Source organism: Streptomyces hokutonensis, from assembly GCF_000376565.1.
Taxonomy (GTDB): domain Bacteria; phylum Actinomycetota; class Actinomycetes; order Streptomycetales; family Streptomycetaceae; genus Streptomyces; species Streptomyces hokutonensis.
This window is the reverse complement of record NZ_BARG01000052.1, coordinates 1-57671: the sequence shown is the minus strand read 5'-3', so window position 1 is coordinate 57671 and position 57671 is coordinate 1. Positions and strand designations below refer to the sequence as shown.

The following is a 57671-nucleotide window of genomic DNA, read 5'->3' as shown; positions in this document are numbered from 1 at the left end:
GCGACTGCGCGGGCCCGACCTGCGGCGCCCTGTTCCTCGACATCTCACGCCCGGGGAACCGCCGTTGGTGCTCCATGGGCACCTGCGGAAACCGTGCCAAGAAGGAGACACTGCGCGGCAGGACTGCCTGATCAGCGCGCCGGAGAGAACTTGTTCACCTCTCCGCAACCGCCTTTGGGATCCACATACTTAAAGTGTGGATCCCCGTCTCCAAGACCTGATCCCGATCCCCCGAACATAGCCCCTCGCACCCCCGGAACGGATCACGCATGCGCCTCCCATCCCACCCGCACACCCCATGACACGCCACGGCGTACGAAGGATCGTGCCCCTGCTGCTGGGCTGGGAGGAACTCCCCAAGTCCGTCTCCGTGCACGGTGCCCCGTACGAGGAACGGCTGCGTGAACCCGTACCGGCGGTCCTCCTGGAGTGCGACGGCGGCTGGCTGTTGCTCGACACGGGCTTCAACACGGCGCTGATCCGGGACCCGGCCCTGCGCGGCCGCTTCTACGGCTCCCCCAACTACCGGCCGATCCTCCCGGGTCCGGGCGAGCCCCTGGAGGAGGCCCTCGACGCGGCCGGCATCCCGATGGACGCGATCCACGCGGTGGCCGTCAGCCATCTGCACGCCGATCACGCGGGCGGGCTCAAGCACTTCGCGGGCCGGGTGCCGGTGCACGTCCAGCGCGAGGAACTCTCCTACGGCCTCTCCGGAGAGCCGGAGGTCGAGCGCCACTCCATCTTCCGCGTCGACTTCGACGACCCGCGCATCGACTGGCGACAGGCCGACGGGGACGTGGAGATCGCCCCCGGCGTGACCGCCGTACTGACCGCCGGGCACACCCCCGGACACCAGAGCTTCGTCGTCGACCTCGCGGACGGCGGCGGTTTCGTGTTCGCCTTCGACGCGGCCGACCTCACCGAGAACATCGAGCACGAGCGTCCCATCGGCGCCTCGATCGGTGTCGACCCGGAGAGCACGGTGGAGCCGATCCGCCGGCTCAAGCGGATCGCCGCCGAACGCGGCTACGAACTCATCCCCGGTCATGACCCCGTGGTCTGGCCCGAGTTGATCCGCCGCCGGGTCATGTCGGGCGCGTAGCCGGCACTGGCCGGATCGCGCCCACAGCCCGGTTCACACGCCTTTAACACCCGGGACACGAGAGGGACCTTGTGGCCCGTGAACATGTTATTGGATCCAATCTTGACACTTTGAGATCCATTATCCGAGGATCGGTGCCCAAGGAGGCCCACATGCCGGACCAGTCAGCTGGATCGTCCTCACCCGGCTCCACCCCGTCGACGGCGTCGCGCCGCACCATGCTCCGGGGCGCGGGACTCCTCGGAGTGGGCGTCGGCTTCGGGCTCCCCGCCCTGCTCAGTGCCTGCGGCGCGGCGGCCGACGACGCGAAGGGGAGCAGCAAGGGCGGCACGCTGACCCTCGCCATCGACGCGACGAGCGCGGTCAACGACCCGTCGTTCTACACCTCGTTGGGCGACTGGATGGCCGTCGACTGCATCTGCCGGGGCCTCACCTTCATCTCCTTCGAGACCAACGAGCCCACGCCCGACCTGGCCAAGAGCTGGACGATCTCCGACGACCAGCTCACCTACACCTTCGCGCTGCGCGAGGGCGTCAAGTTCCACGACGGTACGACGCTGACCTCGGCGGACGTACTGGCCAGCCTGGGGCGGCAGTTCAACGAGAAGGACCCGACGCTGCCCAAGGGCGCCACCCGCCCGCTGTCCGACCTGGGCGCGAACGTCGCCTCGCTGACCGCTCCGGACGACCTCACCGTGAAGATGGTCCTGAAGAAGCCGGACCGCACGACCCTCGGCCAGCTGTCAGACATCGGTGGCCGCATCATCTCCAAGGCCGCGCTGAAGAAGTACGGCGCGGACATCGGCAAGCACCTCGTCGGCACCGGCCCGTTCGCCTTCTCCGCCGCCACCTCCGGCCAGTCGATCACCCTCACGGCCTTCGACGAGTTCCGCCTCGGCAGACCGCCCGTCGACCGGCTGGTGCTGCGCCAGGTCCAGGACCCGTCGACGATCGTCAGTTCGCTGCTCAGCGGCGACATCTCGGCCACCCAGTTCACCCCGTACTCGGCCGCCGCGCAGCTGCGCAAGGACGACTCGGTGACGGTCTACAAGACGCCGTACAACGCCAACGCGATCCTGATGATCGACGCCCGCCGGGTCCCCGAGCTCAAGGTCCGGCAGGCCATCAACCTCGCGATAGACCGCAAGGCCATCCTCGACCAGGCCTTCTACGGCGTCGGCGCGCTGCCCGCCGGGTACGCCATCCCGCCCGCGCAGAGCGGCTACGACACCAGCCTCGCCGACCTCAGCACCCAGGACACGGCGAAGGCGAAGCAGCTCGTCGCCGAGGCCGGTGCCGGTGGCCGGCGGATCCGGCTCATGGCGGCCAGCGACTCCTGGCACCCGAAGGCCGCGCAGATCGTCGCCCAGAACCTCACCGACGTCGGCTTCAAGGTGGTCACCACCTCCGTCGACCCGGCGACCTACTTCACCCGGCTCCTCGACGGCAAGGACGACTACCACGACTTGATGATCTGGGAGCGCAACACCTACGTCCCGGACGCCAACGACATGGTCGGCGCCATGGCCAGCCCCACCGGCCTCTACGGCGCGACGATCACCGGCATGGACACGCTCAAGGACGCCGCCTCGCTCCAGGCGGAGCTGGACACGGCCAAGAACCTGCCTCTCGGCGCACAACGCACGGCCGCCTACACGAAGATCCAACGCCGTTGGGCCGAGGACTACATGGTCCTGTCGATGCTGGCCTGCTTCGCCAATCTGGTGGTCAGCGGCTCGCACGTGAAGCACATGAACACGGCGGCGCTGGCCAACCACCGCTGTTACATGGAGAAGGCCAGTGTCTGACACCACGACGGCTCCACCACCCGTGGCGACCGTACGGCCCCCTTCGTCGCCCTTCACCGGGCGGAGCGTCCTCGCCGTATGGCGTCGGCGCCGGCTGGCGCGGTCCTGGCCGGCCGTGCTGTCGTGGCTGGTACTGATCGTCCTGGTGCTGGTGGCCGTCGTAGGGCCGCTGCTGGTCCAGGCGGACCCGCTGCGTCAGACGTCCTCGGCGCTGTTGCCGATGGGCTCGTCCGGCCATCTGTTCGGCACGGACGACCTGGGGCGTGACGAACTGGCCCGACTGGTGCACGGCGCACGGCCGTTGCTGCTGGTGGCGTTCTCGGCGACGGCGCTCGCGGCCGTCGTGGGAACCGGCATCGGACTGATCGCCGGGTATGCGGGCGGTGTCGTCGAGCAGGTCCTGATGCGGATCGTCGATCTCGCCCTCGCCTTCCCCTCCATCCTGCTCGTCATCCTCCTCGTGGCGGCCGCGGGGCCGGGGACGGTCAGTCTGGTCTTCGGCATCGGGGTGTCCCTCGCGCCCGGTCTGGCCCGGCTGGCCCGTGCGCTGACCGCGCGCGAGGCGGCCCATGACTACGTCGTCGCCGCCAAGTTGGGCGGTACCCGGACCTCGCGCATCCTCGCCCGCGAACTTCTCCCGAACATCGCCGGACCGATGCTCGCCCAGGTCGTGATGACGCTGTCGATCGCGGCGGGCTTCGCCGCCGGCCTGTCCTATCTCGGCCTCGGCATCCAACCCCCGCAGCCCGACTGGGGCTACATGGTCCAGGCGGGCCAGGAGTTCCTCTACACGGCACCCCGACTGGTCGTCCTGCCCGCGACGTTCACGCTGCTGTTCGTCGTCGCCTGCAACTTCGTGGGCGACGACCTGCGCGACGCGCTCGACGTGAAGGGGCCCGCGTGACCACCGCACTGCTCCCCCTCCGCAGGCCCAAATGGGCGGCGGGACCAACTCTGTTGGTCCTACGGCGACTCGCGGTCATCCCCGTCGTCCTGTTCGCACTGGCCAGCCTGGTGTTCCTGGCGATGCGGCTGCTGCCCGGCTCCCCGGCGACCTCGCTCGCGGCCGGCGGCAACACCCTGTCCGCGTCCGACCTGGCGGCGAACGAGGCACGCGTCAACAAGGCACTCGGCCTCGACCGACCGCTGATCGTCCAATACGGCAGCTTCCTCAACGACTTGGTGCACCTACGGCTCGGCACCTCGTTCTACGGCTCCAACAGCGTCCTGGGTCTGCTCGGCGACGCACTCCCCGCCACCATCGAGCTGACGCTCGCGGCGATGACGATCGCGGTGCTGCTCGGTGTCGTCACCGGGGTCATCGCCGCGCTGCGCAAAGGGAGTTGGCTCGACCACTCGACGCGGGCCGTCGCCACGGTCAGCTTCTCGCTGCCGTGGTTCGCGCTCGGTGTCCTCGGCATCGTCGTGTTCGGTGTGTGGCTGCGCTGGCTCCCGGTCCTCGGCCGGCTGCCCAGCTCGCTGGACTACAACCCGACCACCAACTTCGTTCCCCTGGACGCGATTCTGCAGAACCGCCCCGAGCTGGTGTGGCCCTGGATCCAGCATCTGATCCTGCCCGCCGTCACGTTGGCGCTGTCGATGGCCGGGTTCATCACCCGCATCGTGCGCGCCTCGGTGCTGGAGGTCCTCGACGACGACTTCGTCAGGACCGCGCGGATGAAGGGCCTGAGCGAGGGCGTCGTGATCCGCCACCACGTGCTGCGCAACTCCTGGCTCCCCATCGTGACCGTCCTCGGGCTCCAATTCGGTTCCCTGCTGGGCGGTTCGGTGATCACCGAGACGGTCTTCTCGTACGCCGGTGTCGGCCGCCTGCTCGTGCAGGGCGTCCTGCAACGCGACTACCCCGTCGTGCAGGGCGCCGCCCTCGCCATCGCGCTCCTCTTCACCCTGGTCAACCACGCGGTGGACGTGCTCTACACGGTCCTCGATCCGCGGCTACGGAAAGGATGACCCGCATGGACATCGTGCTCGTCCACGGCGCCGGCGGACGGCCGACGACCTGGTCGGCCGTCCAGCCCCTGCTGGCCGCCCGCGGCCACCGGCTGTTCGTCGTCACCAACCCCATGACCTCCCTGGAGGACGACATCGCCAACACGGCGGCCGTCCTGGCGGAGACGAGCGGCCCGGTGCTGCTCGCCGGGCACTCCTACGGCGGCGCGGTCATCAGCAATGTCGGGCGCGATCCGAGGGTCAAAGGGCTTGTCTACATAGCCGCGTTCGGGCCGGACGAGGGCGAGACGGTCAACGAGATCGTCGAACGGTACGAGGAGGCCGAGATCTCCAAGTACATGCGACGCGGCCCCAACGGCGAGTGGAAGTCCGAGACGAGCGAGGAGTTCTGGGCGGAGATCGGTTCCGACCTCTCCCCCGAGCAGCGGGCCGTGGTGGAGGCGGAGGGCCGCAAGGCCGAGAACCTCATCTTCACCCAGCCGACCGGCACACCGGCCTGGCGGACCCTGCCCAGTTGGTACCTGGTCGCCGACGACGACCGCACCCTGCGTCCCGAGATCCAGAACGACATGGCGGCCCGGATGAAGGCGACCGTCGAGCACGTACCGGGCAGCCACTACACGACCCTGGTGTGGCCGGAGCGCGTCGCCGACCTGATCCACACGGCGGCCGTGGCCGTGGGCGAGGGTTCATGACGTCCGCGCCCGTGCTCGAAGTCCGGGACCTGCGCGTCCAGTTCGACGTGCCGGCGGGTCGGCTGCCCGCCGTGGACGGCGTCGACCTGACTCTCCGCCAGGGCGAAGTCCTGGCGCTGGTGGGCGAGTCAGGGTCGGGGAAGTCAGCTTTGTCGATGAGCCTGGTCGGCCTGAACCGCGGTCCGCGCACCCACATCACCGGCGAGGCGGTCTTCAAGGGCCGAGACCTCGTCGCCGCGTCGGAGCGGGAGTTGCGCGGGGTGCGCGGCAAGGACATCGCCGTCGTCTTCCAGGACGCACTGGCCGCGCTCAACCCGCTGCACCGCGCGGGCGCTCAGGTCTCCGAGATGATCCGCGCCCACCGTGAGGTGACGCGGGGTCAAGCAACCTCCCGGGCCGTGGAGTTGCTCGGCGAGGTCGGCATCGCGGGCCCGGACCGCACGGCACGCGCCTACCCGCACCAGCTCTCCGGGGGCATGCGCCAACGCGTGATGATCGCCATGGGTCTGGCGAACGACCCAGCCGTACTCATCGCCGACGAGCCCACCACGGCCCTCGACGTCACGATCCAGGCCCAGGTGCTGGCCGTACTCAAACGCGTCCAGCGCGACCACGGCACCTCCGTCCTGCTGATCACCCATGACCTGGGCGTCGTGGCCGAGGTCGCGGATCGGGTGGCGGTGATGTACGCGGGCCGGATCGTGGAGCAGGGGCTGCGCGAGGAAGTGCTGTTCCACCCCCAACACCCTTACACGATGGGGTTGTTGGGATCCGTCCCGCCGATCGACGGTCCTGTCGTACGACGACTGCCGACCATCGCGGGCAGCCCGCTCACCGGCGTGGACCGACCGTCCGGCTGCGCGTTCGCGCCGCGCTGCCCCTTCGTCCACGACGCGTGTGCCGAGCGGCCGGTGCTGCGGCAGCGGCACGGCGACGCCGGGCATCTCGACGCCTGTGTGCTGCCCTCCCCCGCCCGTGTCACGGCCCGTTCCCAGGGAGGCCTCGCATGACCGCCGCGCTGATCCAGGCCCGCGAGCTGCGGGTCGAGTACCCGGGACGGTCGGGCGGCCGGGTCAGGGCGCTGCGGGACGTCGACCTCGACATCCTCCAGGGCGAGACCCTCGGTCTGGTCGGCGAGTCGGGGTGCGGCAAGTCCACGCTCGGCCGCGCCCTGTTGCGGGTGATCGAACCCGCCTCGGGCCGTATCGAGTTCGACGGCACCGACCTCACCCGGCTGCGCGGGCGCCAACTGCGGCGTACCCGCGCCGAGTTGCAGATGGTCTTCCAGGACCCGTTCGGTTCACTGAATCCGCGCCGCCGCATCGCGGACATCGTCGCCGAACCCTTGTTGCGGGCACGCGGCGCCACCCGCGCGGAGGCCACGAAGACGGTGGCCGAGCTGCTCGACCTGGTCGGTCTGGGCGCGGAGGCCGGCGGGCGCAGGCCGCACGAGTTCTCCGGCGGACAGCGCCAACGCATCGGCATCGCACGGGCGCTGGCCTCGTCACCGCAGTTCGTGGTGGCCGACGAGGCGGTGTCGGCGCTGGACGTGTCGATCCAGGCACAGGTGCTGAACCTGCTGTCCGATCTGGTCCGCGACCGGGGCCTGACAATGCTGTTCATCTCGCACGACCTGGGCGTCGTACGGCACATCGCCGACCGGATCGCGGTCATGTACCTCGGCCAGATCATCGAGATCGCCTCCCGCGACGCGTTCTTCGCCGCCCCGGCGCACCCCTACAGCCGCGCGCTGCTGTCCTCGGTGCCGGTGCTGCGCCCCGGGGAGAAACGTGAACAGGAGGTGCTGGAGGGCGAGTTGCCCGATCCGGCGAATCCGCCCGAGGGCTGTCTGTTCCGCACCCGGTGCCCCATCGCCACGGAGCAGTGCCGCACCACGGCCCCCGAGCTGCGCGAGATCGCGCCGGGCCGCAGCGTGCGCTGCCATCTGCCTCTGGTCCCCACTGAGTAGCGAGTAAGGACGAACCGCCTTGATCATCGACGCGTACAACACCACCCAGGACGTCCGCGGCCGTTCCGACTACCTCACCGGCGCCCGCAAGGGCCAGGCCCCGCCGCCGTACAAACCCTTCGAGCCGCGTCGCATTCTCGACCGGATGGACGCGGCCGGGGTGGACATGGCGATGGTGTGCTCGCTCGCGCAGCGCATCGAGAACGACTTCATCGCCTCGCTGGTGGCCACGTATCCGGACCGGTTCTTCGGCTTCGGTCAGGTGATGCCGCAGGCCGACGACGCGCTCGACGAGATCGACCGGATGGCCGACGCGGGTCTGGTGGGGCTGAAGCTGCACCCGAGCCTGCACGGCTACCACGTCGCCGACCACGGCCTCCTCGACCCGGTCTTCGAGGCGTGCGCACGGCGCGGACTGCTGGTGCTGATCAACGCCCTCGACGACGCGTTCTGCGCACCCCTGGCCATCGAGGAGATCGCCCGGGACCACCCCCAAGTCCCCACGATCATCGCCCACATGGGGGCGGTGTGGAATGTGCCGGAGGCGATCATCGTGGCCGAGCGGCAGCCGCATGTGTACCTGGAGACCTCGGCGACGCTGATGAGCGACGTGAAGCGCGCCTACGCGCGGCTCGGGCCGGAGAAGATCCTGATGGGCAGCGAGTGGCCCGGCTCCGACTTCGACCTGGAGCGCATGAAGATCGCCAAGGCGGTCGAGGACGAGAAGGACCGGGCGCTGGTCGAGGGCGGCAACATGGCCCGGCTGCTGGGGCTGACGGTATGAGCGCCGTGAACGTGCGACCGGTGGCCGTACCGCCGTCGATGCACGAGGACGACGTCGAACTCCTCGCCACCGCACAGCACTTGCTCTCCCGGGTGTGGCAGTCGGGCCGGCACGAGGTCGCGACCGCGCTGCGCACGGCGGACGGCCGGGTCCACACCGGGGTCCATGTGGAGGGTTCCTGCCGGCGCAGTTCGATCTGTGCCGAGGGCGTGGCCATGGGTACCGCCCGGGGCGCGCTGCCCGGCGGGGCGGAGTTGAGCATCACGTCGGTGGTGTCGGTGCAGATCAAGCCGGCGGGCTGGTTCCGGATCATCGCCCCGTGCGGGGTGTGCCGCGAGCTGATCAGCGACTACTGCCCGGACGCGACCGTGTGGGTCACCACGGTCGACGGGGACGAGCCCGTCCCGGTGCGCGCCCTGGACCTGCTGCCCGAGAAGAGCCGACGCCGATGGTGAGCGCCATCGGCCCCGAGGAGAGGAGAGCCATGTCGTCCGTCTTCGTCACCGGCCCGTCCGGGCGGACCGTCCCCACCGGGCTCGATGTCCCCGAACTCGCCGCGCAGTTGGGCGGATCCGGGACGCCGGTGCTGTGGGAGGAGCTGACCTGGCCGGAGGCCGAGTCCACGGCCGCGGTCCAGGACGCCGTCATCATCCCCGTGGGCGCCACCGAGCAACACGGTCCCCATCTTCCCCTCGCCGTGGACACCCGGATCTGCGAGGCGGTCGCCCTCGGCGTCTCCGCCCTGACCGGCGTGCCCGTCGTACCGCCGCTGAGCTTCGGCGTGTCGGCGTCCCACGGCGACTTCGCGGGGACGGTGGCACTGCGGCCGGAGACCATGATCGCCGTCGTCGAGGACGTGATCGACTCGCTGTACGCCTCTGGAGTACGGCAGTTCGTACTGCTCAACGGGCACATCTGGAACAACGGCGCGCTGGACGTGTCGGCCGAGAAGCTGAGGGTCCGTCACCGGGACGCGCGGGTAAGGGCGTTGGGCTACGTGACGATGTACCCGGGGCCCGAGGTGGACGGACACGTCACCTACGGGCGGGCGTTGATGCACGCCAACTTCTTCGAGACGTCAGTGATGCTGCATCTCGCACCCGAGTTGGTGCGGATGGAGCGGGCCACCTCCCATGTCGACGTCGACTCGTTCTGGGACTACCGCATGGACCAGGTCAGCGAGACCGGGGTCTGGGGCCGGGACGTGGCCGACGCGAACCCCAAGCACGGCGAGGCGGAGTTCGACCGCTGCGTCCTGACCACAGCGCGGGCGGTGTCCACGGCGGTCCGCGAACCGTGGCCCGATCCCACTCACCGTCCCGGACGCCAGGCGTGAAGGAGAACATCGTGGACCCCAGCATCGTGATTCCCCGACTGCCGGACTGCGAGCCCATGCTCATCGGCGGCGAGTGGACCACCGGCACCGCGACGGAGCGGATATCGGTGCTCGATCCAGCCACGCGGGAGCAGCTCACCACGGTCGCCCAGGCGGGCCCGGCCGAGGTGTCCGCGGCGGTCGAGGCCGCCAACACCGCGCACCGGGACCGCCGTTGGCGCGGGCTGCCGCCCCGGCAACGCCGCGATGTGCTGTTGCGTCTCGCCGATCTGGTGGAGCGCGACGCCGACCAACTGGCGGTGCTGGACACCCTGGACAACGGCAAGGCGATCGAACGCGCCCGGGGCGATGTGGAGTTGGGGCTCCAGGCCATCCGCCACTTCGCGGGCACGCCGACCCGGCTGGAGGGCACCGTGCACGCGGCCGGTCCTGACCGGCATGTGTACAGCGTCCGTGAACCGGTGGGCGTGGTGGCCGCCGTACTGCCGTGGAACTTCCCCTTCATGATCGCCGCGTGGAAGCTCGCCCCGGCCCTGGCCGCCGGTTGCACGGTCGTCGTCAAGCCGGCCGAGCAGACCCCGCTCACCGCACTGCGGCTGGCGGCGCTCTGCCTGGAGGCGGGCGTGCCCGAGGGCGTCGTCAACGTCCTTACCGGTGACGGCCGTACGGGTGCGGAACTGGTCGCGCATCCCGGCGTGGCCAAGGTGTCCTTCACCGGGTCGACGGAGGTCGGACGGCACATCATGGCCGCGGCGGCACCGTCGTTGAAGCGGCTCACGCTCGAACTGGGCGGCAAGTCCCCCAACATCGTCTTCGCCGACGCGGATCTCGACGCGGCCGTACCGAACGCCGTGCGCGCGGTGTTCGGGCACTCCGGGCAGATGTGCACGGCGGGGAGCCGATTGCTGGTGGAGCGGACGGTCGTCAAGGAGATCCTGGACCGGCTGGTGCCGACCGTAGAAGCGCTACGGATCGGGCCGGGGCTGACAGGCGGCATCAACATCGGTCCGCTGGTCTCGCAGGAGCAGTACGACCGCGTCACCGGTTACGTCGAACTGGGCCGCGCGGAGGGCGCCGAGGTGGCCGTGGGCGGTGAACCGCTGCCGGGGCCGGGCTGGTTCGTACCTCCGACGGTGTTCACCGAAGTGACCCCCGACATGCGCATCGCCCGGGAGGAGATCTTCGGCCCGGTCGCCACCATCCTGCCCTTCGACACCGAGGAGGAGGCGATCGCGCTGGCCAACGACAGCGAGTACGGGCTCGCCGCCGGCGTGTGGACCGGCAGTCTGGCCCGTGCCCATCGCACCGCCGCCGCGCTGGAGGCGGGGACCGTGTGGGTCAACACGTACAACGAGTTCGACCCCGCCGTGGCCTTCGGCGGGATGAAACAGTCCGGCCTCGGCAGGGACCTCGGCGACGCCGCCGTCGACGGGTTCACCGAGCTCAAGAGCGTGACGATCGCCCTGTGAGCGCGTCCGTGACGGCCGGTACGGCCGCTTCGCCCCCGAGTCCCCCGCCCCCGCGCACTCTGAACGTCGCGGCCGAACGCGCCCGCACACCGGGCTCGTTCACCGGTCACCACTTCAACTCGGCCGGTGCGGCCCTGCTCGCCAACGGCACCGTCGAGGCAGTCATCGACCACCTCCGCGCGGAGAGCCTGTCCGGCGGCTACGAGGCCGCGAAACACGCGGCTCCCGCCCTGGAGGCCGTCTACGCGCGTACCGCCGAACTCCTCGGCGCCCGGCTGGAGGAGGTCGCCCTCGTCGAGAGCGCGACGGCCGGCTGGCAGCGGGCCGTGTCGGCGCTTCGACTGCGCCCCGGCGACCGGGTGTTGGCGGCCCGTTCCAGTTACGTCAGCAGCGCGCTGCACCTGCTGTCGGTCGAGCGTGACCACGGCGTCCAGGTCGAGCTGCTGCCCAACGGCCCTGAGGGCGCTGTGGACGTGGAGGCTCTGGAGGCGGCGCTGCGGGCCGGACCCGCGGCTCTCGTGACGGCCGCCCATGTGCCCACCTCCTCGGGACTGGTCGAACCCGCCGCCGCGATCGGCGCGTTGGCCGGTGCCCACGGCGTGCCCTTCCTGCTGGACGCGACGCAGTCGCTCGGCCAGTTGCCGGTGGACATGGGTGCCATCGGCTGCGACCTGCTCATCGGCACCGGCCGCAAGTTCCTGCGCGGCCCGCGCGGCACCGGGCTGCTCGCCGTCCGGCGCCCGCTCCTGGACCGGCTCGCCCCGGAGGCTCCTGATGTCCGAGGCGCCGTATGGACCGCCGAACGCAGCTGGGAGCTGGTGCCGGACGCCAAGCGCTTCGAACTCTGGGAAGCCGCACACGCCCTGCGCCTCGGCCTCGGCGCCGCGCTGGCCGACCTCGGCGCACTGGGCGTCGACACCGTCTCCCACCACCTGACAGCCCTCGCCGCCTCGCTGCGGGAACGCCTCTCCGCACTGCCGGGCGTCCACGTCACCGACCCGCCGGCCGCGGGCGGCGCGATCGTCACCTTTGTGGTCGACGGACTGGACGCCTCGGACGTGCAGCGCCAACTCGCCTACCGCCGCGTGCATTTGATCGCCGTACCGGCGGGACACGGCCGCTGGGACATGGACCACCGGGGCCTGACCAAGGTGGTCCGGGCGTCCGTCCACGTCTACAACGACGCCGACGATCTGGACGCGCTGGTGGAGGCGGTTAGGGAGATCGTGTGCCTGCAGGGGCGCGGTACGGGGTCCCGTGCGGGGCGGCAGGAGCGGGGGGTGGGAGACGCGCGGCGGGGCAACGCGGAGGCGGAGGCAGGGGACGCACCACGGGGTGTCGCGGAGCCGGAGACAGGAGAGGCACGGCGGGGAATCGCGGGACCGGAGGCCGATGCCGCGCTGCCCGGCCCGCCGGCCTCGACACCTCGGGCCACACCCCCGGGGCCGGGCCCGAGGGGTCCGGCAGCGAACGTCGACGCGTCAGTGCCCACACCATCGCCGCACCGAGCGCCGGGCAACGGCCCGACGACGGTTGCGCCCGCAGCCGCACGGGCCACGGGCCACAGCGCCGGCACCGGCGCCGCACCACCCACCACATCCCCCGTCACACCCGCACTCACGAATTCGCCGGACCGGGTACCGGGCAGCAGCAGCGCAGCGCCCGTACCCTCGCCTGCGCCCCCGGCCGCACCCACCCACCACCACACCCACGACGCGATCGTCGTCGGCCTCGGCGTCCACGGCAGTGCCGCCCTACGCCACCTGGCCGCACGCGGACTCGACGTGCTCGGGCTCGAACAGTACGGCCTGGGGCACGACTTGGGCTCCTCGCACGGGGAGACCCGGATGATCCGCCGCGCCTACCCGCACCCCGACTGGGATGCCCTGGTCGACACCGCCTACCAGGCGTGGACGGAGCTGGAGGGCGTCTCGAAGGCGCAACTGCTCGACATCACCGGCGGGTTGTACGCGGCGCCCCAGGACCGCCCCGATCCGCTGCGCGGCCCGGGCTGCCGACAGGTCGACGACGAGGAGGCGGCACGGATCTATCCAGGACTGCGGCTGCCGGCCGGATTCTCGGCGGTGCACGACCCACGCGCCGGAATCATCGACGCGCAGGAGACGCTCCGCGCCCAACTGACCCTGGCCGAACGGTCCGGAGCGCACATCCACGACCACGCCCGCGTTCTCGGCTGGGAACCAGACGGCGACAATGTGGTGGTCCGCACCGGCAAGGCCGTCCTGCGCACCCGCCGCCTGGTGCTGTGCACCGGCCCCTGGACCGCAGCCCAAGTCCCGTCCCTGGCACCGCACCTGACGGTCACTCGGATCGTGAACGCCTACTTCGCCGCCGACCCGACGGGCCCGCTCGGCCCCTCCGGACTGGGCAGTTTCTCCGTGGATCTGCCGCAGGGCCTGCTGTACGGGTTCCCGGCGACCGACGGCCGCGGACTCAAGGCCGGGCTGGACAGCGGCCCGACCTGGGATCCGCAGGCCCCTCGCCCCCTGGCGACCGCCGAGGAACTCGCCCTGCTCAGCGAGGCGGTGGCACAGGTGCTGCCCGGTGCCGGGCCGGTGACGGAGAGCCTGACGTGCCTCTACACCATGACCGCCGACCGCCGCTTCGTCGTCGGCGAACTCCCGGGCGTACCACAGGTGTTGCTGGGCTCGGCCTGTTCGGGGCACGGGTTCAAGTTCGGGCCGGCGATCGGCGAGGCGCTGGCCGACCTCGTGTGCGGGATCGCCCGCCCGGACCTGGACTTCCTGTCCCCGGCCCGGTTCTTCCCCGGCGGAACCTCGTGAGGCCGCGCCACCGGGCCCGCTCAGCCGTGGAACACCGTCTGGGACCGGCGCTCGTACCAGGCCGTCAGATGCTCGCCGGAACTGATGACGTGCTCGCGCATCAACGCGTCGGCGCGGTCGGCGTCATGCGCGGCCAACGCCTCGATCACGGCGTCGTGTTCACGGATGTTGAGCTGCCGGTGGCGTTCGTCGCCAGCGAGGGCGAGCGAGGAGACGTTGCGCGGGAAGCTCTCGTTGATCCGGTCGATCATGCGGGTCAGCCAGGGGTTGTCGGCAGCTTCGCAGATCACCGTGTGGAAGCAGTCGTTGGCGGCAGTGGTGGTGGGGCTGCCGGCGCTCCGCCCCTCTCCGGCGGCCCTTGCCGCGGCCTCGCGCAGGACGGCGTTGTGCTCGCGCAGCGCGGCGAGCCCGCGTTCCGTGATGCGGGAGGCGGCGCGCCGGGCGGCCATGCCCTCCAGCTCGGCGCGGACCTCGTACGCCTGCCGCACCTCCCAGGGCGCGGGCACCCGGACCACCGCGCCGCGGTTCGGCTGCATCTCGATCAGTCCGCCGTTCTGGAGCTGACGCAGCGCCTCGCGCACCGGTGTGCGGCTGACCCCGAACTCGGTGGCCAGCGCCGCCTGGCGCAGCGGTTTGCCGATCGCCAGCTCGCCGTTCATGATCCGCGCGCGGATACGGGCCGCGATGTCGTCGACGAGGGGCTCGTCGTCAGTCTGGGGGGTCATGGGAGTCGGTCAAACCCTTCTCGGGGGCGGTCGGTGGGTGCGCGGTGGTGGAGCAGTTTCCCACGCGGCCCGGGGCGTCCACAGCCACACATTTTTGGATCCACTTCCATGATATCCGCATCCAATAGGAGGGCCGCATGAATCTGGACTTCGCCAAGGCGATCGACGTGTCCGTTCCCATCCATCCCGGCATGCTGCACTGGGGCCGCCGCCCCGAGGTGGAGATCGTCGAGTCCCGTACCGCAGGCGATCCCTCCAACGTGAGCCGCTGGCGCATCGGCGCCCACACCGGCACCCACATCGACGCTCCGGCCCACTTCATCGACGGCGGAAAGACGGTCGACCGGCTCGACCTGTCCGCCCTCAACGGAACAGCGCGGGTGCTGGACCTGACCCACGTCACGGCACAGATCACCGCCGCCGACCTCGACGCGGCCGGCCTCGGCACCGAGGAACGGGTGCTGCTGCGCACCAGCAATTCCGAGGGTGTCCTGCGCAGTCCGTGGAAGGCCCGGCAGTGGGTCGGACTGGCCCCCGACGGAGCGGAACGCCTCATCGAGGCCGGCGTACGCACCGCGGGCATCGACTATCTGAGCATCGAGGCGGTCGCCTACACCACCCACTGGGAGACCCACCAACTCCTGTGCGCTGCTGAGGTGTTGATCCTGGAAGTGGTGGATCTGCTGCACACCCCGGCAGGGGTCTACGACATGATCTCCCTCCCCCTGCCCTTGCAGGGCGCCGAGGCCGCTCCCTCCCGAACCGTGCTGTTCCCGAGGGACGAAGCGTGACAAGCGAGCTGATCCTCGCCGCGCCGCACCCGGCGGCACTGACGGCAGCCCGGCGTGCGGCCGAGCGGGGCGGCAACGCCGTGGACGCGGCGCTGGCGGCAGCCGCCGCGCTCACCGTCGTCTACCCCCACCAGTGTTCCCTGGGCGGCGACTTGATCGCCCTCGTCCACGCCCCCGGCGGCTCGGTGCGCGCGCTGATCTCGGCGGGGGCCGCCGCACAGGCCGTAGACGTCGACGCGTTGCGCGCGGCCGACGAGCGGATGCCCGCGCAGGGCCCGCACACGGTGACGGTGCCCGGCGTGGTGGCGGGCTGGGCCGCGCTCGCCGAGGCCCACGGCACGCCCGGTGCGCTGTCCGCCGCGCTGCGGGACGCCGCCGAACTGGCCGAGGACGGGGCCACCGTCTCGGCGGGTCTGGCGCGGGCCATCCGTGAGCGGGCCGCGCAGATCGCGGTCGACCCTGGGCTCACCGCACTGCTGACCGGCCCCGAGGGCGCGCCGCTCGACGAGGGCGACCCGCTCCCTCAGCCCCGGCTGGCCGCCGTACTGCGCACGCTCGCCGACGACCCATCGTCCTTCTACCGGGGCTCGGTCGCCGAGGCACTGGTCAACGGGCTGCGCCGGGCGGGGAGTTCACTCACCGCAGACGATCTCGCGGCCCATCAGGCGGCAGACGTAGAGCCGTTGACGCTGGACGTGTCCGGCACGCGGTGGTGGACCGCGCCGCCGCCGAGTCAGGGGGCGAGCCTGCTGGCCGTACTGGAGACTGCGGCTTCCGTGGCGAAGCTGCCCGAACCGGAGCGCACCGGTGTGCTGGCCGCCCGCTGCCAAGACGCCTCCGCCGCACGGGACTTGCTGCTGGGTGATCCGCTCGGCGCCTCGCCCGTCGACCTCGACGGACTGCTGCGCCCGGTTCCGCTCGCCGGTGCGCGACCGCCCGAGCCGGCCTTCCGGCCCGCCGGTGACACCGTCGCGATCACCGCCGTAGACGCGTCCGGACTCGCCGTATCGCTGATCCAGAGCGTGTACCAGACCTTCGGTTCCGGCATCTGCGACCCGGAGACGGGCATCGTGCTGCACAACCGCGGCTCGGCGTTCAGCCTGCTCCCCGGCCATCCAGGTCTCATCGGCCCCGGGCTGCGTCCCCCGCACACCCTCTGCCCGGTGCTCGGCCGGTCCGCCGAGCTGCTGCTCGCGGCGGGATGTCAGGGTGGCCGGGCGCAGCCGCAGATCCTCGCCCAGACCGTGCCCGATCTGATGGACCCGGCCGCCGATCCGGCCGCCGTACTGGACCGCCCGCGCTGGGTGATCGGCGCCCGCGACATCGGTCACGAGACGCAGACCCTGCTGGCCGAACCCGGGTCGGTCCCGGCAGGCGCCTTCCCGTCGGTGGTTCCGGTCGTCGTCGCGCCGGGCCGTACCGATCTGGCCGGTCACACCCAGGCCGTACGGCTGTCCGCGGGCGGTCGGCTGGACGGCGCCTCCGATCCGCGCGCCGACGGCGGCACCACCTTGGAAGGAAGTTCCCTGTGAGTACTCTCGCCCCCGAACCCGTACCGGCCGACGTTCCGCATCCGCTGGACCCGCTCACCGTCACCGAACTCGCCGTAGCCGTAGGAGTGTTGAGGGCCGACACCCGGGTCCCCGACGACGCGCGGTTCTGGGGCGTGGCGCTGGACGAGGACCACGCCCGCCGTGCCGCGCCCGGGGACACCCGGCGGGCCCGCGCGGTGGTGTTCTCGCCCTCCGCCCGACACGCCTTCGAGGTCGACCTCGAACTCGGCGACAAACCGCAGGCCACCGCCTGGCGGGAGTTGGACGTCCGCAGTCCGGGCTGCTCCTCGGAGGAGGCGCGGCAGGCCGCTGCCGCCTGCCGCGCCGACCCGCGTTTCCGGGAGGCGCTCGCGCTGCGCGGTATCCACGACGTGTCGCTGGTGATGGTGGACCCGGAGTCGATCGGTGGTTTCGAGCCGCCCGAGTACGCGGGCCGCCGACTGACCTGGGGCAGCGTCTGGCATCGCACCGACGAGGACGACAACGGTTACGCCCGTCCCGTGCAGGGAGTCGTGCCCGTCATCGACATGGAGACCATGGAGATCCTGCACATCGAGGACCACGGGGTGGTGCCGCTGTCGGAGGAGTCCGGCGTGTTCGCGGCCGGGACAGTGGCCGAGCGGCCGGGGCTGAAGCCGCTGGAGGTCGTCCAGCCGGACGGGCCGAGCTTCACCGTCACCGGGCAGCGGATCGACTGGCAGGGGTGGTCGGTGCGGGTCGGCTTCAGTCATCGCGAGGGGCTGGTGCTGCACGACCTGTCCTTCGCGGCGGCCGGGAAGGGTCCTCGGCAGGTGATCCGGCGCGCGGCCGTCAACGAGATGTACGTGCCCTACTTCGACACCGCGTCCACCCAGTACCGGAAGAACTTCTTCGACTGGGGCGAGTACGGTGCGGGCCCGCTCACCAACTCCCTTGCCCTGGGCTGCGATTGCCTCGGTGTCATCCAGTACTTCGACGCGGCCGTGCTCGGCGGCGACGGAGTGCCCCGGCTGATCCCCAACGCCGTGTGTGTGCACGAGGAGGACGACGGCATCCTCTGGAAGCACCACGACGGCCGCACCGGTCGTACCGAGGTGCGCCGTTCGCGCCGGCTGATCATCTCGGCGTTCGCGACCGTCGCCAACTACGACTACGGCTTCTACTGGTCGCTGTACCAGGACGGTTCGGTGATGCTGGAGATCAAGATGACCGGCATCCTCTCCGCCACCGGTGTCGAGGAGGACGAGGCGACACCGTACGCGCGCCGGGTCGCGCCGAACGTCGCGGTCACCAACCACCAGCACTTCTTCAGCGTCCGCCTCGACATGGCGGTGGACGGCGACCCCAACCGGCTGGTCGAGGTCACCGCCGAGCACGAGCCCGACCCGGTCCTCGACCCTTACGGCAACGCGGCGCGGACCGTGCTGCGGCCGATCCTCAGCGAGTCGGAGGGCGCCCGGCGCACCGACCCCTCCCGCGCGCTGCACTGGCGGGTGGAGAGCACCGAGTCCCGCAACCGGATGGGGGAACCGACCGCGTACCGCGTGCACTTGGAGAACACGGCGGTCCTGCCGGTGCGCGAGGACAGTGTCTGCGCGCGCCGAGCGCCGTTCGTGGGGCGGCAGTTGTGGGCTACCGCCTACGACGCGGAGCGGCGGTTCGTCGGCGGCGAGTACCCGAACCAGGCCGAGCCGGGTGCGGACGGGGTCCACAAGTGGCAGGAGGAGAACCGGTCGTTGGACGGCACCGACCTGGTGCTGTGGGCCACGGTCGGCTCGCACCACTTCCCACGCCCCGAGGAGTGGCCGGTGATGCCGGTGGCGAAGGCACGGCTGCGCCTGGAGCCCGACGGCTTCTTCGACCGCAACCCGGCCCTGGACGTGCCCGCCCCCGTCTCCTGCCACACGCCGAGCCCCTCGGCCCCGGACCACTGCTGCGGCTGACCGCGCCCCTCCCCCTCATCAGAAAGGCGTCCCATGCGCGAGGAAGAGAACACCCGGCTCACCCGGACCGGGCCCGGCACCCCGGCCGGTGAGTGGATGCGCCGCTACTGGCAGCCGATCGCCCTCGGCGAGGAACTCGACGGCGTACGACCGCTGGTGGCGCCCAAGGTGATGGGCCAGGACCTGGTCCTGTTCCGTGACGAGGACGGCGAACTCGGTCTCGTCGACCGCGGCTGCCCGCACCGGGGCGCCGACCTGGCGCTCGGCCGGCTGGAGGACGGCGGGCTGCGCTGCTGCTTCCACGGCTGGCTCTTCGCCCGCGACGGCTCGTGCCTCGACACCCCCGCCGAGCCCGTCGACAGCCCGCTCAAGTCCCGTGTCCGGCTGGGAAGTTACCCGGTCCGCGAGATCAACGGGATCATCTGGGGCTACCTCGGACCCGGCGAACCGCCCGAACTCCCCGCCCTGGACTGCTTCCAGGCACCCGCCGACCACGCCTTCGCCTGGAAGGGGCTGCTGGAGTGCAACTGGCTCCAGGCCCTGGAGGTCGGCATCGACCCCGCCCACGCCTCCTACCTCCACCGCTTCTTCCAGGACGAGGACCCCGCCGACAGCTACGGCAAACAGTTCCGTGCCGCCTCCCAGGGCACCGACCTCCCCATGACGAAGATCCTGCGCGAGTACGGCCGCCCCGACATCGACGCCGTCCGCACCCCTTACGGCATCCGCATCACCGCCCGGCGCACGCTCGACGGAACAGACACGCAGGGCCTGCCGATGGACGGCAGCCGTACCCATGTCCGCATCACCCACCAGGTGTTCCCGCACGCCTTCCACATCCCGCTGGACGCGGAGACGGCGATCACGCAGTGGCATGTGCCGATCGACGACAACTCCAGTTACTGGTATGCCCTGTTCACCAGTGTCGGCGGCCCGGTGGACCAGGCGGAGATGCGCAGGCAGCGGGTCGGCGCGGTCACCCTGCCCGACTACCGGCCGCGCTTCGGCCGCGAGAACGGCTACGGCTACGACCCGGTCGAGCAGCGGACGACGACGTACACCGGGCTCGGCTTCGACATCAACGTGCACGACCAGTGGGCGGTGGAGGGGCAGGGGTCCGTGCAGGACCGTACCCGCGAGCATCTGGGCCGCTCCGACAAGGCCATCGTGATGTACCGCCGGATGCTCGGCGAGGCCATCGGCGCGGTCGAGCGCGGGGAGAACCCGCCGCTGGTGCTGCCGGCCGAGGAGGCGGGGCGGTTGCACGGGCCGGTCGCGCTGGACGGGATCGGTCCGACCGAGGGCTGGCTGGAGCACTGGACTGCCGTCACCGACAAACAGCGCGCCGACAGCAGTTGGGCGCGGCCACTGGGAACGGACGGCTGAGCCGCGTGGGATTCATCGAACGCCACGGCCTGTGGACCCCCGAACAGGCCGCCGCCGCACGGGAGATACTCGGCCGCGCCGGGAGCGGCGGGATGAATGTGGTGCGGCTGGTCTTCGCCGACCAGCACGGACTGCTGCGCGGCAAGACCGTCACCGTGGGCGAACTGCCCAATGTGCTGCGCGACGGCACCGGCATCGCCTCGTCCCTGCTCGCCAAGGACACCTCGGGGCGGACCGTGTTCCCCCTCTTCACCAAGGAGACGCCGCTCGGGCTGCCCGAACTGCGGGGCGCCGCCGACATGGTGATGGTGCCCGACCCGTCGACCTTCCGGATGCTGCCGTGGTCGCCGGGCACGGGCTGGCTGCTGTGCGACCTGCGCTTCACCTCCGGCACCCCGGTCCCGCTGTGCACGCGCGGGCTGCTGCGCTCGGTCCTCGACCAGGCCGACGGGCTGACCTACCGCACCGGCCTGGAGGTGGAGTTCCACCTTTTCCGGCTGGACGATCCGCGCCTGGGCCCCGGCGACCAGGGCCAGCCCGGAGCCGCACCCGAGGTCGGCATGCTGAACCACGGCTACCAGTACCTCAGCGAGCTCCGCTACGACGAACTGGACCCCATCCTCGACGTCCTGCGCGCGAACATCGAGGGCCTGGGGCTGCCGTTGCGCAGCCTGGAGGTCGAATTCGGCCCAAGCCAAGTGGAGTTGACCCTCCAGCCCGCCGACGGCCTGGGCACGGCCGACGCGATGGTCCTGCTGCGCAGCGCCGTCAAGCAGGTCGCCGCCCGCCACGGCCACCACGCCACCTTCATGTGCCGCCCCCATCTGCCGGGCGTGTTCTCCAGCGGCTGGCATCTGCACCAGAGCATGGTGCGGGACGGCGTGGGTGTCTTCGCACCGGAGGACGGCGAACTCACCGCGTCCGGGCCGCCGTTGTCGCCGTACGGGACCGCCTTTCTCGGCGGGCTGCTGCGGCACGCGCGGGCCACGAGCGCGTTCTCGACCCCGACTCTTAATGGCTTCAAGCGTTTTCGCTCGCTGTCGCTGGCGCCGGACCGTGCGGTGTGGGGGCGGGACAATCGCGGGGCGATGGTGCGGGTCCTGGGTGACGGGCCCTCGTCCACCCGGCTGGAGAACCGGATCGGTGAACCGGCCGCCAACCCCTACCTCTACCTCGCCTCCCAACTCGCCGCCGGGCTGGAGGGCGTGGCGGGCGGACTGGAACCGGGACCGGCCGCCGACGAACCGTACGCGGCCCGCGCCGAACCGCTGCCCCGCTCGCTGGGCGAGGCCCTGGACGCGCTGGAGTCCGACCGCATGCTCGCGGACCGGCTCGGCAAGGACTTCGTGGCGTACTACACGAGCATCAAGCGGGCCGAGATAGACCGCTTCAGCCAAGAGGTGACCGACTGGGAACAGCGGGAGTACTTCCGTGTCTTCTGACCTCGACTCCCCCCGCACGACGACCCAACGGCTCCTGGTCCGGCAGGCCCGCTGGGTCGCCCATGACGTGGTGGAACTGCGGCTGACCCGGGCCGCCGGCGGCGCCCTGCCGGCGTGGGAGCCAGGAGCGCATGTGGAGCTGGTCCTGCCTTCGGGGCTGCGGCGGGCCTACTCGCTGTGCGGGGACGTGACGGACGCGGAGGCGTGGACGGTCGCCGTGCATCGCTCGCCCGAGGGACGCGGCGGCTCCCGGGAGATCCATGAAACCGCCCTGGTGGGGCGCGAGTTGGAGGTGCGCGGGCCGGTCAACCGCTTCCCGTTGGTGCCCGCGGAGGGCTATCTGTTGCTGGCCGGCGGCATCGGCGTCACCCCGCTGCTGCCGATGGCCTGCGAACTCACCGCGCGCGGCCTCCCCTGGCGGCTGATCCTCGGCGCTCGGGACCGTTCCCGGCTCGTCTACGCCGAGGAGTTGGTGGCGTTGGGCGGCGACCGGGTGTTGCTCGTACCGCAGGACGAGCTCGGTCTGCCGGACCTGGCCGCCGAACTCGCCGCCACCCCGCCCGCGCACGCCGTCTACGCCTGCGGCCCGCAGCCGATGCTCGACGCGGTGACGGCACTGTGCCGGACACCGGACTCCACGCGGGTGCTTCACCTGGAGCGCTTCACCTCCGCCGACCAACTCGGCACAGCTGGCGGGGAGTTCGAAGTGGTGCTGGGTCGCTCGGGGCTGCGGCTGACCGTGCCGGCCGACCGTTCCGTGCTGGACGTCGTACGGGAGAAGCTCCCGGACATCCCCTACTCCTGCGAGGAGGGCTACTGCGGCAGCTGCGAGACGGCGGTCCTGGCCGGACTACCGGACCACCGCGACACGGTGATCGAGCCGTCCGAACGCTCCACCGCCACCACGATGATGATCTGCGTGAGCCGCTGCGACTCCCCGGTGCTGGAGCTGGATCTCTAAGTGCCGCCTTTCGCAAGGCGGTTGAGGAGAGCGCGGGGTCGGTACGGGATGACCTCGGCCAGTGAGATGGCGGTGCTGGTGCGGTCCACTCCGTCGATGGCGAGGATCGCCTTGGTGACGCGGTGCAGGTCCGTGGTGTCCTGGGCGACGACCTGGGCGAGGAGGTCGGCGTCGCCGGTCGTGTAGTGGACCTCGATGACTTCGGGGATTTCTAGCAGGCCCTCGTGGACGCCCTCGGGTTCGGCCTGGCTCACCGCGAGCGACATGAACGCGACCAGGCCGTAGCCGAGGGCGGCGGGGTCGACGCGGCGACTGAAAGGCTTGAGGGCGCCCTCGGCCGCCATTCTGCGCAGCCGGGCGTGCACGGTGTTGCGGGCGACTCCCAGGGTCTGTGCCAGGGCGAGGATCGTGGCGTCCGGGTCGTCGTCCAGGGCCAGGACGATCCGGGCGTCCAAGGGGTCCATTGGTGTCATGGTGAGCATTCTGACACCCGAATCGCACACCATTGAGCATCTGTCGCAGTGGAGGGGGCCTGTGTTGCGCTGATGCCCCGGCACATGGTCTAGGTGGTGGGCCGTCTCCCGTCTCCGTCCCGTTGAAGGACCGCCGCCATGGTCTCGAAGTCCTGCCCCGCCGGTGCCGGTGGCTCCTGGATCGTCGTCGTGTCCGCCGGGGTCGCCGCCGGGCTCCAGGTGTGGAAGGTGCCGCCCGCGCTGCCGTACCTGCGGCACGATCTGTCGCTGAGTCTGGTCCAGGCCGGGACCCTGCTGGGAATCGTCCAACTGGCCGGAATGCTCGGGGGACTTGCCGTCTCGCTGCTGGCCGAGCTGATCGGTGAGCGACGCTGTCTGAGCGGGGGGCTTGTGCTGCTGTTCCTCGGTTCGGTCGGCGGCGGTCTCGCCGGGTCGGCGGCTCCGCTGATGGTCTCTCGGGCGGTGGAGGGGGCCGGTTTCATCCTGGTCGCGGTGACCGGGCCGGGGCTGGTCCGGCGCACCGCTCCGCCGGGCCGCTTCACCACGGCCATGGGCTTCTGGGGCGCCTACCAGGGCATCTCCACCTTCGCCGGGCTGGTGGTCGGCGCGCTGGCGCTCCAGGTGGTGTCGTGGCGGGTGTGGTGGTGGGGCATGGCGGTGGTCGCACTGGCGCCGCTGCCGTGGGTGCTGGCCCGCGTTCCGCGTGACGACGCGGGCGATGGGCGGGGCGCGGCGGCTGCCCTCGCGCGCATCGGCCGTACCGTCCGGGCTCCCGCGCCCTGGACGGCCGGACTCGTCTTCGCCTGCTACACGCTGCCGTGGATGGCCGTGGTCGGGTTTCTGCCGACCGTCTACCGCGACGGCGGGATGACGGGCAGTTGGCCGGGGGTGCTGAGCGCCGCGGTCGGTGCGGTGAACGCCGTCGGTTCGATCGGCACCGCTGCGCTGTTGAGACGCGGGCTGGCCGTGCGCGCCGTCGTCGTGCCCGCCTTCGCGCTGATGGCGTCAACCTCCCTGCTGGCCTTCGCTGTTGACTGGCACCGTGTCCCGGCGGGTACCGCCTGGCAGTTCCTGTGTGTCGTCGCCTTCTCGCTGACCGGTGGGGCGATACCGGCGACGCTGCTGCGCATGATCGGTGGGCTGACGCCGGCGGGCGGTTCGGCACCGGCCACCATGGGGTTGATCCAGCAGCTGTTCAACGCGGGCAGTTTCGTGGGTCCCACCGTCGCGGCGTGGCTGGCGACCCGCACCGGAGGTTGGCACTCCACCTGGTGGATCACCTGCGCCTGCGCGGCCGTCGGTGCCGTCCTCAGCCTCGGGCTGCGCGGCGTGGCCGCGGTCGAATCCGCGCGGCCCGCTACGGCAGGGGCAGTTCGCTGATGCGGTCGCGGAGATCGGCGCGGAGGGAATCGTCGTCGGGCAGACCGAGTTCGTCGGTGAGGGCGAGGGCGCGGGCCCAGACCGCGTGGGCCGCGTCGGGCTGGCCGGCGCTGTGGTGGGTGTCGCCGAGGCAGAGCAGACAGGCGGCCTCGCTGCGGCGTTCGCCGGTGGCGCGGAACAGGGCCGCCGCCTCCCGGTAGCGGTCGACGGCCTGTTGGTGGCGGCCGAGTCGGTGGTGGATGTAGCCGAGGCTGTCGGAGATGTGGGCCTGTCCGTCCACGTCGCCGGCCGCCCTGGCGAGTTCGAGTGCCTGCTCGCAGTGCGCCAACGCGCTGTGGTGTTCGCCTAGTTGGGCCTCCATCCAGCCGATGTGGTTGAGCGCCGCGGCCTGTCCCGCCGGGTCGTCGGCCCTGCGGTAGTGCTCCAGGCTCCGGTAGGCGTGTTCCAGCGCCAGTCCGGGGTTGCCCTGGGCTCCCGACATCCGCGAGAGATGCTGATGGGTACGGGCCTGACCCGCGTCGCTGCCCAGTTCGGCGAAGAGTTCCAACGCCCGTAAGTAATGCTCCCGGGCCGGTTCCGGGCTCTTGAGGCGATCCAGGGCCAGGCCGAGTCCGCGGTGGGAGCCCGCTCTGCCGACCAGGTCGCCGTCCCGTTCGGCCGCCGCGAGCGCGCTGTGCCCGGCGGTCAGCAGCGCCTCCCAGTGGCCGTGCCGGTCCAGGAAGGTGGTCAGCACGGTGACCAGTCGCCACACATGGCCGTCGAAACCCGGCGGCGGCTGCCGCACGATCTCCAGCAGGACCGGGTGTTCGGCGACGAGCCAGGCGAGCGCTCTGCCGTAGTCCTCGGGCTCCACCGGGTTCGCGCCCGATCTCGGCGCGGAGGAGGCGACCGGGTTGGGCTGCGGGGTCACCAGGACGTCGGCCGCCCGTGCGGAGTGCAGGTAGTGGTCCATCATCCGGTGCAGGGCCGCCCGCCGTTCCCATTCGTCGTCGTACGCGGCCACCAACTCCCCCGCGTAGACACGTAACAGGTCGTGGAACGCATATCGGCCCGGAGCCTGCTCGAGCAGCAGATGCCCGCCGGTCAGTTCGGCGAGCAGTCCCCGGACGCGCTCCGGCGGGGCACCGGCCAGGGCGGCGGCCGCGTCCCGTGAGAGGTCCGGGCCCGGGTGCAGTGCCAGCAGCCGGAACAGCCGGGCGGCGGCCGGGCTGAGCGCGCTGTAGGACCACGAGAACACGGCCCGTACCTGGCTGGCCTCCTCGCCGCCGTCGAGCGCGTCCAACCGGCCGCCCGCCTCACGGAGTTCCTCGGCGAGCGTGCCCAGGGGCCGTCTGGGCTGGGCGGCGGCCCGGGCCGACACTACCGCCAGGGCCAGCGGCAGTCCCGCGCACCAGGTGACGACGTCCGCGACAGCCTCCGGTTCGGCGGCCACCCGGCCCGTCCCGAGCCGTTCCGCGAGGACGTCCCGTGCCGCGTCCGGCGTCAGCGGGTCGACCGCGAGCAGATGGGCGCCCTCGGTCGCGGCCAGCCCGGTGAGCCGGTTCCGGCTGGTCACCAGAGCCATGCAGCCGACCGCCCCCGGCAGCAGCGGCCGTACTTGTTCCTCGTCGCGCGCGTTGTCGAGCACGACCAGCATCCGACGTCCCGTCAGCAGGCTGCGGTAGAGCCCGACTTGGGCCTCCAGACCCGGCGGCACCCGGTCCGGCCGTACGCCGAGCGCGTCCAGGAACCCGCGGACCGCCTCGGTCGGGGGCATCACCGCGCCCTGCGGATCGAAGCCGCGCAGGTTCACATACAACTGCCCGTCGGGGAAGGCGTTTTCGGCGCGGCGGGCCCAGTGCACCGCGAGGGCGGTCTTGCCCACGCCCGCCATGCCGGAGACCGCCGAGATCACCACGGCGGCGAACTCGCCCTGCGCCGAGGCGAGGATCTCCTCGAGCCGGGCCAGTTCTTCGTCCCGGCCGGTGAATCCCCGTACGGTCATGGGGAGTTGGGCGGGGCGTTCGGCCGGCCGGGCCGTCTCGGACGGTTTGGGCCGCTTGGCGGGGCCGGGGCGGTGGCCGCGCAGGATCGTCTGGTGCAGTTGGCGCAGTGCCGGTCCGGTGTCGGTGCCCAGTTCCTCCGCGAGGCGTTTGCGGACGGCCGCGTAGCAGTCGAGGGCCTCCGCGCTGCGGCCGCTCTCGTGCAGGGCGCGCATCAGGGCCTCGGCGAGGGGTTCCGCAAGGGGGTACTCGCCGAGCAGGCCGGTCAGCGGGCCGATGACGGAGGCTGGATCGCTGTGGCCCAGTTCCGCGCGGGCCCAGCCGACGGCGGCGTCCTGGTGCTGGCGGCGCCAGGCCTCGCGCATCCGGGCCGCCCACTGCCCGCGCAGACCGGACAGCGGCTCCCCGCGCCACAGGTCCAGCGCCTCGCGCAGCAGTCGGGCCCGCTCCGTGTCGGCCGGGCCCGCGGTGCGTGCCTGGTCCACCAACTGCCGGAAGCGGTAGACGTCCACCTGGTCCGGGCGGGCCTCCAGGAGGTAGCCGCCGGAGCGGCGCACCACGGACAAGGGTTCCCGCGCGGTCTGCGCGGCCTGCTCGCACACCCGCCGGATCCGGGCGACATGGGCGTGCACGGCGCCGCGCGCCCCGTCCGGCGCGCGCGTGCCCCAGACCCGCTCCATGACCACGTCCGCCGCGACGGGCCGGCCGACGTCCACGGCCAACGCGGCCATCACGGTACGGCGTTGGGGCGGGCCCACCTCCACCGCGCGCCCCGCCGCCGACAGTTCCACGGGCCCCAGCAACTGCACGTCCACCATGGTGTGCGCCACCCCCTGCACAAAGCCTCCTCCTTTCTTTCACGGACGTGTACGCGGCGCGACAAGGCTTCGACAAGGTTTCCAGCCACACTCCGGTGCCAGTCTGCTGGGGAGCGAACGGGCCCGGACCGGGGCGCCGTTCGAGCACCACGGCAGGGCCGTCGCCTGGCGGCTGCGCAACAGGCAAACGGGGGCGAGAGCGTGATCACAGGGGAAGTGATGGCACCCGGGACACGGGTGCCGGTACGGCGGCCGGAGACGTTACCGACGGCCGCCACGGCAAGCACCGGCGGAAGAAGCGTGTTGGAGGGCGCGTTCGCGTTGCTGGAGGCGGTGGAGCAGGCCGTGGAGGCGGGGCCGACGAGGCTGGCGTCCGACTGCGGGCTGCCCAAGACGACCGCGTACCGGCTGCTGGAGCAGCTGGCGGACCTGGGCGCGGTCGAGCGGTGCGGAGGGAGCTACCGGGTGGGTCGGCGGATGTTCCGGCTCGGGCGGGCCTGGCAGCCGCATCCCCGGCTGCGCGCCGCGGCTCGGGAACCGATGCGCCGGCTGGCGCAGCTCACGGGTACGACGGTGGGGATCGCCGTGCTGTGGAAGGGCGAGACGCTGATGGTCGAGTGGTGCCCCGACGACATCGAACAGCTCGATCCGCTGCAGACCCGGATGACCTGGCCGTGGTTCACCGCGGCGGGCAAGGTCCTGGTGGCCACGGCCGTCCCGGCACCGCTGCTCGGGCCGCTTCCCGCCTCCTGGCCGCGGGACGCCGCCGCGATCCGGGAGCGGGGTGTCGCGTTCGACCGGGAGGAAGTGGTGACCGGGGTGTGCTGTGCGGCGGTTCCACTGTTCGGCTCGGGCGCCACGCCCCTGGCCGCGCTCTGTGTCCTCACCGATCCGGCACACCACTTGGAGCGGCTCGCCGAGACCGCCCGCCGTACCGCCCGGGTGATCGGCACGGGCCTGCGGGGGCGGTGAGACGGCGGGGCCGGCGGCGGCGCTCGGCGCTCGTGCGGGGATGAGCACCGGGCACGCCGACGGCCCCGTCCGCCAGGGCCTGTCTGACAATTCCCGTCGTCGCCCGGAGGGCGGCCTCGCGGCGTCAGGTGCGTGCTCTGGGGGTCCCCCCCGGCCGGAGGCTGGGGGAGTGCCGGGCGTGGACCCTCGTACTGGACGTACTTGGGTCTGCGCCCGGTGCGGCGAGCGTGCGTGCATGGCGTCGCGAGGCAGACGGGAATTGTCAGACAGGCCCTGGTACGCCGGGCGCCCGGGCGGGAGCGAGCGCCCGGCGTACCGGCCGCGCAGCGGGGTCGACGTCGTACAACTGCCCGCCGACCCGTCCGTGGGCGCCGAAAACCCTGCGCCGCCCGGCGATCTCCGGCATAGGCTGACGGCCGCTGTCTGCCGAGGGAGGACACATGGGGATCCGAAGCCTGACCCGTACCGAAGCCGAGCTCCGCGCCGCGCTGATCGCGGTCGAGCGGTACGACGTGGACGTCGATCTGACCGCGCTGCCCGACGGGCCGGAGGTCCGCTCGGTCTCCACCGTGGCGTTCACCTGCCGTGAGCCGGGCGCGGCGACCTTCGTCGACTGCGCGGCCCGGGTGCTCAGCGCCACGCTGAACGGCGTCGAGGTCGGCCCCGGCGAGGACGGGCGGATCCAGCTCACCGGTCTCGCCGCGCACAACGTGCTGCGCGTGGAGAGCGTGCAGGCCGACACCACCGCCGGTGAGGGCGTGCACCGGGCGACGGACCCCGGTGACGGCGAGGTGTACGTGTGGATGAGTTTCGAACCGGACGAGGCCCGCTTCGTGTGGGCCTGCTTCGACCAGCCCGACCTGAAGGCGCCGCACGCCTTCACCGTCACCGCACCGGCCACGTGGACGGTCACCAGCAACTCCGGTGACGCGGACGTGGAGGAGCTGGGCGCGGCCCGGCGGTGGACGTTCCCGGACACTCCGCCCCTGTCGACGTACAACACGGTCATCAACGCGGGCCCCTTCCACGAGATCCGCCGCGAGGTGGACGGCCACAGCCTGGGCCTGTACGCCCGCCGTTCGCTCGCCGAGGTCCTCGAGCGGGACGCCGAGGAGATGTTCACCCTCACCCGTCAGGGTCTCGCCTTCTACGCCGAGGCCTTCGCGATGCCGTTCCCGCAGCGCAGGTACGACCAGGTGTTCGTGCCGGAGTTCGGCGGGGCGATGGAGAACTACGGCTGTGTGACGTGGTCGGACGCGTTCCTGCGGCGGGCCGCGCCGACTCCGGCCGAACACGGGCTGCTGGCACGGGTGTTGCTGCACGAGATGGCGCACATGTGGTTCGGCAACATCGTCACCATGCGCTGGTGGGACGACCTCTGGCTGAACGAGGCGTTCGCGGAGTTCGCCTGCCACTGGGCCGCCGAGCAGGCCACCCGGCACACCGACGTGTGGGCGAGCCATCTGATGATCGGCAAGATCAGCGCGTATCTGTCCGACCAGGGCCCCGCCTCGCATCCGATCCACCAGCCCATCCACGATGTCGCCCAGGCGGCTTCGATCTTCGACAACATCACCTATCCCAAGGGCGCTTCCGTCCTCCAGCAGCTCAAGACGTACGTCGGCGAAGAGAACTTCAGGGCCGGCATGGCCGCCTATTTCGCCCAGCACGCGTGGGGCAACACCACGCTCCAGGACCTCATCGACTCGCTGTCGGAGGCCAGTGGCCGCGACCTCGACACCTGGCGCACAGCCTGGCTGGGCACGGCCGGCACCGACCGCTTCACACTGGAGCGCGACGGCGACACCCTCACGCTGGTGGCCGACGGCACCCCGCGTCCGCAGGTGCTGGCCGTGGGCGCGTACGGGGAGAACGGCGACGGGCTGGAACGGCGGGCGCTGGTGCGGGTCGAGGTGACCGAGACCCGGACCCCGGTGACCGGACTCCCGCCCGCCGACGTGCTGTTGATCAACGACGACGACCTGACCTTCGCGACGACCCGCCCGGACCCCGCGACCAGGGACGCCCTGTTCCGTACGGCGGCGCGGTTGCCCACCGCCATCTCGCGGGGCGTGGCCGCGGCCACCGTGTGGGACATGCTGATCACCGGCGAGGCCACGGCGGCAGAGGCCGGGCGGAGCCTCACCGCGCTGCTGGTGGCCGAGACCTCCGACGCGGTGATCGAGCCGTATCTGAACCTCGCCGCGAACATCGCCGAACTCTGGGCGCCGGCCGCCGAACGGACCGCACTGTCGGCGGCGGTGGCGGCGGCCTGTCTCCGGCTCGCCGACGATCCCGGCCGCCGTCAGGTCGCGCTGCGCGGTCTTGCCCGTACCGCGACGACCAGGAACGATCTCGACCGGCTCCGCGAACTGGCCGGTGCCGACGTGGACTTGCACTGGCGTGCGCTCGTCCGCGACGCGGAACTGGGTGGGGACGTCGCCTCGGAGACCGAGCAGCTGCTCGCCCGCGACCCGGACCCCGACGCCTGGACCCGTGCCTTGGCCGTCCGGGCCGCGCTGCCCGACGCCGCCTCGAAGGCGGAGGTCTGGCAGCGGCTGGCCGTGGACCGTGCCGTCCCCATCAACGCGGTGGGTGCGGTGGCGGCGGCCTTCTGGCGCCCGGACCAGGACTCGCTGCTGGCTCCCTACGCGGAACGCTATCTGGAGGCAGTCCCGAAGCTGCACCAGGGCGGAATGATCCTGGCGATGGGCTACACGCGCCACCTCTTCCCGCTGCACGCGATCGGCCCGGGGTACATCGAGCGGGCCCGGGAGTCCTCCCAGGAAGCGGTGCCGGTGATCCGCACCACGCTCCTGGAGCGCTCGGACGAGGTGGGCCGCATGCTCCGCGCACGGGCCGGAGGCGTGTGACGGGGCGCGTTCAGTGCCCCAACCGGTCGGCCAGGCAGGCGAGATAGAGCGCCATGGCCGTCCGGTACTCCCGCAGCGGGCGGCCGGTGATCTGCTCGATCTTGTTCATCCGGTAGACGACGGTGTTGCGGTGGATGTGCAGTGCCTCGGCCGTGCGGACGAGGTTGAAGCCGCTCTCGCACCAGGCGGTGACCGTGTCGCGGAGGGCCGGCCAGTCCGGCTGGGCGCGCAGTTCGGTGGCGGTGAGTTCCAGCAGCCGGTGGCGCGCGGACTGGCTCACCGCCGTCACCACCTGGTGGACCCGCAGGTCGGTGATCGGGTGGACTCGGTCGGTGTCCGCGAACCGGGCGCCGAGGCGCAGCGCGTCGCACGCGTCCTGGTAGGAGTCGTGCAGACCGCCGACGGAGTCGGCCGCCTCGCCGATGCCGGCGCGGGCCGCGAGGCCGTCCTGGGCGGCGATGAGGTCGGTGACGCGTCGGCAGTCGGCGACGAGGGAGGCGGTGGAGCGTCCGGCGGGCAGGCGGTGCAGGACGCCGATCCAGGCGGGCGCGGTGGAGGCGACGATGTCCTGCGGGTCTGCGAAGAACTCCCCGACGGTGCGCAGGAGTTCGGAGCGGACCAGGGCCATGTCCCGGCTCTGGGTGCCGCCCTGCCGGCGGGGCGCGGGGTGCGGCACGGTCACCTCGCCTGAGCCATTCGACGCCGGTCCCCGCGCCCGGCGTGGTGCGCTACGCGCTCCGCTCCCTGGGCCGCCCGGACTCGCCCCTGTATCTGCGGCCGCTGCCCGATCCGGCGTTCGTACGGTGGCTGTGGCGGTTCTGGCGCAGCAGCACCCCGGCCGCGTTCCGGCACGGCTATGCGGCGATCGCCGAGCTGAACCGCTCCACGTTCGACCTCTTCGACGGGTTGCGCGCGGCCGGGGTCGAGACGGGGCTGACCCGGCCCGGCATGGTGCACGCGTTCCTCTCCCCCGCCGAGGCCCGCCACCATCTCGCCGTCCAGCGGCAGATGGCGCACGGCCGCTATCCGCTGCCGGACGACGTGGTCACGGGAGACGAGGCCCGTCTCCTGGACCCCGTGCTGTCCTCCCGGGTCCGGGCCGCCTATCTCGTGGAGGGCGAGGGCGTGGTCGATCCGGAGGCGTTCGCCCGCGCCCTGGGCGAGGCGCTTGCCGCGTCCGGGGTGAAGGTCCACGAGAACAGGGAGGCCACGGGGTTCCGGACGGAGGGGAGCCGGGTCGTCGCGCTGCGCACCTCGACCGGTGAGATTCCCTGCTCGGCCGCCGTCATCGCGGCCGGCACGCGCTCCTCGGACCTGCTCGGCTCGCTGGGCCATCCCCTGCCGTTGCAGGCGGGGAAGGGCTACAGCTTCTCGGTCGACCTGGATCCGGCGCCCCGGCACACGCTGTACTTCGGCGAGCGCAGGGCGGTCGCCTCACCGATCGGGGCCACCACCCGCATCGGGGGGACGATGGAGCTGAGCGGCAACAACAACCGTCTCGACTGGCGCCGGATCGTCGCCGTCGCGCTCGCGAGCAGACAGTATCTGGGCCGCTGGTTCGACGACCCCGACGATCTGGTGAGCCTCATCCGCGATCCGTGGGTGGGCGGGCGGCCCTTCCTGCCGGACGGGCTGCCGGTCGTCGACCGCGTTCCCGGCCACGACAACGCGTTCGCGGCGACCGGGCACGGCATGCTCGGCGTCACCCTGGGCCCGGTGACCGGCCGCACCCTCGCCGACTACGTCCGCACCGGCCGCCGCCCCGACGTCCTCATGCCGTTCCGGTTCAACAGGGCGCCGTGGAGCGGGGGTTCAGCCCGTAGGTGACTTCTCCTCGGTCCGTTCCGGGTGCGGGGCGGACGGCTGTACGCGCAGCGGCCTGGCCGCCCAGGCGGGCAGGTGCCAGTTCCAGCCGCCGAACAGGGAGACCAGGGACGGCACGAGCAGCATCCGCACGATGGTCGCGTCCAGCAGGATGCCGATGCCGAGGCCGGTCGCGAGGGTCTTGAGGTCGGTGCCCGGTCCGGAGGCGAGTGCGGCGAAGGCGAGGAAGAGGATGAGTGCGGCGCTGGTGACGAGGCGGCCGGTGCGGCCGATGCCCTCGACCACCGCCTCGTCGGTGGAGAGACCGGCGTCGTACTCCTCCCGGATGCGGGTGAGGATGAACACCTCGTAGTCCATGGACAGTCCGAACAGGAACGCGAAGATCATGATCGGGATCCAGAACGTGACGGCCCCGGTGGCGGCGATGCCGAAGATCGCGTTGGAGCCGTGGCCGTCCTGCCAGAAGAGGACCATCAGGCCGAGGGTCGCGGCCAGTGAGATCAGGTTGAGCAGGACCGCCTTCAGCGGCAGCAGCAGCGAGCGGAAGGCGCGCACGAGCAGGACGTACGTCAGCAGCGCGATGATCGTGAGCATCAGCGGGAAGTTGCCGTAGACGGCGTGCAGGAAGTCGATCTGGGCCGCGCCGACTCCGGCGACGCCGATGGCCCCGGGCAGGTGCTCGGTGGCGGTCTTCACCCGTCGGACGACGTCGACGCTCTTCGAGTTGACGGTCTCGGTGTCGGGGATGACGACGACGATGCTCTGTCCGCCCCGGCTGCCCGCGGGCCCGGTCGGTACGAGGACGCTGGTCACGCCGTCGACCTTGGCGAGTGCGGCGGCGACGGGTTTGGCCTGGTCCGTACTGACCAGGACCTCCATCGGGGTGAGCGCGCCGGTCGGGACGCCGCCGCGTTCCAGGGTCTGGAGGGTGTCGTAGGCCTGGCCGTTCTTGGCGAGGGACTCCGAGGAGGCGAGGCCGATCTTGATGCCGAGGAAGACTCCGACGAGGGCCGCGAGGGCGGCCAGTGCTGCCCCGGCCGCGATCCAGCGGCGCCGTACGACGGCGGCGGTCCAGCGGCTCCAGAAGCGGCTCGCCCGGTTCTCGTGGCGGATCTTGGGCCAGTCGACCTTGGGTCCGATGCCGCCGAGGATCGCGGGGGTCAGGGTGAGCGTCGTCAGCACGCTCGCGAGCGGGATGAGCGCACCGCCGTAGCCCATGCTGCGCAGGAACGGGACGGGCAGGACGACCAGGGAGAGCAGGCCGATGGCTACCGTGACGCCGCTGAACACGATGGCGTGCCCGGCGTGCTGCATGGCGACGACGACCGCGTCGTGGTTGTCCCGGCCGCGGTCGCGTTCCTCGCGCCAGCGGGTGACGAAGAGGAGCGAGTAGTCGATCGCGACGCCCAGGCCGATGAGGGCGACCAGGAACTGCACGATGAACGACACGTCGGTGGCGTAGGTGAGCGGCAGCAGCATCACGAAGGTCGCGAGGATCGACACCGCGGCCACCAGGAGCGGCAGCAGGGCCAGGAAGGACGCGAACACGAAGGCGAGGACGGCGAGTGCGCCGACGGCGCCGAGGAGGGTCTCGCCGAGTACTCCGGGGCCGCCCCCGTCGTCGCCGCCGGAGGCGAGCGGGTCCTCGCCCGTCACGCCGACCTTCGCGCCCGCCGGCGCGGCCTTCTGGGCGGCCGCCTTGATCGGGTCGGTCAGCAGCGTCTGGCTGGGTGACGGGTTGAACCGGTAGAAGACCAGCGCGTAGGCGCTGCGGTCGTCCTTCGTCCGGAACGCCTTGTCGCCGGTGTTCGCCTCGTCGATCACCCGCAGTCCCGGTGCGGCCGTGCCGGCGGCGGTGAACACACGCCCGACGTCCGCCTCGTGGCCGGTGACGGTCTGTCCGGCGGGCAGGGTGACCGCCACGAGATACGGATTGGTGTCGCCGCCGCTGCCGAAGGCCTTCTCGATCTTGTGCGCGGTCACGGTGCCGGGCTGGCCGGGCAGCGAGAAGTCGATCGTGAGGCGGTCCGTGGTCCGGCCGGCCAGCGCGATGCCGGCGATGAGCACCAGACCCCAGAACGCCACGACCGCCTTGCGATGCCGCAGTACGAATTCGGCCCACCGTCGCATGCCGGACTCCCCGCGTCGTAGGTTGCGCGAGTCTAGCCCGCCGCCCCGTTCATCCGCTATCGGGATAATCCATCCGGTATGACGGGATCCGGAAGCACAGAATCCGCGTTCGCGCATCTCGGGAAGAGAGCGCGGTCCAGGGCTGTTTCAGCCTTAGGTACCGGATCATGACCGGACTCCTGAGAACGGAGCAGTCAAGGTGAACGACACGTCGAAGGCCGACATACGGCAGGTGACAGCCGCCCCGACTCCGCCGCCCGACATCATCGAGCGGGCCCGGCGGCACCGGCGGCACACCCTGGAGCTGCTCACCGTCTGTGCCGTGGGACTGGTCCCGTGGACGGTTCTGCTGGCGGTGACACTGCCGTCCGCCTACGAGGTGCACCAGTGGCGGGTGACGTGGGTCGGCTTCGACGTCCTGCTCGTGCTCGCGATGGCGGCCACCGCGCTGCTCGGCTGGCGGCGGCACCGGGCGGTCATCGTGGCGGCGGTCTTCTCGGCGGCGCTGCTGATCTGCGACGCGTGGTTCGACGTGTCGCTGGCCTTCGGCACCGACGACGTCTGGTCGGCCGCGGCCCTCGCGGTCTTCGCCGAACTGCCGCTGGCCGGCTATCTGATCCACCGGGTGGCGGCGATGATCTCGCTCGCGCGGTGGCCGTCCGTGGAGGCGGCCACCAGGATCGTCGAACAGCCGCTTCCGTCCTCCGGCCGAGGTGAGGTTTCCACAACTCCCCTTGCCGAGCACGGGCGTTGACACCTTGCGCGTTCCGCGTCACGGTGAGGGCCCGTAGCGCTCGGAGGTCACCCATGGCTCCGCTCCCGTCCGATGCCGGTCTCGTCGCACGTGTACGGGAGGTGCAACCCCTGCTCCGTGAACGCGCGTTGCGCACCGAGCAGGAGCGGCGCGTGTCGACGGAGGTGGTGTCCGCGCTGACGGACGCCGGGGTGTACCGGATGAACGTCCCCCGCCGGTACGGGGGTTACCAGAGCCGGCTGAGCACGCAGGTCGAGGTGCTGGGCGAGATCGCCGCCGGGTGCGGTTCGACCGGTTTCATGGCGCTGATCCAGGCGGGGTGTTCCTATATCGCCGCGCTGTTCCCGGACGAGGCTCAGGACGAGATCTTCACCGGCCCCGATGTACGGGTCGGCGGCACACTCATCCCGGACGCCGTCGCGGTGGCGACGGACGGCGGCTATGTCGTCAACGGCACCTCGGGCTTCGCCACCGGCTGTCAGAACGCCGACTGGCATCTGCTGACGGCCCGGGTCGAGTCCGACGGAGGTCCGCCCGAGGTGCTGTGGACCGCCGTGCCGATGTCGGACCTGGAGATCCTCGACGACTGGTACGTGTCGGGCCTGGCGGGCAGCGGAAGCAACAGTGTTGTCGCCCGGGACGTGTTCGTGCCCGCGCACCGCATCCTGCCCGTGGGGCAGTTACTCGGGGGTGGCTTCCCCTCCAAGGCCAACGCCGACGACCTCTTCTACCGGATGCCGGTCCTGATGCTGTTCTGCGCCTGGACGGCACCGAACGCGCTGGGCCTGGCCCGGGCGGCCCTCGCGGAGTTCACCGAGCGCATCCACCGGCGGGGCATCACATACACCTTCCACGAGCGGCAGTACGAGGCGGGCGTCACCCATCTCCAGGTCGCCGAGGCCGCGTTGAAGATCTCCTGCGCCGAACTGCTGACCGCCGAGTTCGTCGCCCGGATCGAGTCGGCGGCCGACAACGACGGACCGTACACACAGGCGGAACGCGCCAAGATCCGTGCACAGAGCGGCTATACGACCCGGCTGTGCAAGGAGGCCGTGGATCTGATCGCGTCCGCGTCGGGCGCGTCCTCGCTGCACCGGGACGTCCCCGTCCAGCGCGCGGTACGCGACCTGCACGCGCTGAGCCTGCACTCCTTCGTCAACCCCAGCACCAACCTGGAGCTGTACGGCCGGGTCCTCTCCGGTCTCGACGCGGGCACACCCTTCCTCTGAGGGCTCAGCCCAGGGACGCCAACCAGGCCGCGGTCTCCCGGGGTCGGTCGAACCGGAGCGTGGTGAGCGGAGCGAAGCGCGGGTCGTTCGTACGGCGCCCGATCTCGGCGCGTCTGCCCGCGTGTTGGGACCAGGCCCACCAAACGGGGTGCTCGCGGCTCAACCAGCCCACCCAGGTCTCCCTGTTGCCGCCGAAGATGCGCTCGCGGGTGACCGTCCGGCGGAGGGAGCGGCGCAGGACGCGCGGCATGATCACGCGTCTCCCATAGTCCAGCCAGAGCACCGTGTCGGCCTTCTCCCAGAGCAGGTCACGGACTTCGGGAGAGCCGATCGAGTCGACGATCCAGCGGGGTTCGGCGGTGAGCCGCAGCACGTCGTCGGTCAGGGTCTCGTTGACGGTCCAGTCGGGGCCGGTGAAGTACAGGGCGTCCATCTCGTGGTACGGCACTTTCAGCCGCTCGCCCACACCCCGGGCCAGCGTGGACTTGCCCGCACCCGTCGCCCCGACCACCAGGATCCGCTCCATCCCCGCACCTTAACTACGATGTGCGACGCCCGCCGATCATTAACAGGAGCCCCACCATGAGCAGTCCGCAACACGCCCACGCCTCCCTGGACGGCCTCGTGACGGGCGACGCCCTCGGGGACAGCTGGTTCACGCGGTCCGACGAGCCCGCCGAGGAGTTGTGGGCCGCGCGCGAACTGCGGCCCGCGCCATGGCTGTGGACGGACGACTCGGCGATGGCCTTCGTCCTGTTCGCGCATCTGGTGGCCCATGGAGAGGTTCAACCGAACGCGCTGGCAAGGGAGTTCGCCGCCGAGTACGAACGGGAGCCCGGGCGCAAGTACGGCCCGTCGATGCACGGTGTGCTACGCCGCGTCGGCGAGGGCGAGGACTGGCGCGCGGTCACCACGGGGCAGTTCGGCGGGCAGGGGTCCTACGGCAACGGTGCCGCGATGCGGGTCGCCCCGCTGGGCGCCTGGTTCCGCGACGATGTCGCCACCGCCGCCGAGCAGGCCCGGCTCTCCGCGCTGACCACCCACGCCCACCCGGAGGCTGTCGCGGGAGCGGTGGCCGTGGCGGTCGCCGCCGCGCTGGCCGCCGCCGGAGCGGATCAACCGGCCCTGCCGCGCGCCGAGTTCCTGCGGGAGGTCGCCGCACATGTCCCGGACGGCGATGTCCGCTCCCGTCTGCTGGTCGCCGCGGGCTTCTCCGAGCGGACGTCGGTGCGGCACGCGGCGTCCGTGCTGGGTTCGGGGACGCTGATCTCGGCTCCGGACACCGTCCCGTTCGCCCTGTGGTCGGCGGCGGGGCACCTGGACGATCTGCCGGAGGCGTTGTGGCAGACCGTCGCCGGGTGGGGCGACCGCGATACGACCTGCGCGATCGTGGGCGGGGTCGTCGCTGCCCGCACCGGCACCGGGGGCATCCCGGCCGCCTGGCGGAATGCTCTGGAGGCGATCCCGGCCTGGAGTGGTTGGGACGCCCTCGCCGCGGTCCGGCGAACCTCCGTGTAGGGCGGCGGCGGACGTCGGCCCAGGACTCGCCATTCTCGGTCCGGTCGACGACGGTGCCCAGGAATCCACCGACGAGCGGGTACCTGGCGTGGCCGCGTATCACCTGTTGTGTGCGGGTTCGGCTCGGAGTTCCACGGCCGTGATCGCGAAAGCCAGCGGCCCGGGCAGCAGCGGGGCGAGCAACGGCAGCATCCACAGGAAGGCGACGCACAGACCGACCGCCGCCGCGATCAGGGCGCAGCCGACGGGATCCGTGACGGAACGGGTCGCGGCCCGGGTCAGGGCCGGAATCCAGCCGTGCGCGACCTCCGGGTCCGCCGCCGCGCGCAGGGCGAGGACAAGTCCCGCCGCTGCCAGACCAGTCAGCGCCCACGACATCGGACCGGCGCCCGGAAGTCCCGCCCGCGCGAGCGCCAGGTCGAGCGCGACCAGGGTCAGCGCGGCGAAGGCCGTCACGCCGGCCAGCACCGAGCGGCGCGGTCCATGGGCGCGGAACTCGGCGACGTACTCCCCCAGGATCACCGGACGGTCCTCCCGGACAGCCCGGCGCAGGACGGAACAGGCCGCCGCCAGTGCCGTAGGGGCCGTGATCAGTGGGAGGGAGGCGACCGCCGCCGCCATGCCGATGGCGAGCATGTCGGCGAAGAGTGTGAAGCGGGGGCCGAACAGCTCGCCGGGCTCCCGGCGCCCGGGTACGGGGGAACTCATGGCTCAGCCCTTCAGTCCGGAGGTCGCCATGCCCTGCACCAGGTAGCGCTGGAAGGCGAAGAAGAACAGCACGATCGGTACGATCGAGATCACGGACATCGCGAACATGGGGCCGTAGGCGGAGGTGCTGGACTGGTCGACGAAGTTGCGCAGGGCCAGGGTGATCGTGAACTTCTCCGGGTCGAAGAGGTAGATCAGCTGGGTGAAGAAGTCGTTCCAGCTCCAGATGAAGGTGAAGATCGCGGTGGTGATCAGTGCCGGGCGGGTCAGCGGGAGGACGACCGACCAGAAGATGCGGAACGGTCCGCAGCCGTCGATGCGGGCGGCCTCGTCCAGTTCGCGGGGCAGACCGCGCATGAACTGGACGATGAGGAAGACGAAGAACGCCTCCGTGGCGAGGAACTTGGGCAGGATCAGCGGCCAGTAGGTGTCCACCATGCCGAGTTTGTTGAAGATGATGTACTGCGGGATCAGTACCGCGTGGTGCGGGAGCATCATCGTCGCGATCATGAATCCGAACATCGGGCCCCGCATCCGGAACCGCAGCCGGGCGAAGGCATAGGCGGCGAGGGAACAGGAGATGACGTTCCCGATCACCGAACCGACGCTGATCAGCAGGGAGTTGAGCAGGAGCCGGGTCACGGAGACACCGCTGATGCCGTCCAGGGCGGTGGTGTAGTTGGACCACTCGAGGTGGCTCGGCAGCAACTTCAGGCTGGTGAGGACCTCGTCGGCCGGCTTCAGCGAGGTGGCGAGCAGCCAGGCCAACGGGTAGAGCAGGACGAGGAGTACGGCCAGCAGTCCGACGTGCTTCGCGACGGCCGCGGTACGGGCGCGGTTGGCGGTGGTCTTGAGGTTGGACACGGTCGTGGCCATCAGGCCCCCTCGTTGGCGTAGAAGACCCAGGAGCGCGAGGTCCGGAACAGGATGAGGGTGACCGCGCCGATGGCCAGCAGGAGGACCCAGGCCATGGCGGAGGCGTAGCCCATGTGCGAGGCGGAGAAGCCCCGTTCGTAGAGGTAGAGGGTGTAGAACTCGGTGGAGTCGGCCGGTCCGCCGTTGCCGCCGCTGATCGCGTACGCCGGTGTGAAGACCTGGAAGGACTGGATGGTCTCCAGGACGAGGTTGAAGAAGACCACCGGGGACAGCATGGGCAGGGTCACCGACACGAACCGCCGCCAAGGTCCGGCGCCGTCGAGTGCCGCGGCCTCGTACAGGTCGGCAGGGATCTGCTGCAGCCCGGCCAGGAAGATGACCATCGGGGCGCCGAACTGCCAGGCGGAGAGCAACGCGACGACGAACACCGCGAGATGGGGGTCGGACACCCAGCCGCCGGTGTGGATGCCGACGGAGGACAGCAGTTCGTCGACGGTGCCGCCGTCGTTGTAGAGCGCCCGCCACACCAGCGCGATCGACATGCTCGCGCCGAGCAGGGAGGGCGCGTAGAACGCCGAGCGGTAGAAACCCTTGGCCCGGCGGGTGCCGCGGAGCAGCAGCGCTACGCCGAGTGCGAGGGCGAGCTTGAGGGGGACGGCGACCACGACGTACAGGAGGGTGGTGCCCACCGACCGCCAGTACCTCGGGTCGGCGGTGAACATGTCGGAGTAGTTGCGCAGTCCGACCCACTTGGGCGGGTCGAAGAGGTCGTAGTCGGTGAACGACAGATACAGCGATACGGCCATGGGCGCGAGCGTGAGGAGGACGACTCCGAGGATCCACGGCGAGAGGAACACGTAGGCGGGGCCGCTCCGTTGGCGGTGTGCGCGGCGTTCGCGCGGTGTCTCGGGGGTGGTTGTCGCGGGGGGCCGGGTGGCTGTGGTGGTCATCGCAGCTCCCGCTTCGCCTCGGCGACGTACTCCTCGGCGGCTCCTCGCGGGCTCTGCATGCCGTAGGAGACGCGCTGGTAGTCGCGTTGGAAGGAGACCTGGAGGACGACGTCGCCGCGGGGCGGTGCCATGGGCGGCGCGTCCGTGCCGTGGGCGGCGATCGTGCGTCCGTAGTCGTAGACCTCCTTCTCCGGGCCGGTGAGGGTCCTGCCTATCGCGGCGGCTATTCGCCTGTTGGGCGGTGTGGAGCGGGTGACGCCGAGGATCTTGCCCGCGTCGGGGTCGTTGAGCAGGAAGTCGATCAACTCGGCGGCCTCCTTGGGGTGTTGGGTGCCCGCGCCGACGCCGATGAGCATGGTCGGCTTGAAGTACTGGCCGACCTTTCCGTCGGTGGTGGGTACGGGCGCGAAGTGGACGGAGTCGCCGAGCAGCGGCGGATAGCCGAGGAAGGGGGCGTCCCAGTTGAAGTCGGTCGCGGCCAGTCCCCGTCCCATCGGGGTGTCCTCGACGGCGCCGCCGATCTGGGCGGTGTCCCTGGCCTGCGAGACGACTCCCTCGCGGCGCAGTTTGTCGGTGAAGGTCCAGAACTCGGTCAGGTCGTCGGTGCCGAAGCCGAGCCGGTGCTGGGAGGCGTAGAGCTGCTTGCCCCTGCCGCGCAGCCAGGTCTCGAAGGCGTCCTCGTTCACGCCGAGGTCGGAGAGACCGGTGTAGGCGTGCCCGTTGGGGCCCTTCATGCCGAGCGCGCTGATCCTGCGGCCCGCCTCGGCCCAGTCGTCCCAGGTCCAGCCCGGCCGGGGCGTGGCGACTCCGGCCTTCTTGAAGACGGCCGCGTCGTAGACGATTCCGGTCGTTCCCCTGCCCATCGGGAGGGCGTACTGCCGGCCGCCGTAGACGCCGGTGCGGGTGAGGCCCTTGTCGAAGTCGGCGGTCCGCAGGGTGCCGTTGCTGAGGTAGGGGCCGAGGTCCAGGAGGGTGCCGCTGCCCGCGTACTGGGATATCTGCCGGTAGTCGAGCTGCGCCACGTCGGGGAGGTCGCCGCCCGCCGCCTGGGTGGCGAGCTTCTGCACATAGGCCGGGTAGCCGGCGAAGGAGGTGCGCACCGAGATGTTCGGATGCCGCTTCTCGAAGAGGGCGACGGCGGCGTTGGTACGTTGCGCGCGGTCGTCGTTCCCCCACCAGGCGAACGTCAGGCCGACCTTCCCGCCGACCGCGGTGCTCCCTCCGCCGCCGTCGGCACAGCCGGCGAGGAGCGGGGCGAACACGAAGCCCGCGGCGGCGCCGAGGAGATCTCGTCTCCGGATACTGGGTGGTGTCATGGCGATGCCTCCTGAGTGGGGCGTGGACATCGTTGTCTGAGGTCAGGAGTGGTTGCCCGGTCCGGTGGAAGGTGGGGGGACGGATTACCGGGAGCGCGACCCAGGGGGTGGGCCGGATGAACGGTGGGGGTATGGCAAGCGCTTTCGCCTGCACCGAACGTAGATCCCGTCCGTCCGGTCGGTCAACGGTGCTGCAGCACATGTTTGTTCGGACATGGGGCGCGCAACACCGGTCGGTGCACGCGCCCCATGTCGGGTCCGGCCTCAACAGCCGTACGTTTTGGGCCTAGAGACGCACGGCCAATGCCCGCCCGGCCACCGAGGCCATGTGCTTCCCCACCAACTCCATGCACAGCCGCATGTTCTTGTCCGCGATGTCGTTGTCCGGGATACGGCAGGCGAACTGCAGACCTTCATGGACTCGAGTCACCCACGCGCACACCTGATCGCCGTACGACACCCGGATCAGCCCGTACGCCTTCAGCTCCTGCCAGCGGTCCGAACCGGGCAGGGCGCGCGAGTCGACGTAGGAGACGATCGAGTACAGGTCGGGGGACGTGGGCCGGAAGTCGGCGCCCAGCAGGCGCAGTACGCGGGCGATGGGCATACGGGCCAGTGGGCGGTTCTCGCGGAGGGTGGCGCGGACCATCCGCAGGGCGTCGTCGAAGTCCCGCGCGTGCTCGATGGGGATCTCGATCGGCGCGCCGCCCACGTACCAGCCGACCGAGTCGGCCCAGCGGGACTTGGCCCGGGTGTGGAAGGGCACGACGGTGCGGTACACGTCGAGGCCGCTGATCTCGCGGGCGGCGAGGGCGACGGCCGCCAGGACACCGACGAGGCTTCCGCCGTACGGCCGGCAGTACGCCTCGAAGGCCGTCGCCTCCGCGTCGCCGGTCAGCATTTCCTGGAGGAACTTCTGTGTGGGCAGCGGCCCTTGGGGGTCGAGGCCGAGGTCGACGGGGAAGTTCGGCAGTTTGCCGTCGCAGCGGGCGATGAACTCGCGCCAGCGGGAGACGACGGTGTGCGTGTCGTCGATCTGGTCGGCGTCCGTGCGCTCACCCGCGCAGAAGTCGATGTAGCTGGCGACGGGCGCCACTTCGACCGTCCTCCCGGCCAGCCCAGCGGCGTACAGCTCGTGCACCTCCCCCGCGATGCGATGGAGCGAGTACGCGTCGACGTTGCTGTGGTCGAACGCCAGGTACACGCTCGTGCAGTCCTGGCGTACGACCGCCGCGAAGAGGAAGTTCGGCCAGGTGAGCGCGTCCGCCGTGACATCGAAACGGTCCTGCAGATACCGGGTCAGAGTCCCCGCGTCCGCGAACTCGCCGATGTCCTCACGGTGCAGGGCCACATCGTCGGCGTCCAGGGTGAAGCGGCGCATCTCGTCGCCGGCCCACCGGAAGCCGCTGCGCAGCGTCTCGTGCCGGAGCATCCAGTCCCGCAACGCGCCCTGGAGCACGTCGAGTTCGATCCTCCCCGGCATGTCGAAGGCGGTGCCGAGCCAGGTCGGCACGAACAGCCCGTCCTCGCGCACCGAACGCGCCGTACGGATATGGGACTCCTGCACATACGCCGGTGGCCGCACGTCGTCGGGAAGCGCCCGCGCCGCTCCTACGGCCGCCGGGTGCAGCGTCCACTCGACGAGTCGTCCGGGACGGATCTCGCACCGCTGAAGGTCACTCATGCGCACAGGGCTCTCCGTTCGCCTGCCCACGGGAGGCCGCCGGGCACCACTGTCGATCCACGCCTCCATGCCGCTCGGGCACCGCTCACTGCATGCGGAGATCAACGAGCGGGCCGTTCGGAAAGCAACGCTCTGGAACCCGCCGTTCCGAAAGGGAGTGGATCAAAGGGGATCAGAGGGGGGTGTCGGCGCGTACGGCGATGACCGCCAGGGTGGTGTAGGGCATCGTGAAGCCGCCTCCCAGGGCGTCGACGGCTCGGCCCACCTCGCCCAGAATCTCGGCCAGTCGGCCGGGGTCGAGGCGGGTGAGGCCGCCGGTCGTGGGGAGGAGATCCAGCCACTGGTCGCGCGTGTACGGCCGCTCCCAGTCGAATCGCGACTGTTCCGGTTCATGGAACCGCCCGGTCTCGCGGATCCTGTCGGCCACCTTCGCGTATGCCGCCTGGTACATCTCCAGCGGGCGGCGGGCCGATCCACCACCGAAGGGCGAGTCGGGCACCACTCGTCGGTAGGCGGCCGCGAAGGGCTCGGCCACCTCGGCGGGCGGCTCGTACACGTGGCCGAAGATCGCCAATAGGCCGTTGGGGCGCAGCACTTGGGCCGCTTTGACGGCACCGGCGAGCGGGTCCACCCAGTGCCAGGACTGGGCGGCGGTCACCGCGTCGAACGTCCGGCCGCCCGGTTCCCAGTCCTCGAAGGTCGCCACCTCGACCGGCAGGCCGCGGTCCCGCGCGAAGTCGGCCATCCGCGCGTCCGGTTCGACGCCGAGCACGGTGCAGCCGGCGGCCTGGAACTGGCGGGACGCGATGCCGGTGCCGCAGCCGACGTCGAGTACCTCCGGCGCACTCGCCCCCGGGCTCCCGGTGACGACGCGCACCACCAGGTCGTCGGGATAGCCGGGGCGGGCCTGGTCGTAGCGTCGGGCGTCCGCGCCGAAGGACTCGGCCATCTGCCGGGCCTGGTACAGCGGGGCGGGTTCTGGCTGCTCTCGCGGTAAAGTGGGCATGCGTTCACCTTAGTGGGCAAGCGCCCACAAGCCCAGAGGCGCCGTCGAGCCGGCGCACGAGAGGAACCCACAAGTGCCGACCGGGGTGCACCTTCGTGATGCGCGGCAGCAGTTGTTCGACGCCGCCGAGCGCGTACTGCTGCGGGACGGCCCGAACGGGCTGACCAGCCGCGCCGTCACCGATGAGGCGGGCTGCGCCAAAGGCGTTCTGCACCGGCACTTCACGGACTTCGACGCGTTCCTCGCCGAGCTCGTCCTCGACCGGGCCGCGCAGTTGGAGACACAGGCCCAGGCGCTGCGCGACTCCGCCGGAACCGGCACCGTCGCCGACAATCTCACCGGCGCGCTGACCACCCTGTTCGGGCCCGTGCCGGTGGCGATCATCCCGCTCATCACCTTCCGGGACGAGTTGCGGGCGCGGCTGCGGCAGGCCCGGCCCGGGGGCGGTATCGCCATCCTCGCCGAGATGACCACGGCGGTCTCGGCCTATCTGACCGACGAGCGCGCCAAGGGCCGCATCGCGGCCGACGCCGACATCGACTCGCTCACCCTCTCCCTGGTCGGCGGCGGACACCTCCTGTTCGCCGACCGGTCCTCGGACCCGCCGACCACATCGACCGTCGGCAAGCTGGTGACCACGGTGCTCGCCGATGTCGTACAGCGGCGGCCACGCTGAACTCGCCTTGCAGCGCTGCGTGTTGGTGAGGGCGTCGCCAGCGACGAGGGTCAACTGGTGGACGCCGTACATGTGAAGCGCGCGGATGGCGCCCCTGCCTCGCACGTCGCTGTGACCGACCGACCCCGGCAAGCGGGCGTGGCGGCACCAACTCCAGGACTCCGCAACCCCGTTGGAGATCGCACGGAGTGGATCTTACGAGAGTCTGACGCGGCCCCCCGAGGTCTTCACCCGTCGCCGCGCAGCGGCAACTCTGGTGCCACACACCGGTGGACACCACCGCGGTGAAGGGAAAGCGGCCACCGCGGCGGGACATCCCGGGCACGTGACGAGCGTGCCCGGGACGCCGTGCGGGAGGAACCCCTACAGCGGAGCCGCGCCTATCCAGCGGCGATACGCGTCCGTGTCGACGTTGCCGCCGCACACGACGGTGACCACATGGCGGCCGGCGAAGCGCTCGCGGTTCTCGATGATCGCCGCGATGCCGAGCGCGGCCGACGGTTCGGCGACGAGGCCGGCGTGGTCGAAGAGCATCCGCATACCGGCGATGATCGACTCCTCCCGGACCAGGAGGGCGTCGTCGGCGACCAGGAGGAGGTCGTCCAGGACGGCCGGGATGGGAAACCGGCCCGCGACGCCGTCGGCGATGGTGTCCGCCGAGTCGGTGGTGACGACCCGCCGCGCGCGCCACGAGAGCGTCAACGCCGGTGCGCCCAGCGGCTGGACGCAGATCACCTCCACCCCGGGCGACAGGGACTTCAGCACATGCCCCACTCCGGTGGCCAGCGCCCCGCCGCCGAGGGCGATCAGCACGGTGTCGAACGGCCGCGCCGCGTCCGCCAGTTCCAGGCCGATGGTCGCCGCGCCCTCGCACGTCTCGATGTCCAGGCTGTCCTCGACCAGCCGGATGCCCTTCGACCGTGCGACGGCCGCCGCCCGCTCGCGGGCCAACTCGTGGTCCCCGTCCACCAGTTCCAGCCTCGCACCCAACGCGCGGATGCGGTCGAGCTTGGCCGCGGTCGCGAAACGGGACGCCACTACGGTGACATCGAGCCCCCGGCCGCGACCGGACCACGCCAGAGCCTGGCCGAGGTTGCCCGCGCTGGCACACACAGCGGCCCGCTCACCCCTGTCGGCGAGTCGGCTCGCGACGAGCTCGGTGCCGCGCGCCTTGAAGCTGCGGACCGGGTTCGCCGTTTCGAGCTTGACGCTGACCGCGCACCCGAGGCCGGGCTCCAGCGCCTCGCAGCGGTACAGCGGAGTGTCGAGGAACATCGGGTCGATCACCCGACGGGCCACCCTGATCCGAGCCGTGTCGAGGCGTGTCTGCTGCACGACACGGCAGCGTAGCGCCACCGCTGCGGTTCCCGTCCCTGTGCGCCGAAGGTGTGCGGGAGATCTTCGACGAGGAGCAGCGGCAGCGGTTCGGGGACATGCTGGCGCTGGGGCGTGTGTGCCGGCCGGAGGACGTCGCCGAGACGGTCGCCTTCATGGCGTCGCCGGCCGCCGGATACGTCGACTGCGCGGTCCTCGACGTCGACGGAGGGCGGGGCCATGCCCATGGTCTCCGGGTGACGTCCCGCACGCTCTGACCAGCGGTCCGCAGGTCGGCAGAACGGACGAACGCCGGTGCGGGTGGCCCAACCAGGGCTGCCCGCACCGGCGTTGACGTATCTCTGCGGCCGGTCAGTCCTTGGTGGCCCGCACCGGTTCGGGGTCGGCCGGGGCCGTGTGGCCGGCCGGGGTGCGCGGCGGGAGCGAGTCGCCCTCGATGTCCACGTTCGGCACCGCGCGGTCCAGCCACTTGGGGAGGGTCCACGCGTGCCGGCCGAGCAGGCTCAGCACCGCGGGAACGATCGTGAGGCGGACCACGAAGGCGTCGATGAGGACGCCGACGGTGAGCGCGAAGCCGATCGTCTTGACGGTCGGGTCGTGGTTGAAGATGAAGCCGCCGAAGACGGCCGCCATGATGAGGGCCGCCGCGGTGACGACCCGGCCGCTGCGCTGCACCCCGTGCTCGACCGCGGCCCGCGCGTCCCCGTGGTGGTGGAAGTACTCCCGCATCCGGCTGACCAGGAACACTTCGTAGTCCATCGCGAGGCCGAAGAGCACACCGATCAGCAGGACCGGCACGAAGCTCGCGATCGGGGCCGCCGCCGGGATCTGGAACAGGTCGTTCAGGTGGCCCTTCTGGAAGACCCATACGACCGCGCCCAGGCCGGCGGCGATGGACAGCAGGAAGCCGAGCACGGCCTTGAGGGGCACCAGGACCGAGCGGAAGGCCAGCATCAGCAGGAGCAGCGCGAGCACCACGATGATCGTGACGAACAGGGGCAGCGCCGAGGCGAGCTTCGCCGACACGTCGATTCCGGCGGCGGTCGCGCCCGCCACGTAGGCCGTGCCGCCCGCGTCGGCCACCGGGGTCACCGCATGGTCGCGCAGCCGGTGCACCAGGTCGGTGGTCCTCTTGTCGTCGGGGCCGGTCTTCGGCACGATGCCGAGCACGGTGATCGCCCCGTCCTCGGTGGTCGTGGGCGGGGCCACGGTCGCGATGTCCGGGTCCTTGCCCACGGTCCCCGCGACCTGCTCCACGACCGTCTCGCGCTGCGCGGCCGGTACGCGGGTGCCGTCCACGACCACGACGAGGGTGGCGTTGAAGCCGGGGCCGAAGCCCTTCGTGAGCAGTTCGTAGCTCTTGTGCTGGGTGCTCGCGGTGGGCTGGGTCTCGTTGCTGGGCAGGCCGAGGCGCAGTCCGGTGGCGGGCAGGGCGAGGACGAGCAGCCCGAGGACACTCACGACCAGGACGGGGACGGGGAAGCGCGTCATGAGACGGCCCCAGGCCAGACCCCAGGCACCGGGTGTGCGCCCGCGGGCGGGCACCCGAGGCTGCGGAGAACTCGCCCCCGGCCGTGCGCTCTTGGAGCGCAGGCGTTCACCGAGGTACCCCAGCAGGGCCGGTACGAGGGTGAGGGCCACCAGGACCGCGAGGAACACGGTGCCGGCGGCGGCCAGGCCCATCACGGTGAGGAAGGGGATGCCGGCCGCGGAGAGCGCGGCGAGCGCGACGATGACCGTCACGCCCGCGAAGGTCACGGCGCTGCCCGCGGTCGCGGTGGCGCGGGCGATCGAGTCGGGTACGTCCTGCCCGGGATCGGCGAGTTGTTCACGGTGGCGGGAGACGATGAACAGGGCGTAGTCGATGCCGACCGCCAGCCCGATCATCAGCGCGAGGACGGTCGCCGTGTTCGTCATCGTGATGAACCGCGACAGGAACTGGACGGTCGTCACGCCGACCCCGACGCCGACGAGCGCGGTCACCAGGGGAAGTCCGGCCGCCACCAGTGAGCTGAGCGCGATCGCGAGCACCACGAAGGCCACGACCACGCCGAAGACCTCGGCGGGTCCGCCGACCTCGGCCGGCGGGGTGGAGACCGTACCGCCCAACTCGACCTCCAGGCCTGCCTTTCTGGCCGGGGCGAGGGCGTCGTCGAGGCGGTCCTTGGCGGACTGGGGCACGCTGTCGGCCGGCTTGCCGAACAGGGCGTCGGCGTAGCCGATGGTGCCGTCCCGCGAGACCGCGCCGGTCTTCGCGGGGTCGGAGACACTGACGACTCCCGGTACCGCGGCGACCTCCTTGAGGGTCGCCGCGACGGCCTGCCGCTCCTTCTCACCGGAGAGTGTCTCGCCCTCCGGTGCGGCGAACACGACTCGGGCCGTGCCGCCGGCCGCCTGCGGGAACTTGGCCTTCAGGAGGTCCTGTGCCTGCTGGGACTCGATGCCCGGCACCGAGAACTCCGTCGTCACTTTGCCGCTGAGGGTGGTGCCCAGACCGGCGGCCACCGCGAGCAGCAGCACCCACATCACCAGCACCCGGCCCCGGCGGTGCGCCGCCCAACGTCCCAGCGCGTACAAGTGTTTCGCCACGGCAGGTCTCTTTCGTCTCAGGTTTCGAACGGTCGATCAGGTTGTTCCGCCCACCGGGGGCACGGTCTTCCGGCCCCGGGTGGGGACGCGGTGTCGCTACGGCCCGGTGACCGCGGCGAGTTGCGGGAAGGTGACGCCGGTGAGTTCCTCGGAGACCGTCCACAGGAGTCGGGCCGTCTCCGGGTCGCTGGCCGCGGCGGAGCGGCCGACCAGGGTCGGGGCGCCGCGCACCTCACCGCGGCCGTCCGGGCCGACGAAGCTCGCGCCGGGAAGATCCTGGACGGCGGCGTACAGGGTGGGCAGTGCGCCGGACCTGTTGTCCTGGGCCACGAACCGCATGACGGCGCGGCTCAGCGCGTTGCCGTCGTGGCGCTGGATGTCGGTGAACGCCCAGCCCGGGTGCGCGGCCATGGCACGCACGGGCGAGTGCGCCTCGGCGAGACGGCGCTGCAGTTCCAGCGTGAACAGCAGGTTGGCCAGCTTGGACTGGCTGTACGCCTTCCTCGGGTGGTACTCGCCGGTGTGGTTGAGGTTGTCGAAGTGGATGCGCGGGGTGCCCGGCTTCTTGTGTGCCTCGGACGACACGGTCACCACGCGGTCGGTGAGGTACGGCAGCAGCAGGTTCGTCAGGGCGAAGTGGCCCAGGTGATTGGTCCCGAACTGGGTCTCGAAGCCGTCCGTGGTGCGTGACTCCGGCGTGTTCATGACGCCGGCGTTGTTGATGAGCAGGTCCAGCTCCCCGCGCCAGCCGGCGGCGAACTCGCGCACGGATGCGAGGTCGGCGAGGTCGAGCCGGCGTACCTCCACGCTGCCGTTCACGCCCCTGGCGGCGGCCTCGCCCCGCCCGGGATCCCGTACGGCGAGCACCACATGGGCGCCCGCGGCGGCGAGCGCCTCGACGGTGGCGATGCCGAGCCCGCTGTTGCCGCCGGTGACGACGGCCGTACGGCCGCGCTGGTCGGGGATGTCGGTGGTGGTCCACGCGCCGGGTGCGGCGCTGGGTGCAGTGGTCATGGGCAGTCATTGTGGGCGGTGCCCACAATGGTGTCAACGTCAACAATGGTGACGCGGTCAACAATGTGGGCTGCGCACACATCACCGGTACACTGCCCTCCATGCAGACCCGCCCCCGCCCCTATCACCACGGAGACCTGCGCGCCGCCCTGCTGGCCCGCGCCGAGGAAACACTCCGGGAGAAGGGGACCGCCGCCCTGTCGCTGCGCGAACTCGCCCGCGATCTAGGTGTCAGCCACAACGCGCCGAGCCGTCATTTCAAGGACAAACAGGCGCTGTTGGACGCGCTGGCGCTGAGCGGCTACGAACGGATGACCGACGCGATGCTGGCGTCACAGGCCGATGCCGGGGAGTCGTGCCGCAAGAAGCTGGAGGCGGTGGTCCGCGCGTATGTGGGCTTCTGCCTGGACAATGCCGCGCTGCTGGACCTGATGTACTCGATCAAGCACGACCCGCAGGCGTCCGCCGCCCTGTTGGAGGCCACCGGGCGCTGGTCCGAGCTCATCGAGCAGTTGATGCTGGAGGGGCAGCGCCAGGGCGAGGTGCGCGAGGGCCCTCTCGACAGCATCGGCATCCCGGTCTTCGCGACGCTCCACGGCTACGCCGACCTGGCCGCGACCGGCATGCTCACTCCAGAGGTCGCGGAACACGGCCTGGACGAGGTGATCGCGTTCATTCTGCGGGGCGTCGCGCCGGACGCACGGCCCTGACGGGACCCGGGCCCGCGAAAAGCCGGAGCCAGGCCGAGCCGTACGGGACTCGACCGGGCTCTACGACGTCCTGCGGGACCATCGGTCACCACGCAGTGGAGGGGACGGTCACATGTTGATCATGTGTCCGGCCAGACCGTGCACCGCTTCCTTCACCGCCTCGCCCAGGGTCGGGTGGGCGTGGACGTTGCGGGCGACCTCGTGGACGGTGAGGTCCCACTGCTGGGCCAGGGTCAGTTCGGGGAGGAGTTCGGTGACGTCGGGGCCGATGAGGTGGCCGCCGAGGAGTTCGCCGTACTTCGTGTCGCTGATCAGCTTCACGAAGCCGGTGGTGTCGCCGAGGCCGTGCGACTTGCCGTTCGCGGTGAACGGGAACTTCGCCACCTTGATGTCGTGGCCCAACTCCCTTGCCTGGGCCTCGGTGTAGCCGAAGCTCGCGATCTGCGGCTGGCAGTAGGTGGCGCGCGGAATCATCGCGTAGTCCAGCTCCATCGTCTCCGCGTCCGCGAGGGTCTCGGCGGCGATCACGCCCATCGCCTCGGCGGCGTGCGCGAGCATCAGCTTCGCGGTGACGTCGCCGATGGCGTACAGGTGCGGGACGGAGGTGCGGCACCGGCCGTCGACGTCGATCGCGCCGCGCTCGGTGAGCCGTACGCCCGTGTTCTCCAGGCCGTAGCCGGTGACGTTCGGCGCGAAGCCGATGGCCTGGAGGACCTTGTCGGCCTCCAGGACCTGCTGGGCGCCGTCCTTGCCGGTGACCGTGACGCGGACCTGCGGGCCGGACTCGTCGATCGACTCGACACGGGTGGAGGTGAGGACGTCGATGCCCAACTTGCGGTACTGCTTGGCGAGTTCGGCGGAGACCTCGGCGTCCTCCAGGGGTGCGACGCGGTCCAGGAACTCGACGATCGTGACCTTCACGCCGTAGTTGTGCAGCACGTAGGCGAACTCGATGCCGATGGCGCCGGCGCCCGCGATGACGATGGACTGCGGGAGGTCGTCGGCGAGGATCTGCTCCTCGTACGTCACGACGCGCGCGCTGCGCTTGGTGCCGGGCAGCAGCTTCGGCGTGGCGCCGGTGGCGATGACGCAGTGCTCGAAGGCGATGGTGCGGGTGTCGCCGTCGTATCCGGCCACCTGGAGCGTGTGCGCGTCGAGGAAGGTGCCCCGGCCGTCGATCTCCGTGATCTTGTTCTTCTTCATCAGGTAGTGGACGCCCTTGACCCGGCCGTCCGCGACCCGGCGGCTGCGGCGGAACGCCTCCCCGTAGTCGAAGGAGACCTCCCCCTCGACCTTGATGCCGAAGGTCTTCGCCTCGCGGGTGAAGATGTGCGCCAACTCGGCGTTCCGCAACAGCGCCTTGGTCGGGATGCAGCCCACGTTGAGGCAGACGCCGCCCCAGTACCTCTCCTCCACCACCGCGACCCGCTTGCCGAGTTGCGCGGCGCGGATGGCGGCGACATAGCCCCCGGGGCCCGCGCCGAGTACGACGACGTCGAACCGGTCGTCCTGCGAGTTCTGCTGGCTCATCGAAAGATCCTTTGCCACGGGAAGGTCATGGTCGAGCATGCGTCTTCTGTAGATCCTCTAACAGTGTCCAGGATGCCCGGTCACCGGCGGACTACGAAGTCTTTGCGAACTCGCGGGGACCCCATGAACCGGCCCCCACCTGCACGAAGTCCCCTTTGTCCGCTCCTGCTCGACGGCGGTAATCCCGAGTTCACCGAGGTTCCCTTCCTCTGCGTTCTACGCGCGTGGTGTCATGCCCACGCTCACCACCCCCCACGTGGGCATCAACTCGACTAGGAGTCACGCATGTTGAGGACGTTCCTCGGCCGCGCGAGTGTCGCGCTGGCAGCCGGCGCCACCCTCTTCGTCACGGCCGTCCCCGCCAACGCCGCGACCTACACCGCCTTCGCCTTCTCGCAGTCCGGCACCACCCAGCCGACGATCTACGACTTCATCAACTCGGCCACCACCTCGCTCGACATGACCATGTACGAGCTGGAGGACACCACCGCCGTCAACGACCTGATAGCGCTGGAGAAGAAGGGCGTCACCGTACGGGTGGTACTCGACACCGCGCACCAGTCCGCCAACAGCTCGGCGTACACGGCGCTGACGAACGCGGGCGTCGGCGTGGTGTGGTCACCGTCCAGCTTCGTCTACACCCACCAGAAGACGATCACCGTGGACGCGACCAAGTCCTTGATCCTGACCGGCAATCTGACCTCGCAGTACTACTCGACCGGCCGCGACTACGGTGTCTTCACCGACGACACCCGTGACGTCGCCGCGATCGAGAAGGTCTTCAACGCCGACTACGCCGGCACCTCGATCACCCCGACCGACGGCGACCACCTGCTCTGGTCCCCCACCGACTCCCGCAGCCGGCTGCTGACCGTGATCAACGCGGCCACCACGACGCTCGACGTCGAGGAACTGGAGTTCAGCGACAGCACGGTGGTCAACGCCATCGTGGCCAGGGCGAAGGCGGGCGTGACCGTGCGGGTGGTGCTGGAGACCCCGTCGAGCTACTCCAGCCAGGTGTCCGCGATCAGGGCGGCCGGCGGCACGGTGGTCGGGTACTCCGACCCGAACGGCTTCTACATCCACGCCAAGGCCATGGTCGCCGACTACGGTCTCTCCACCCAGGAGGTGGAGGCGGGCTCGATGAACATCAGCAGCAACTCCCTCTCCAACAACCGGGAGTTGGGCATCATCCTCACCGGCACGGGCGTGGCCCAGTCCGTCGCCACCACCATCGAGACCACCTTCAAGAGCGACTACGCGGGCGGTACGGCGGCCTAGTCCGCACCGGTCGACTCCGAGGTCGGGGGCCTCGGAGTCTGCCGGACGGCACGGAGCGCGAGGGAGAGTTCGGTGATGCCGCGGGGGTCGGTCAGTGAGCGGCTGGTGCGTTCGGTGATCCGGCGCAGGCGGGATCGGATGGTGTTGGGGTGGACGTACAGCACCTTGGCGGCCTCCTCGGCCGAGCCGCCGGAGTCGAACCAGGCCTCCAACGTGTCGAGCAGCAAGGCGCGTTCGTCCTCGGGCAGGGCCTCGACGGGGCCGAGGACCTGGGCGGCGACCCGGGCCATGACATCGGGTGCGCCCGCGGTGGCGACCGCGACCGGGGAGTCGTCGAAGACGGTGACGGCGGCGCTGCCCGCGTCGCCGCCGCGCAGCGCGACCTTGGCGAAGCGCAGGGCGTCTCCGGTGCGGCTGAGGTCGTCGTAGGAGGGGCTCACGCCGACGCGCCGCTCCGCCTGTTCCCGCAGCACCCCGACGAGGTCGTCCAGGTCGCGCGGGGTGCGCAAGTGCACGATGCCCAGCTGGAGTTCGGGGCGCAGTCGCCAGGCGGAGCGGATGCCGCGCCGGTTCAGGACGGCCGCGATGTCCGGCAGGGCCCGCCGGCCGATCCGCGGTACCTCCGCCGCGACCACGGTGAAGGGGCCCTTGTGCGGCACGTCCAGGACCTCGGCGGCGGACCATACGGCGTCGGCGTCCATGCTCCTGCCCTCCAGGAGAGCCTCCACCAGCGCCGAACGCTCCTGGTCGCCCGCGAGGAGCCGCTCGGCGACCGCCTCGTGGTATCCGGAGACCATGGCCTCGGTGATGCCGTCCTGGATCTCCCACATCGCGGAGGCCGCGGCGACCAGAATGTCGTTGCCCACCAAGGACGTTGTGGTGGCCTCGGCGACCACCGCCTCCCAGAAGTACCGCACGCCGACGCGATAGGCCGTCATCACGCTGGGCAGCGGCACGTTCTGCGCGGCACGCCTGCGGCCGATGTCGGCGGCGGCCCCGGTGTCCAGGGGCACCTGCCCGGTCAGCGCCTGGAGCGCGTTGCCGGCATGGGTCCGGCAGGCGTCCTCCAGATCCTCCTCTGGCACCACGTCGTAGTGGTACGCCCGTGAGCCGGCGCGGATCCGCGCCGCCATCTCCTTCGTCAGCTCGTCGATGCGCTCGAGCAACGCGGTGGCCAGGGCGTTGATCTCCTTGTCGACCATGGTCCTCTCCGGCTCACCGTTCAAGGGGTCCCTGATTCCACCGTACGCCGGACCGTTTCGGGTACTCACCGGTTCCGGCCTGCTCCTACATCGTCTCCAGGGCGGCGCGCAGGGCTGCCCGCGAGGTGATGCCGAGCTTGGGGTACAGCCGGTGCAGATGGGAGCCGACCGTGCGGTGGGACAGGAACAGCCGTTCGCCGATCTGCCGGTTGGTCAGGCCCACGGCCGCCAGCTCGGCGATCTGCCGTTCCTGCACGGTCAGTGCGGCGGCCGGTGCGACGGGACCGGTGGTGGTGGCGACACCGGTGGCGCGCAGTTCGTTGCGGGCCCGCTGCGCCATGGCCCGGGCGCCGATCCGCTCGAAGGTTTCGAGGGCGGCGCTCAGATAGCGGCGGGCGCGGTGGTCGCGGGTGCGGCGCAGCCACTGCCCGTAGGCGAGCTGGACGCGCGCGTGTTCCCACGGCCACCGTGCCGCGTGGGGCAGGTTCAGGGCTGCCTCGAACAGGGGCCCGGCCTCGGTCTCGTCGGCCGCTACGGCCTCGGCTCCGGCGCAGATCAGCGCGGTCCGGGGCGAGATGCGGTGCACGGACGCCCTCCGCGCGGCGGCGACATGGTCGCGCGCCTCGTCCGCGCGGCCGGTGCGGACGGCCGTCTCGACCAGGTCCAGGACCGTCCACCGGCGCGGGACCCCGAAGACCGGCGCGCCGGGTGGCTCGATCCGGCCGGCCTGGACGTGGGCCTCCTCGTAGTCGCCCTCCCCCATGGCCGCGAGCCGGCGGGCCGACCGGGCGTAGGCCTCGGTCACCTCGATGCCCCGGGGTGCCGCCCAGGTCGTGGTCTCCTCGCTGCGGGTCCGGGCGAGCTCCGCGTCGCCGCGCAGCCCCGCGCCCGACGCCAGCAGGACGCGGATCTGCCGCTCCCAGAAGTGGTAGCCGTGCGCCGCCGCCAGGTCCAGCCCCTGCTGCGCCAGGTACTCGGCCTCGTCCCAGCGGCCGTGGACGTAGGAGTCCTGGCAGAGCAGCAGCAACGCGGGGACGACCATGGCGATCGCACCGCCGTCGCGTTCGCGTTCGATCATGCGGAGGACCAGGTGCCGGTGGTCCGACAGGGCGTCCGTGGCGACCGCCGCGAAGGCCAGCGGGATCAGTTCCCAGGGTGCCGCGTCGGCGGGCAGCGCCGCGAAGGCGTCCGCGAGGCCCTTGCGCAGCGCGTCGGGGGCATGCGTGGGGTCGACGTAGGCGTCGTAGCAGAGTCTGATCGGTGTCGCCGCGGTCGGTTCGCAGCGGGTCAGCGCGGTCTTGAGGAGATGCCACGGCTCGGGGCGGAGGGTGTAGAGGCTGACGAGGAGCAGCGCGTAGAGGATGCCGTGTTGGTCCCAGTCCTCGTTCGTGGTGACGACGGTGTCGTCGTCGACCGCGCGGGCCAGGAGGCGATAGGCGGCGTCGACGTCGCCCTCCTCGTTGGTGAGGAGGTGGGCGGTGGCGGCGAGGACCAGTCCCGTCGGCGCGTCGGGTGCTTGCCCAACATCGGCCAACAGCCTTGGTACGTCGTCGAGTTGGCCGGTGAACGTGGCGAGGTAGGCGGCTTCGACCAGGCGCCGGGACCGGTCGCCGGGGTGCGGGCTGAGTTCACCGGCCCGCATGAGCGCGGACACGGCGGCGGACGCGGCGACCCGCCGCCCCTCAACACCGCCCGCCTCCCCCGGGCCACCGGGCTCCACCCCGCGCCGCCACGCGGACAGAGCCGCCTCGTCCAGCGCCCGCGCCACCGCCTCGTCCGGCCCGGTCGCGGACTCGGCCAGATGCCACGCCCTGCGCTCGGGTACGGCGGTCAGGGCGTCGGCGAGCGCCCGGTGCGCGCGACGGCGCTCACCCGGCGACGCCAGGTGCACGATCACGGCCCGGGTCAGCGGATGCCGGAACGACACCTGTCCTACGTCCACTTGCAGCAGACCGGCGTCCCGCGCCGGACCGAGGACGTCGACGCCGACGCCGACCGGGCAGTCCGGGGCCTGCGGTGCGTTGCTGAGCGCGCCCGGGGCGAGGCCGCCTTCCGGGTCCTGCACGACATTCCCGAGCGCGGCTGGGCCGTGGTCGTCGCCCAAGGCACTGCGGACCGCAGCA

General features: G+C 71.2%; 48 protein-coding genes (1 of these 48 running past the window's edge). 30 read left to right on the top strand and 18 right to left on the bottom strand.

Features of this window, described 5'->3' with window-relative positions:
* The 13 genes from SSP08S_RS31500 to solA all read left to right on the top strand — a co-directional run.
* Window positions 1–131, top strand: partial view of a CGNR zinc finger domain-containing protein gene (locus tag SSP08S_RS31500; protein WP_019071645.1) — the final stretch only. Its footprint begins 418 nt before the window's first position; the window shows 131 of its 549 coding nt (coding positions 419–549); its start codon lies off the left edge, out of view; its stop codon occupies window positions 129–131.
* 167 nt (window positions 132–298) lie between these two features.
* Window positions 299–1102: an N-acyl homoserine lactonase family protein gene (locus SSP08S_RS31495; RefSeq protein WP_026178995.1), complete on the top strand. Its 804-nt coding sequence runs from the start codon at window positions 299–301 to the stop codon at window positions 1100–1102.
* A 152-nt stretch (window positions 1103–1254) separates the two neighbouring features.
* Window positions 1255–2910: an ABC transporter substrate-binding protein gene (locus SSP08S_RS31490; protein ID WP_019071643.1), complete on the top strand. Its 1656-nt coding sequence runs from the start codon at window positions 1255–1257 to the stop codon at window positions 2908–2910.
* Complete coding sequence (locus tag SSP08S_RS31485) at window positions 2903–3814, top strand: ABC transporter permease (protein ID WP_245607993.1); 912 nt, start codon at window positions 2903–2905, stop codon at window positions 3812–3814. The genes SSP08S_RS31490 and SSP08S_RS31485 overlap by 8 nt, the downstream gene beginning before the upstream one ends.
* The gene (locus SSP08S_RS31480; protein ID WP_245607992.1) at window positions 3811–4881 is read left to right on the top strand and encodes an ABC transporter permease; all 1071 of its coding nucleotides are present in this window, start codon (window positions 3811–3813) and stop codon (window positions 4879–4881) included. The genes SSP08S_RS31485 and SSP08S_RS31480 overlap by 4 nt, the downstream gene beginning before the upstream one ends.
* 5 nt (window positions 4882–4886) lie before the next feature.
* Window positions 4887–5576 carry an alpha/beta hydrolase gene (locus SSP08S_RS31475; protein ID WP_019071640.1) on the top strand — a complete coding sequence of 230 codons (690 nt, stop codon included), beginning with the start codon at window positions 4887–4889 and terminating at the stop codon, window positions 5574–5576.
* Entirely contained in the window at window positions 5573–6586 is a 1014-nt protein-coding gene (locus SSP08S_RS31470) for an ABC transporter ATP-binding protein (RefSeq protein ID WP_019071639.1), read from the top strand. The genes SSP08S_RS31475 and SSP08S_RS31470 overlap by 4 nt, the downstream gene beginning before the upstream one ends.
* Window positions 6583–7545 carry an ABC transporter ATP-binding protein gene (locus tag SSP08S_RS31465; RefSeq protein ID WP_019071638.1) on the top strand — a complete coding sequence of 321 codons (963 nt, stop codon included), beginning with the start codon at window positions 6583–6585 and terminating at the stop codon, window positions 7543–7545. Before SSP08S_RS31470 ends, SSP08S_RS31465 begins: the two co-directional genes overlap by 4 nt.
* 19 nt (window positions 7546–7564) lie before the next feature.
* Complete coding sequence (locus SSP08S_RS31460; protein ID WP_019071637.1) at window positions 7565–8329, top strand: amidohydrolase family protein; 765 nt, start codon at window positions 7565–7567, stop codon at window positions 8327–8329.
* Window positions 8326–8784 (top strand): cytidine/deoxycytidylate deaminase family protein, encoded by a 459-nt coding sequence (locus SSP08S_RS31455; protein ID WP_026178993.1) that lies wholly within the window; start codon window positions 8326–8328, stop codon window positions 8782–8784. Before SSP08S_RS31460 ends, SSP08S_RS31455 begins: the two co-directional genes overlap by 4 nt.
* Window positions 8785–8813: 29 nt before the next feature.
* The gene (locus tag SSP08S_RS56245) at window positions 8814–9665 is read left to right on the top strand and encodes a creatininase family protein (RefSeq protein WP_019071635.1); all 852 of its coding nucleotides are present in this window, start codon (window positions 8814–8816) and stop codon (window positions 9663–9665) included.
* Window positions 9666–9676: 11 nt separating this feature from the next.
* Window positions 9677–11134 carry an aldehyde dehydrogenase family protein gene (locus tag SSP08S_RS31445; RefSeq protein ID WP_245607991.1) on the top strand — a complete coding sequence of 486 codons (1458 nt, stop codon included), beginning with the start codon at window positions 9677–9679 and terminating at the stop codon, window positions 11132–11134.
* A complete protein-coding gene (gene solA, locus SSP08S_RS63670) occupies window positions 11131–13938 on the top strand; it encodes an N-methyl-L-tryptophan oxidase (RefSeq protein ID WP_019071633.1) in 2808 nt (935 codons plus the stop codon). The genes SSP08S_RS31445 and solA overlap by 4 nt, the downstream gene beginning before the upstream one ends.
* A 20-nt stretch (window positions 13939–13958) precedes the next feature.
* Here the strand turns inward: solA and SSP08S_RS31435 are convergent, their stop codons facing one another.
* Entirely contained in the window at window positions 13959–14663 is a 705-nt protein-coding gene (locus tag SSP08S_RS31435) for a GntR family transcriptional regulator (protein ID WP_019071632.1), read from the bottom strand.
* Between the two features lie 137 nt (window positions 14664–14800).
* Here SSP08S_RS31435 and SSP08S_RS31430 point away from each other — a divergent pair, with 137 nt between their 5' ends.
* The 6 genes from SSP08S_RS31430 to SSP08S_RS31405 are packed head-to-tail and all read left to right on the top strand — an operon-like array spanning window position 14801 to window position 22718.
* Window positions 14801–15454 (top strand): cyclase family protein, encoded by a 654-nt coding sequence (locus tag SSP08S_RS31430; protein ID WP_019071631.1) that lies wholly within the window; start codon window positions 14801–14803, stop codon window positions 15452–15454.
* Complete coding sequence (locus tag SSP08S_RS31425) at window positions 15451–16986, top strand: gamma-glutamyltransferase (RefSeq protein ID WP_019071630.1); 1536 nt, start codon at window positions 15451–15453, stop codon at window positions 16984–16986. Before SSP08S_RS31430 ends, SSP08S_RS31425 begins: the two co-directional genes overlap by 4 nt.
* Window positions 16983–18929: a primary-amine oxidase gene (locus SSP08S_RS31420; protein ID WP_019071629.1), complete on the top strand. Its 1947-nt coding sequence runs from the start codon at window positions 16983–16985 to the stop codon at window positions 18927–18929. The genes SSP08S_RS31425 and SSP08S_RS31420 overlap by 4 nt, the downstream gene beginning before the upstream one ends.
* A gap of 33 nt (window positions 18930–18962) precedes the next feature.
* Window positions 18963–20315 carry an aromatic ring-hydroxylating dioxygenase subunit alpha gene (locus tag SSP08S_RS31415; RefSeq protein WP_019071628.1) on the top strand — a complete coding sequence of 451 codons (1353 nt, stop codon included), beginning with the start codon at window positions 18963–18965 and terminating at the stop codon, window positions 20313–20315.
* Between the two features lie 5 nt (window positions 20316–20320).
* The gene (locus tag SSP08S_RS31410) at window positions 20321–21757 is read left to right on the top strand and encodes a glutamine synthetase family protein (RefSeq protein WP_019071627.1); all 1437 of its coding nucleotides are present in this window, start codon (window positions 20321–20323) and stop codon (window positions 21755–21757) included.
* The gene (locus tag SSP08S_RS31405) at window positions 21747–22718 is read left to right on the top strand and encodes a PDR/VanB family oxidoreductase (RefSeq protein WP_019071626.1); all 972 of its coding nucleotides are present in this window, start codon (window positions 21747–21749) and stop codon (window positions 22716–22718) included. The genes SSP08S_RS31410 and SSP08S_RS31405 overlap by 11 nt, the downstream gene beginning before the upstream one ends.
* Here SSP08S_RS31405 and SSP08S_RS31400 read toward each other — a convergent pair.
* Window positions 22715–23200 carry an Lrp/AsnC family transcriptional regulator gene (locus tag SSP08S_RS31400; protein ID WP_026178990.1) on the bottom strand — a complete coding sequence of 162 codons (486 nt, stop codon included), beginning with the start codon at window positions 23198–23200 and terminating at the stop codon, window positions 22715–22717. The two genes, SSP08S_RS31405 and SSP08S_RS31400, sit on opposite strands and share 4 nt — an antisense overlap.
* Before the next feature lie 129 nt (window positions 23201–23329).
* On the opposite strand from SSP08S_RS31400, the gene SSP08S_RS31395 reads away from it, so the two are divergent.
* Window positions 23330–24571, top strand: a complete 1242-nt coding sequence (locus SSP08S_RS31395) for an MFS transporter (RefSeq protein ID WP_019071624.1) — start codon at window positions 23330–23332, stop codon at window positions 24569–24571.
* Here SSP08S_RS31395 and SSP08S_RS31390 read toward each other — a convergent pair.
* Complete coding sequence (locus SSP08S_RS31390; protein WP_026178989.1) at window positions 24549–27392, bottom strand: AfsR/SARP family transcriptional regulator; 2844 nt, start codon at window positions 27390–27392, stop codon at window positions 24549–24551. The genes SSP08S_RS31395 and SSP08S_RS31390 overlap by 23 nt on opposite strands.
* 279 nt (window positions 27393–27671) lie before the next feature.
* Here SSP08S_RS31390 and SSP08S_RS31385 point away from each other — a divergent pair, with 279 nt between their 5' ends.
* Together SSP08S_RS31385 and pepN are read left to right on the top strand one after the other, a co-directional pair.
* Complete coding sequence (locus SSP08S_RS31385; RefSeq protein ID WP_019071622.1) at window positions 27672–28343, top strand: IclR family transcriptional regulator; 672 nt, start codon at window positions 27672–27674, stop codon at window positions 28341–28343.
* Between the two features lie 440 nt (window positions 28344–28783).
* A complete protein-coding gene (gene pepN, locus SSP08S_RS31380; RefSeq protein WP_019071621.1) occupies window positions 28784–31216 on the top strand; it encodes an aminopeptidase N in 2433 nt (810 codons plus the stop codon).
* A gap of 10 nt (window positions 31217–31226) precedes the next feature.
* Here the strand turns inward: pepN and SSP08S_RS56240 are convergent, their stop codons facing one another.
* The gene (locus SSP08S_RS56240; protein ID WP_245607990.1) at window positions 31227–31892 is read right to left on the bottom strand and encodes a PucR family transcriptional regulator; all 666 of its coding nucleotides are present in this window, start codon (window positions 31890–31892) and stop codon (window positions 31227–31229) included.
* 44 nt (window positions 31893–31936) lie between these two features.
* Here SSP08S_RS56240 and SSP08S_RS31370 point away from each other — a divergent pair, with 44 nt between their 5' ends.
* Complete coding sequence (locus tag SSP08S_RS31370; RefSeq protein WP_019071619.1) at window positions 31937–33043, top strand: NAD(P)/FAD-dependent oxidoreductase; 1107 nt, start codon at window positions 31937–31939, stop codon at window positions 33041–33043.
* On the opposite strand, the gene SSP08S_RS56235 is transcribed toward SSP08S_RS31370, so the two are convergent.
* Window positions 33029–35170, bottom strand: a complete 2142-nt coding sequence (locus SSP08S_RS56235; protein WP_019071618.1) for an MMPL family transporter — start codon at window positions 35168–35170, stop codon at window positions 33029–33031. The two genes, SSP08S_RS31370 and SSP08S_RS56235, sit on opposite strands and share 15 nt — an antisense overlap.
* Before the next feature lie 199 nt (window positions 35171–35369).
* On the opposite strand from SSP08S_RS56235, the gene SSP08S_RS31360 reads away from it, so the two are divergent.
* The gene (locus SSP08S_RS31360; RefSeq protein ID WP_019071617.1) at window positions 35370–35924 is read left to right on the top strand and encodes a hypothetical protein; all 555 of its coding nucleotides are present in this window, start codon (window positions 35370–35372) and stop codon (window positions 35922–35924) included.
* Between the two features lie 53 nt (window positions 35925–35977).
* Complete coding sequence (locus tag SSP08S_RS31355) at window positions 35978–37153, top strand: acyl-CoA dehydrogenase family protein (RefSeq protein WP_019071616.1); 1176 nt, start codon at window positions 35978–35980, stop codon at window positions 37151–37153.
* A 4-nt stretch (window positions 37154–37157) separates the two neighbouring features.
* On the opposite strand, the gene SSP08S_RS31350 is transcribed toward SSP08S_RS31355, so the two are convergent.
* Window positions 37158–37679 (bottom strand): P-loop NTPase family protein, encoded by a 522-nt coding sequence (locus SSP08S_RS31350; protein WP_019071615.1) that lies wholly within the window; start codon window positions 37677–37679, stop codon window positions 37158–37160.
* Window positions 37680–37735: 56 nt separating this feature from the next.
* Between SSP08S_RS31350 and SSP08S_RS31345 the strand changes: the two genes are divergently transcribed.
* A complete protein-coding gene (locus SSP08S_RS31345) occupies window positions 37736–38671 on the top strand; it encodes an ADP-ribosylglycohydrolase family protein (RefSeq protein WP_019071614.1) in 936 nt (311 codons plus the stop codon).
* A 99-nt stretch (window positions 38672–38770) separates the two neighbouring features.
* On the opposite strand, the gene SSP08S_RS31340 is transcribed toward SSP08S_RS31345, so the two are convergent.
* The 6 genes from SSP08S_RS31340 to SSP08S_RS31315 form a co-directional block, all read right to left on the bottom strand.
* Window positions 38771–39379 carry a hypothetical protein gene (locus tag SSP08S_RS31340; RefSeq protein ID WP_019071613.1) on the bottom strand — a complete coding sequence of 203 codons (609 nt, stop codon included), beginning with the start codon at window positions 39377–39379 and terminating at the stop codon, window positions 38771–38773.
* Between the two features lie 3 nt (window positions 39380–39382).
* Entirely contained in the window at window positions 39383–40255 is an 873-nt protein-coding gene (locus tag SSP08S_RS31335) for a carbohydrate ABC transporter permease (protein ID WP_019071612.1), read from the bottom strand.
* Window positions 40255–41205, bottom strand: a complete 951-nt coding sequence (locus SSP08S_RS31330; protein WP_019071611.1) for a carbohydrate ABC transporter permease — start codon at window positions 41203–41205, stop codon at window positions 40255–40257. Before SSP08S_RS31330 ends, SSP08S_RS31335 begins: the two co-directional genes overlap by 1 nt.
* Window positions 41202–42521 (bottom strand): ABC transporter substrate-binding protein, encoded by a 1320-nt coding sequence (locus SSP08S_RS31325; RefSeq protein WP_019071610.1) that lies wholly within the window; start codon window positions 42519–42521, stop codon window positions 41202–41204. Before SSP08S_RS31325 ends, SSP08S_RS31330 begins: the two co-directional genes overlap by 4 nt.
* Window positions 42522–42807: 286 nt before the next feature.
* Entirely contained in the window at window positions 42808–44205 is a 1398-nt protein-coding gene (locus SSP08S_RS31320; RefSeq protein ID WP_019071609.1) for a condensation domain-containing protein, read from the bottom strand.
* Window positions 44206–44377: 172 nt separating this feature from the next.
* Entirely contained in the window at window positions 44378–45211 is an 834-nt protein-coding gene (locus tag SSP08S_RS31315; RefSeq protein WP_026178986.1) for a class I SAM-dependent methyltransferase, read from the bottom strand.
* A gap of 73 nt (window positions 45212–45284) precedes the next feature.
* On the opposite strand from SSP08S_RS31315, the gene SSP08S_RS31310 reads away from it, so the two are divergent.
* Window positions 45285–45887 (top strand): TetR/AcrR family transcriptional regulator, encoded by a 603-nt coding sequence (locus SSP08S_RS31310; RefSeq protein ID WP_019071607.1) that lies wholly within the window; start codon window positions 45285–45287, stop codon window positions 45885–45887.
* Between the two features lie 363 nt (window positions 45888–46250).
* Here the strand turns inward: SSP08S_RS31310 and SSP08S_RS31305 are convergent, their stop codons facing one another.
* Window positions 46251–47222 carry a threonine ammonia-lyase gene (locus SSP08S_RS31305; protein ID WP_026178985.1) on the bottom strand — a complete coding sequence of 324 codons (972 nt, stop codon included), beginning with the start codon at window positions 47220–47222 and terminating at the stop codon, window positions 46251–46253.
* Between SSP08S_RS31305 and SSP08S_RS63100 the strand changes: the two genes are divergently transcribed.
* Window positions 47210–47479 (top strand): SDR family oxidoreductase, encoded by a 270-nt coding sequence (locus tag SSP08S_RS63100; protein ID WP_218006671.1) that lies wholly within the window; start codon window positions 47210–47212, stop codon window positions 47477–47479. The two genes, SSP08S_RS31305 and SSP08S_RS63100, sit on opposite strands and share 13 nt — an antisense overlap.
* 94 nt (window positions 47480–47573) lie before the next feature.
* On the opposite strand, the gene SSP08S_RS31295 is transcribed toward SSP08S_RS63100, so the two are convergent.
* Window positions 47574–49811, bottom strand: a complete 2238-nt coding sequence (locus SSP08S_RS31295) for an MMPL family transporter (RefSeq protein ID WP_019071604.1) — start codon at window positions 49809–49811, stop codon at window positions 47574–47576.
* Between the two features lie 96 nt (window positions 49812–49907).
* Complete coding sequence (locus SSP08S_RS31290) at window positions 49908–50825, bottom strand: oxidoreductase (RefSeq protein ID WP_019071603.1); 918 nt, start codon at window positions 50823–50825, stop codon at window positions 49908–49910.
* A gap of 101 nt (window positions 50826–50926) precedes the next feature.
* On the opposite strand from SSP08S_RS31290, the gene SSP08S_RS31285 reads away from it, so the two are divergent.
* Window positions 50927–51535: a TetR/AcrR family transcriptional regulator gene (locus SSP08S_RS31285; protein ID WP_043259818.1), complete on the top strand. Its 609-nt coding sequence runs from the start codon at window positions 50927–50929 to the stop codon at window positions 51533–51535.
* A gap of 108 nt (window positions 51536–51643) precedes the next feature.
* Here SSP08S_RS31285 and lpdA read toward each other — a convergent pair whose 3' ends face one another.
* Window positions 51644–53065 (bottom strand): dihydrolipoyl dehydrogenase, encoded by a 1422-nt coding sequence (lpdA, locus tag SSP08S_RS31280; protein ID WP_019071601.1) that lies wholly within the window; start codon window positions 53063–53065, stop codon window positions 51644–51646.
* 285 nt (window positions 53066–53350) lie between these two features.
* Between lpdA and SSP08S_RS31275 the strand changes: the two genes are divergently transcribed.
* The gene (locus SSP08S_RS31275; protein WP_019071600.1) at window positions 53351–54346 is read left to right on the top strand and encodes a phospholipase D-like domain-containing protein; all 996 of its coding nucleotides are present in this window, start codon (window positions 53351–53353) and stop codon (window positions 54344–54346) included.
* On the opposite strand, the gene SSP08S_RS31270 is transcribed toward SSP08S_RS31275, so the two are convergent.
* A complete protein-coding gene (locus SSP08S_RS31270; RefSeq protein ID WP_019071599.1) occupies window positions 54343–55548 on the bottom strand; it encodes a PucR family transcriptional regulator in 1206 nt (401 codons plus the stop codon). The genes SSP08S_RS31275 and SSP08S_RS31270 overlap by 4 nt on opposite strands.
* Window positions 55549–55633: 85 nt before the next feature.
* Window positions 55634–57671 (bottom strand): LuxR family transcriptional regulator (locus SSP08S_RS56230; protein ID WP_019071598.1); only part of this gene is annotated, 2038 nt, incomplete at its 5' end.

Bases quoted from the DNA above. Each gene is read 5' to 3' on its own strand.
- SSP08S_RS31495 (WP_026178995.1), top strand. From the start codon at position 299: ATGACACGCCACGGCGTACGAAGGATCGTGCCCCTGCTGCTGGGCTGG.
- SSP08S_RS31490 (WP_019071643.1), top strand. From the start codon at position 1,255: ATGCCGGACCAGTCAGCTGGATCGTCCTCACCCGGCTCCACCCCGTCG.
- SSP08S_RS31475 (WP_019071640.1), top strand. From the start codon at position 4,887: ATGGACATCGTGCTCGTCCACGGCGCCGGCGGACGGCCGACGACCTGG.
- SSP08S_RS31470 (WP_019071639.1), top strand. From the start codon at position 5,573: ATGACGTCCGCGCCCGTGCTCGAAGTCCGGGACCTGCGCGTCCAGTTC.
- SSP08S_RS31465 (WP_019071638.1), top strand. From the start codon at position 6,583: ATGACCGCCGCGCTGATCCAGGCCCGCGAGCTGCGGGTCGAGTACCCG.
- SSP08S_RS31455 (WP_026178993.1), top strand. From the start codon at position 8,326: ATGAGCGCCGTGAACGTGCGACCGGTGGCCGTACCGCCGTCGATGCAC.
- SSP08S_RS56245 (WP_019071635.1), top strand. From the start codon at position 8,814: ATGTCGTCCGTCTTCGTCACCGGCCCGTCCGGGCGGACCGTCCCCACC.
- SSP08S_RS31435 (WP_019071632.1), bottom strand. From the start codon at position 14,663: ATGACCCCCCAGACTGACGACGAGCCCCTCGTCGACGACATCGCGGCC.
- SSP08S_RS31430 (WP_019071631.1), top strand. From the start codon at position 14,801: ATGAATCTGGACTTCGCCAAGGCGATCGACGTGTCCGTTCCCATCCAT.
- SSP08S_RS31415 (WP_019071628.1), top strand. From the start codon at position 18,963: ATGCGCGAGGAAGAGAACACCCGGCTCACCCGGACCGGGCCCGGCACC.
- SSP08S_RS31400 (WP_026178990.1), bottom strand. From the start codon at position 23,200: ATGCTCACCATGACACCAATGGACCCCTTGGACGCCCGGATCGTCCTG.
- SSP08S_RS31395 (WP_019071624.1), top strand. From the start codon at position 23,330: ATGGTCTCGAAGTCCTGCCCCGCCGGTGCCGGTGGCTCCTGGATCGTC.
- pepN (WP_019071621.1), top strand. From the start codon at position 28,784: ATGGGGATCCGAAGCCTGACCCGTACCGAAGCCGAGCTCCGCGCCGCG.
- SSP08S_RS56235 (WP_019071618.1), bottom strand. From the start codon at position 35,170: ATGCGACGGTGGGCCGAATTCGTACTGCGGCATCGCAAGGCGGTCGTG.
- SSP08S_RS31355 (WP_019071616.1), top strand. From the start codon at position 35,978: ATGGCTCCGCTCCCGTCCGATGCCGGTCTCGTCGCACGTGTACGGGAG.
- SSP08S_RS31350 (WP_019071615.1), bottom strand. From the start codon at position 37,679: ATGGAGCGGATCCTGGTGGTCGGGGCGACGGGTGCGGGCAAGTCCACG.
- SSP08S_RS31345 (WP_019071614.1), top strand. From the start codon at position 37,736: ATGAGCAGTCCGCAACACGCCCACGCCTCCCTGGACGGCCTCGTGACG.
- SSP08S_RS31340 (WP_019071613.1), bottom strand. From the start codon at position 39,379: ATGAGTTCCCCCGTACCCGGGCGCCGGGAGCCCGGCGAGCTGTTCGGC.
- SSP08S_RS31335 (WP_019071612.1), bottom strand. From the start codon at position 40,255: ATGGCCACGACCGTGTCCAACCTCAAGACCACCGCCAACCGCGCCCGT.
- SSP08S_RS31330 (WP_019071611.1), bottom strand. From the start codon at position 41,205: ATGACCACCACAGCCACCCGGCCCCCCGCGACAACCACCCCCGAGACA.
- SSP08S_RS31325 (WP_019071610.1), bottom strand. From the start codon at position 42,521: ATGACACCACCCAGTATCCGGAGACGAGATCTCCTCGGCGCCGCCGCG.
- SSP08S_RS31320 (WP_019071609.1), bottom strand. From the start codon at position 44,205: ATGAGTGACCTTCAGCGGTGCGAGATCCGTCCCGGACGACTCGTCGAG.
- SSP08S_RS31315 (WP_026178986.1), bottom strand. From the start codon at position 45,211: ATGCCCACTTTACCGCGAGAGCAGCCAGAACCCGCCCCGCTGTACCAG.
- SSP08S_RS31290 (WP_019071603.1), bottom strand. From the start codon at position 50,825: ATGACCACTGCACCCAGCGCCGCACCCGGCGCGTGGACCACCACCGAC.
- SSP08S_RS31285 (WP_043259818.1), top strand. From the start codon at position 50,927: ATGCAGACCCGCCCCCGCCCCTATCACCACGGAGACCTGCGCGCCGCC.
- lpdA (WP_019071601.1), bottom strand. From the start codon at position 53,065: ATGAGCCAGCAGAACTCGCAGGACGACCGGTTCGACGTCGTCGTACTC.
- SSP08S_RS31275 (WP_019071600.1), top strand. From the start codon at position 53,351: ATGTTGAGGACGTTCCTCGGCCGCGCGAGTGTCGCGCTGGCAGCCGGC.
- SSP08S_RS31270 (WP_019071599.1), bottom strand. From the start codon at position 55,548: ATGGTCGACAAGGAGATCAACGCCCTGGCCACCGCGTTGCTCGAGCGC.